This window comes from Halomonas caseinilytica, from assembly GCF_001662285.1.
Taxonomy (GTDB): domain Bacteria; phylum Pseudomonadota; class Gammaproteobacteria; order Pseudomonadales; family Halomonadaceae; genus Halomonas; species Halomonas caseinilytica.
This window is the reverse complement of sequence record NZ_BDEO01000011.1, coordinates 56835-112441: the sequence shown is the minus strand read 5'-3', so window position 1 is coordinate 112441 and position 55607 is coordinate 56835. Positions and strand designations below refer to the sequence as shown.

Genomic DNA, 55607 nt, shown 5'->3' with positions numbered 1-55607 from the left:
CCAGCACGGTGGTGATGGCCAGCGCCTCGGGGTGAGCGAACATCATGCGTCCGCGCGGCGAGATCAGCAGCGCGTCGTTGAGCCAGAGCACCGCGCTCACGAAGCCCACGGCGGCAAGCGCTGCCAGGCCACCGATCAGCGCGCCCAGCACCACCAGGCCGAGAAAACGCAGCATGCCCCGTGCCCCCTGAGCCGGCTGTTCGGGGTCGCTTGCATGGCTTGTTTTCGGCTCGCCTGCCACGTCGATGCATCCCTGTTGTGTATGGTGCTGCTTTTCGCTGGCACTTTTCAGACATTGCCTAGGCCATGTGTAGGGGGAATCTCGAGAATGGGCAAGCGGGGGCTGTCGTTGCCGGCGCGGGGACAGAGGCGTGCCGGGGAGCGGGCTCGGAACCTGCGAGCGCGTGAATGGCGACGCGGCGGAGTTCGGTCGTGTGGCAGGTGCTAGCCCGGCGTCGTTGAATCAGGGTGAACCGAGCGTGGGTTACATGGTGTGCCAGGGTGAGCAGGGCGGCTCCGCCAACGTCTCGAGAATGATGCACAGGCCTCGGTCGAGTTCTTCCTGGCTTGCCGGTGGCCCCAGACAGAGGCGCAGCGCCTGGGGAGCTGGCTCGCTGCCCACGCAAAAGGGTTCCGGCGTCGAGACACGCACGCCGCGTTGGGCGAGCAGTTCCTGAACCTCGCTGCCCCGTCGGCCGGCGGGCAGGGTGACCCAGAGATTGGAGGAGCGCTCGCGGCCGCTGGTCGGGTAATTCGCCAGTCGTTGTCGGGCCAGGCGCTGACGGGCCTCGAGTTCGCGGGTCTGCCAGTCGAGCAAGCGGCGGCTGGCGTCGCTGGCGATCCAGCGGCAGGTCGTCTCCACCATCAGCGGTGGCACCATCCAGGTCTGGGCGCGCAGGGCACTGCCGATTCGCCCCAGCAGCGGTTCGGGAAGCTCCAGGGTGCCGATGCGCAGACCGCCGGCCAGCACCTTGGAGGTACTGAAGATGCGCAGGGTTCGTTCCGGGGCCAGCTCGATCAACGGCGTGCCCCGGTCGGCCTCGGGTAGATACTGGACGTTGTCCTCGATGAGCCAGAAATCGTGCTCGCGAGCCAGGGCGACCAGTCGTTCCCGACGCGCCTCGGTGAGGCAGGCTCCGGTCGGGTTGTTCTGCTCCGGTGTGGTATAGACGAGCCGTGGCGGTTGGCGGGCGCAGAGGCGCGCCAGAGCGTCGATATCCATGCCCTGTTCGTCCAGCGGCACGCCCAGCAGCTTGAGGTGCGCCTGTCGGGCCGCGCCGATGAAGCCAGGGTAGGTGAGGGCATCGGCGGCGACCAGCTCTCCCGGCCGCGTCAGGGCCTGGAGGGCGAGCGTCAGGCCATGCTGGCCGCCCTGGGTGATGACCAGCGAGTCGGGGTTGGCCGACATGCCCAGCCGACCGAGCCACTCGGCGAGCTGGTGGCGATGCCCTTCCAGGCCGTATTCCGGCTGGTAGTCCACGGCGCGCTGCAGGCTCGCCGAATCCTCGGCCAGGGTGAGCAGGGTGTCGCGCAGCCCTTGCGGGCGCAGCGGGTGGGGCGGTGGCAGGCTCATGCTCATGTCGACGACGCCGTTCTCGACCGGCTGGCCGGCGCGAAAGGTGACCGTCGATTCGGCCTCCCGGTGCCGCACATAGGTGCCGCTGCCGACCCGGGATTCCACCCATCCCTGGCGTTGGGCCTCGGCGTAGGCGCGGGTGATGGTGCCGATGGTCACGCCGAGCTGGTCGGCGAGCCGGCGCTGGGGCGGCAGGCGTTCGCCCGGTGCGAGTTCACCTCGGGTAATGGCATCGGCCATGGCGTCAGCAATGCGACGGTAGCGCGGGCCGTCTTCGGGTAGCTCGGGTGTCCAGATTGTCATGGTGACAATAAAACCTTTGACGCCAAATTTGTCCCCATTATGCTCAGAGAAATGCGAAAAGTTAACCCAATCCGCCTTGATTGTATGGGTACAAAATGATGGACACCCTGACGCTTCTGGGCCCGGTGACCCTGTTCATGATCTCGATGACCATCACGCCCGGCCCCAACAACGTGATGCTGACCGCCTCCGGCGCCAACTATGGCTTTCGGCGCACCATGCCGCATCTGCTGGGCATCCTCGGCGGATGCTTCGTGCTGTTTGCCGCCGTCGCCCTGGGGCTTGGCATCGTCTTCGAGCGCTATCCGATGGTGCAGACGGCGCTGCAGGTCATCGGCAGTCTGTATCTGTTGTACCTGGCCTGGAAGATCGCCACCGCGCCGCCGCCCGAGTTCGATGATGTCGAGGGACGGCCCTTCGGGTTCTGGCAGGCGGCGGCCTTTCAGTTTGCCAATCCCAAGGCGTGGGTCATGGGGCTGACGCTGATGGCGAGCTTCCTGCCGGAAGGGGGCAATACGGTCGTCAATGCGCTGTTGCTGGCTGCCTTCGCCGAGCTGGTGGCGCTGCCCTGCATTTCCCTGTGGGCAGGGTTCGGCATGGCCATCGGTCGCTGGCTCAAGGGGCCGCGTTCATGGCGGATCTTCAACGGCACCATGGGCGCGCTCACCGCGGCCTGCGTGTTCTTCATCCTCGGTTGACGGCGAGGTCGTCATCGTCCGAGCGTCGTGCCACCAGGGTGATCTCGACGTTGGCACCGTCCAGCAAGGCCGGTGACTGGGTGCAGGTGCGGGCCGGGTAATGTGGCGACTCGAAGAAGTCGGCGTAGGCCGCATCCAGGTCATGGACCTTCTCAAGGTCGGTCAGATGTACATCGGCGCGCACGATGTCGGCCAGCGTGCAGTCCACTGAATCGAGCAGATGCTGCACGCGACGCATGATCCAGCGGGTCTCCTCGCCCACGTCGCCGAGAATGGCCTCGCTGCCCTGAATGTCGGCCGCCGTCAGGCCGGAGAGGTACACATAGCGATCGTCCAGCACGACATGGCTGCCGGGGAAGGTCGGCGTCGGCAGGGTGGCGTCGTTATGAAAAGTCGGCATCTTGGCTCCTGTTCCATGGCATGGCCTTTCACGCCCTGCGACAGGAGCCCGTGCCGAGAGGTTCCTCGTCGCGAGCGCCGGCACTATATTCGCTCAGATACTATTCCACTAGAGCCAGCGTGTATCGGCGGTAAACGCTACGGTGAACCAGCGATGCTCGGCAGGGATGCTCAACCCGGTGGCAATTGCCTCGCGGACCTCGTCGAGCTCGGCCACCCCGCGTTCGGCAGCGAACTCCGGGGTGGTGACGATGTGAATCTCGATGAAGTGGCCACGACCGCTCTTGGCCACGTGGCTGCGGTAGTCGAGCAGCCCTTCGCGTTCCATCACCGGGGCCATGGCCGCATGCACTTCCCGGTCGATGGCGCTCGGTGCGATCAGAAACACCTCCTTCATGGCCCGACGCATGATGCCGATGGGCACCGGCATGAAGGCCACCGTCAGGATCGTCAGCAGCAGCGAATCGACGTAGGGCGTGAGATGGGCGTAGGGCGTGCGCTGGAGGATCAAGGCGACGATGAAGGCTGCCAGCAGGGCGCTGGTGATCAGCGCTGCCATCAGCCAGCTATGCATGTCGATGCGCACGAACTCCGAGTCGATGCGACGATTGAGGCGGCGTTGATAGGCGGTCATGGAGAAGCAGACGGCGGCCACGACCACGGCATAGATGCTCGCCAGGCCAAAGGCCAGCTCATGGCCGCCGGTCATCAGCCCTTGGACGGCATTGAGGAAGGCATAGAAGCACAGCAACAGCAGGATGGCACCGTTGAGTGCCGCCACCAGCGGTTCCAGATGCCAGTAGCCGTGCTGGAAGCGCTGGCTGACCTCCCGGGCGATCAGCTGCGTGACCACCAGTGCCAGCGTCGACATGGCCGCGTCGATGGTCGAGAAGACCCCATCGAAGAGAATCGACCGGGACCCTGCCAGTAAGCCGAAGGTGACCCCGAGGCTCGAAACCAGCAGGGTCATGACGATGGATACCTTGAGGGCGCGTTGTTCGAGAGCGGATGACATGGGGCGTTCGTCTGATGATCGAAAACCGTCAGTCTAGCCGAGGCCCGGTAGCAGGGCAGTACCCCAAAGGGCATATGCCCATGCCGCAGAGCTTGTCGATTTGCGTGTTCCCGAAACGACCCATGAAGGCAGCGACGGCAATGTCTGTCGTCGCGTGTCATTTCAATGTCGAACAGGGGAGCACAACATGACATATGTCGATGGATTCGTGGCTGCCGTTCCCACTGCCAATCGGGAAAAATACCTGCAGCATGTCCGCGATTGTGCGGCGGTATTCAAGGAATACGGCGTTCTCAAGCTGGTGGAATGCTGGGGCGATGACGTGCCCGAGGGCGAAGTCACCTCCTTTCCCATGGCCGTGAAGCGTCAGCCGGATGAAACCGTTGTCTTTGGCTGGATCCTCTGGCCTTCGCGCGAGGTACGCGATCAGGCCATGCCCAAACTCATGGAAGACCCGCGTCTGCAGCCCGACGTCAATCCCATGCCCTTCGACGGCAAGCGGCTAATCTATGGGGGGTTCGAGGTCATTTTCGACGAATAGCCAGTCCTGTTGTTCCTTCTGGTTCATCAAGCGGCAGGCCAGCCTATCGAGAGGAGGCTTTCATGCAGCGGATCACTCCCTTCCTGTGGTTCGATGGTCAGGCGGAAGAAGCGGCTCGCTTCTACGTCTCGGTATTTCCCGATTCCCGCATCGAGCGGGTGGTGAAGGCGCCGACCGAGACGCCGAGCGTGTCGGCCGGCGAGGTGCTGCTCGTCGAGTTTACCCTGGACGGTGCGCGTTACGCCGGACTGAACGGTGGCCCCGGCGTGCCGTTCAACGAGGCGGTGTCGTTACATGTCGATTGCGCCGACCAGGCCGAGGTGGATCACTACTGGGAAGCGCTGAGCGCGGGTGGTCGCACGATCCAGTGCGGCTGGCTCGAGGACCGTTGGGGGCTTCGCTGGCAGGTGGTGCCCACTCGGATGCATGAACTGCTCCGTGACCCCGATCCCGAGCGCGCCCGGCGGACCATGGAGGCGATGATGCAGATGGAAAAACTCATCATCGCCGACCTGGAACGCGCCGCAGACGGTGGGTGAGAGCGTGGCGGGCCAGTGGCTGAGAGGTGGCTTCAGCCCTGGCGAGCGGCGCCGAGAACGGGGATACTGTGGCGTTTCGCCGTGCCGCCCCTGTGCCAGGGGAACACCGGCATCGCCACGCATCGCTGACAGGAATTCTCCGCCATGGACTCAGGCCTGCCACTCGTCCGTATCGACGCCCATTCGCCGCATGTTGCCACCCTTGCTGGCTGGACCCATGCCGAATGGGGCCACCTGAACCCTGGTCGCGACCTCGCCGCCACCATCGGGCATTTGCGCGGCGACTGCGGCTCGGCTGGCGTGCCCTCGGTGTTCGCCGTCATGGACGGCGAGCGGCCGGTGGGCATGGCCAGCCTGGTCGTCGACGACATGAGCGACCGCCGTGAACTGACGCCCTGGCTGGCCTCGGTCTATGTGCTGCCTGAATGGCGCGGTCGCGGCATCGCCTCGCGGCTGGTGCGCCGGGTGGAGGAAGAGGCTCGAGCGCATGGCGTCGAGCGTTTCTATCTCTACACGCCGGACCAGCAGGCACTCTACCGCCGGCTGGGCTGGCAGGACGTCGAGCAGCGCGAATATCGCGGCGAGATGGTGACCATCATGCAACGCGACCTCCCGGCTCCGGTCTGAGCCATGCACTGGCGAGCCCTGCGCTACTTCGACACCGTGGCCCGCTGCCATTCGCTGCGCGAGGCGGCGGCCCGGCTGCATATCGCTCCGACGGCCATCAGCCGCCAGATCGACCTGCTGGAGCACCAGCTCGGGGCGCCCTTGATCGAGCGTGGCCCCGGTGGCATCCGACTCACCGCCGCGGGGGAGTTGCTGGCGATCCAGGCGCGCCGCACCTTGCGCGATCTGGAGCGGGTGCAGGAGCACATCAGCGACCTCAAAGGTCTGCGTACCGGCAAGGTCAGCCTGCGAGTGGCCGAAGGCGTGGTCTCCGGGCTGCTCGTGCCGGTGCTGAGCGAGCTCAACCAACGCCATCCGCAGCTGCAGTTCGACATTCAGATCGCCAGTGCCGGCCAAGTCGTCGAGGCGCTGCGCAGTGGCGATGCCGACATCGGCCTGACCTTCTTCATGCCCCGCCACGACGACATCCAGCCGTTCGCCAGCAGTCGCCTGGAACACCATGCGGTGATGGCACCCGACCATCCACTGGCGGGGAGGGCCGAGCTGCGTCTGGCCGAACTGGCCGACCATTCCCTGGCGCTACCCGATGAGCACTATGGAGTGCGGCAGGCACTCGACGAGGCGGCACGACGCCAGGGCGTGACGCTCAAGCCCATCTTTCACACGGCCTCTCTGGAAACCCAGAAGGCGTTGGCCATGTCGGGCGCCGGGCTGTTGATCCTGCCGCCCATGGCAGTGGCTCGGGAGTGTCGGGACGGCCAGCTGGTCAGCGTGTCCCTGGCCCGGGGCGAGCTCGAACATACCCGGCTGGACCTGTGCCTCCACCGGCATCGGCAGCGCAGTTTTGCCACCGAAGCCTGTCTTGGATTGCTGGCCGCATCGCTTCAGACGCTGGGCGAGTCTTGAAAGGGTGCACACAAAAAGTGGACGCCCTGGTATCAGAATTGTAATGGCAGTAGACACCGCTTGGCACCAAGCTGAAGGCACCGACAACAACGCCAAGAGTGAAAGATGCCAGAACTCCACCTGATGACGGCCACTCAACTGCTGGATGCCTATCGCCAAAAGAGGCTGTCGCCTCTGGATGTCGCCGAGGCGCTGATCCGGCACATCGACCGCTGGGAGCCTCACCTCAATGCCCTCTATGGCTACCGGGCAGAGACCTTTCTGGACGCGGCGCGCGCCTCGAGCGAACGCTGGACGCGCGGTGAGCCCAGCGGCCCGCTGGATGGCATACCAGTCACCCTCAAGGAACTGATTGCGACGCGTGGCATGCCGGTGCCGAATGGCACGGGTCTGGGCTCACAGACACCGGCCACCGAGGATGCGCCACCGGCGGCGCGACTGGCCGAGGACGACGCACTGTTGATGGCCAAGACGACCTGCCCGGATTTCGGCATGCTCTCCTCGGGCCGTTCCTCCTTTCATGGTACAACCCGCAACCCCTGGCGGCTCGACTGCAATCCCGGTGGCTCGAGTGCCGGGGCTGGGGCCGCGGCGGCGGCCGGCTATGGCCCCTTGCACGTGGGCACCGATATCGGCGGCTCGGTGCGCCTGCCCGCTGCCTGGTGCGGCGTGGTGGGGTTCAAGCCGACGCTGGGGCGCATTCCCATCGATCCCTACTATGTGGGGCGCTGCGCCGGCCCGATGACCCGCAGTGTGGACGATGCGGCCCTGATGATGACGGCCCTGGCACGTACCGACCGTCGCGACGCCACGCGCCTGCCGCCGGAATCGATCGACTGGACGGACCTCGCGTGCTACGTCTCGGGGCTGCGCATCGGCGTGATGCTGGAGGCCGGCTGCGGCTTACCGCTGGACGACGAGATCGCCACCGCCGTGGAGGCTTCCGCCGCGCGACTCGAGGCGGCCGGCGCCACCCTGGTGCCGCTGGCGCCGGTGCTGACCCGTGAAATGCTCGATGGCCTGGACCGCTTCTGGCGTACTCGCCAGTGGAGCGCTCTGGAGGCGCTGACGCCCGAACAGCGTGAGCGCGTGCTGCCGGCGATCCTCGCCTGGGCCGATGATGGCGGGCGGATCAGTGGTGTCGAGGCGGTGCGCGGCTTCGAGCAGACCCTGGCCATGCGACGCACGACGGAAGCCGTGTTCGATGATGTCGATGCCGTGATCTCGCCTACCACGCCCAACGTCGCCTTTCCCGCCGACTGGGTCTCGCCGACCAATGATCCGCAGCAACCCTTCGAGCACATCGCTTACACCGTGCCGTGGAACATGGGCGAGCAACCGGCGCTATCGCTCAATGCCGGGTTCTCCAGAGAGGGCATGCCGCTCGGCGTGCAGTTGATTGGCCCGCGTTTTGCCGACCATCGCGTGCTCAAGCTGGCCAAGACTCTGGAGACGCGACTGGCGCTCGAACCGCGTTGGCCGTCACCGCCCGTCGCGCAGTAAGCTTCTCGGTCAATTGCCTCGTCTCGTCATCGTGGGAGATCCGCATCATGTCTCGTCTTGTCGTCCTGCCCACCTGTCGCGCCGGCTGGGCGCTGCTGGTCGCCTTCATCGCCGTGGTGGCGGCTGGCATCTGGCCGGTCATCGGCTGGGTGAACCGCGCCGTGCTGATATTGGGCCTGCCGCTGCTAGTGGTGTGGAGCTATGTGGTGATCTTCGCCTGCTTCGCCGTCATGCTGATCGCCAATCGTGTCCTCGAGCGCAAGGAGGACCACCATGACTAGCCCCTGGCCGTTGCTCATCACCCTGGCCTACGTTGCCATCGCCATGTTCATCGGCCTGCGTGCCCGGGGCGGGCGGCGCATGAACAGCCTCGAGGAGTGGGGTGTGGCCGGGCGCAGCATGGGCCCGGTAACGCTCTACCTGCTGATCGCCGCCGGCAGCGTCAGCGCCTACACCTTCATGGGCGCGCCGGGCTGGGCCTACTCGAAAGGCGTGCCGGTATTCTACGTGGCCGTCTATCTCGCCTACCTGGCGCTGGTGGCCTGGTACGTCGGTCCCAAGGTGTGGCAGTTCGGCGAGCGCTTCGGCCATGTGACCCAGGCCAGCGCCATTGCCGACCGCTACCAGAGCCCGCTGTTGGGCGCCCTGGCATCGCTGGTGATGTCGATCGGCTCGATCGCCTACGCCGTGCTGCAGACCATCGGCTCCGCCTACATCCTCAACGTGATGAGCGGCGGGGCGATTCCGATATGGCTTGGCGTGCCGCTGGTGCTGGCCTGCATCGCCGTCTACCTGTTCGTCAGCGGCCAGCGGGCCATCGGCCGGACCAACGCCTTCCAGGGCGTGCTGATGCTGGTGGTGGCCTGGGCCGTGGGGCTCTGGGCATTGCACAGCGCTACCGGTGGGCTCGATGTCGGCGCGCTGTTCACGCGGCTCCAGGCCGAGCACGGCGAGTTCCTGACCCTGCCTGGCGCCGGCGGCGACATGAGCTTCAGCTTCTGGACGACTTCCGTCATCGTCTCGATGTTTTCCTTCATGCCGCCGGTGTGGACCCAATGGATGAGCGCTTCCTCGGCGCGGACCATTCGGCGCAGCGCCACCTGGCTGCCGACCTACTACGTGGTGATCCTGCCGATGGTGGTGGTGGGCTTCATCGGCATCTTCGCGCTGCCCGACCTGGCCCGCGCCGACACCGTGGTGCTGGAGTACGCCATGCAGCACCTGCCGGTCGTGCTGGTCGGGCTGCTCGGTGCCGGCACCCTGGCCGCCTCGATGTCCTCCAGCGAGCCGTTCATCCACTCGGTGGCACTCTCCTGGAGCCGGGACGTGCTGCAGCCGCTGTTTGGCCTCTCCGACGCCCTCACCGGGAAGCTGGCGCGCTGGATGATCCTGCCGCTGATGGCGCTGGTGATCGCCCCGCTGGCCATCGCCGAGCCGGGCAGCCTGGTGATGATCCTGCTGGTGGGGCTGGGCTTCGCCACCCAGGTGATGCCGGCCTTCATCGGCATGTTCCTGTGGCCGCGCGCCTCCAAACTGGGCGTGCTGGCGGGCATCGTCGCCGGTTTCATGGTGACCGTGGCCTTCACCACGCTGTGGAAGCACCCGCTGGGCATCCACGCCGGCTTCTGGGGCCTGATGATCAACCTGCCGGTGTTCGTCATCGTCTCGCTGGTGACCGCGCCCACCCAGGCCGAGGTCGTCGAACGTTTCTTTCGTATCGCCGCCCCTCATGGCCTTACCCGACTCGGCGGAGGACGCGTCGCCCAAGCCAGTGACTGCTTGCAGCAGTAAAGGAAGCGCTGAACAAATCGACGAGCGGAGCGAAGTACAAGGCGCACGGAGCACAGGAACCGGAGCCTATGGGGTATAGGTGAGGATTCCGAGCACCGCGCAACGCAGTGATTTGCCCGCGCAGGCATTTGTGCAGTGTTTCCTAAAGTGACAGTATCTTGAGTTTCAGGGTGTAAGGCAGCGATATGATTCGCGCGTATCGGGAAGCGGATATCGATCAAGTCCTGAACATCTGGCTTTCAGCATCAATTAAGGCCCATGGGTTTGTCGATCCAGAGTTCTGGGAGTCGAAAGTCGGTGAGATGCGCGACAGGTATATCCCCGCTTCGGAGACATTCGTCTATGAACGCAATGATCGAGTCGTCGGGTTCTATAGCCTGTTCGAGGACACCCTGGCGGCCATCTTTGTGGATCTCGACCTGCAGGGAAAAGGGATCGGAGCTGCCTTGCTTGATGATGCCAAGGGCAGAAGAGAGAAACTGCGCCTGACGGTCTACAGAGAGAATGCGCCAAGCGTCAGGTTTTATGAGAAGCATGGTTTTGTTTCGCTTGGCGAGCAGGTCGATGAAAATACCGGTCATGCCGAAATTGTCATGGGATATCGTGTCTGACCATGCGTAAACTGTGGGCTTTAATGTACTTCGTCCTTGTGGGCCTGCGGAGAACTTATGGAACGCTTTTATAACGCGCCCGAGCGTGTCGTCGACGACATTCTTCATGTAGCGGCTGCTACCGCGGATCTGCGTATTGCCGAGCCGGAAAGCGGTCTGCGGATTCTGGTCAGGGGCGATTGGGACCGGCAGCGAGAGGGCAGTCGTCAGGTGGCCGTGCTATCCGGCGGCGGTGCCGGCCATGAGCCCGCCCATGCCGGCTTTATCGGCGATGGCATGCTGACCGGGGTCATTTCCGGCAATCTGTTTGCCTCGCCCAGCGTCGAGCCGGTTCTGGCGGCCATTCGTGAAGTCTGCGGCGATGCCGGTTGCTTGCTGGTGGTCAAGAATTACACCGGCGATCGGCTGAATTTCGGCCTGGCGGCCGAACGTGCCCGCGGCGAAGGGCTCAATGTCGAAATGGTGATCGTCGCCGACGATGTCGCCATCGCCGAAGCACCGCAGCCACGCGGTATTGCCGGCACACTGCTGGTACACAAGCTGGCCGGCTATCTGGCAACCCAGGGCGCGTCGCTGGCCGAGATTCAACAGCGCACCCGGGCACTCTGCGAGCGGATGGGCTCACTGGGCATGGCGATCAAACCCGCCGCACAGCCTGGTCAGCCGGCATCAACGCGTTCCCCCGAACTGGGGCTCGGCATTCATAACGAACCCGGCACCCGTGCGGTCGACCCTCAAAGTGCGGATGACGCGATGCGCCTGGTGCTGGAGCCGTTGCTCCAGGCAGTGGCGCCTGTGTCTGCCCCTGGTTCGTCATCCGACACCGCCTGGGTGGCCATGCTCAACAACCTGGGCAGTTGCTCGTCCCAGGAGATGGGTGTGCTGGCTGAGTGCCTGTTACGCCAGCTGGGGGAGGAGCGGGTCAGTCATTTGATCGGCCCCGCGCCGCTGATAACCTCGCTCGACATGCACGGTTTTTCCGTCACGCTGGTGGCCAGCGAGCCCGAGCTGATCGAAGCGCTGACAGCACCGACCACGGCGCCGGCCTGGCCGGGTATTCAGGTGGTGCGTAACGTTGTCACTTTCAAGCCGGACACGGCGCAAGGCAATGCGGCCCTGCTCGAGAATGCCCCACAGGATGCCGAGTCGACGGCGGTACTGTGGCGGGTGATCGAGACATTGCGCGAGTCGCGCGAGGAACTGGACGCCCTGGATGCCAAAAGTGGTGACGGCGATGCCGGGGCCAGCATGCAGAGTGGCGCCGACAGCATCGCCAAAGCACTCGACGCCCAGCGCCTGGATACTAGCTCCTTGTCTCCATTATTCACGGGTATCGGCCAGCTACTGGCTCGTGACATGGGCGGTTCCAGCGGCGTACTGCTGTCGATCCTGTTCACGGCGGCAGGCGGTGCCCTGGAGCGCGGTGACAATCCAGGGGAAGCGCTCGCGGCGGGCGTCAGGAAAATGCAGGAATACGGCGGTGCTCGAGCCGGGGATCGCACCATGCTCGATGCCCTGATACCGGCGATCGAGTCGTTGCAACACGGCAATACGCTGGCGGAAGCCGCCCAGGCGGCGCGCACCGGTGCGCAAGCCACCGCCTCGCTGACCACGGCCAAGGCGGGGCGTTCGGCTTATGTGCCGGAAAGTGCGCTGGAAGGCATCGTCGACCCCGGTGCCGAAGCCGTGGCACGCGTGTTCGAGGCGTTGGCGAAAACATAATGTGATATACGACCGTCGGGCATCCTTCCCGCCGAAGGCGGCGTTATACCGGACAGGAGACATCGTGATAGTCATCTATGGCATCAAGGAACACCTGAATCCCATCAAGGCACAGCTCTCCGATGTTATCCATGGCTGCATGCAGTCGGTACTGGGAATGCCGGAGGACAAGAGGGCGCATCGCTTCATTCCGATGGACGCCGAGGATTTCTACTACCCGGGTGGGAGAACGCCGGCCTATACGGCCATAGAAATCAATATGATGCAGGGACGCTCGGCGGAGACCCAGAAAGCCCTGATCAAGACGATCTTTCAGCGCCTGGAGGCTGAGGTAGGTCTCGTCCCTGTTGATGTGGAAGTGACTCTCAAGGAGCAACCTCCACACTGCTGGGGCTTCCGCGGCATGACGGGCGACGAGGCGCGAGACCTCAAGTACTCGATCAAGGTATAGCACGTTACCGGAGTGCCCTGATGGGCGGGAGCGGCCTGCATCCCGCCCATCCCCGCTTTGCACTTATATGCCCGGTTGATTAGGCTCAAATTCAAGGTGACCGAGATCGCCGTGATAACGACACAATCAAGATACGCCAGGTACTACCGCGGGAAGATGGCCGGATTGTCATTGCATCGTGCAGGGTAGGTGGCGGTAGCGTGACTGCGCCCCGGCCGATTCATTCCAGAGAGCCACGAACACCCGCAAACTCGCTGCCCAGCACATAGCGATAGAGAAAGCCTAGGGCATTCAGTGCCTGGTTTTGAGTAGCTGCCGACATGCCCCTGGATCGCCAGGTGCTCCAGGAAAGCGTGGACTTCCGATTCTCCCATGCTGACGGGATGGCGCACCCCGTGGAATCGTATGAAGAAGCGAATCCAATAGCAGTAAGTCTTCTCGGTGCGGGGGCTGTAGCGCTTCACCCGCATGTTCGCCTTGATCTGGTCCATCAGCTTCGGCGGCCTGGTGTGCATATCCATACCTCTATCTGTTGCTTTTAATATGGATGTATGTACAAATTTATTGGTTTCAGCCCAACGCGCAAGCGCGTGAATTTTGGATAGACTGCAAGTGTTTCTAGATATTGTTTAAATATCAAATGGTTGTGTGAGAAGAAGTGGGAAATTAACTTTAATAAGCGCGCACGCTCGTTAAAGTGAATAAAGCGAGCGCGCTATCTAATACCTGTTAGGCCTACGGTCCATGGAAATCCGATCAGCTTTAGATACCGATGCAACCCGTGTCGCGGAAGTCTACCTTGCATCGCGGAAAGCCTTGGTATCATTCGCCCCGCTTGCGCACTCTGATAGCAATGTTCGCGAATGGATATGCGAGATATTAATTCCATCCGGTGGTGTTACTGTCGGAATCATTGATGATGACATTGTTGGCATGATGGCAATCGCCACTGATGACAAAGGTTACGGTTGGATTGATCACCTTTATCTAGACCCACTTTTTGTGGGAAGGGGGCTTGGTTCAGAGCTCTTGTTGCACGGCCTCGATAATTTGCCCAGACCGGTCCGCCTGTATACCTTCGCCGAAAACGCTAACGCCACCCGCTTCTATGAGCGCCATGGTTTTCGCCCAATTGAATATGGCGATGGCTCCGAAAACGAGGAAGGCTGTCCGGACATTCTTTATGAACTTGAATAAAGGTGCCGAAAGCTACGTATAGCAGGTTGGGGATACCGATATGATGGTTTGTACTATGGACTTCGCGGCAACTTTTAACCAATCCCCTCGTCCGGTTGCGCAGCCACACAGCGACAACCCCATGGGCGCTAAGCCATGAACAAAATTAGAACCAAATATCTGTACGTTGGCCAATATGTTGCTGCCTTTATATTGAAGTTATTGATGCGGATCCACTAATTGTTTGGGCTCCCAGCATTTCTATGGAGGATGCATATCTCCTCGACGATCTTCGCAAGCTTCTCAAGTAGGTCAATGTCACTGCGGCGGAGAAAAAGGCACGTGTCTTTAAACTAAACCCTGTTCGAACCTATGGTGATTACTAATGTGGGGTTGAAGTTCACTCCGGTCGCTACGCTCCGGTACGCCGCAAAGCCAAGCGTTAACCTGTTTAGGAGGTCCAGCTTGAATATTGAAGTAATTAATGAAAAACCCGGTGATGACGCGAGAATACATCAGGTTACAGAGCAGGCATTTTTAAGCACACCTCATACTGATCATACCGAGCAGTTCATTGTGGATTCCCTTCGCCGTGCGGGGGCGCTGACGATCTCTCAGGTGGCTAAAGTGGATGGAGAAATTATTGGTCATGTTGCGATTTCGCCGATCACTCTTTCAGGTGGTGAAACCGGCTGGTTTGGGATTGGGCCAATATCTGTTCTTCCTGAATTTCAAGGGCTCGGTATTGGATCTAAGCTAATGCAGAGTTCTCTTGCCGCGCTTGAGAAAATGGGTGCGTCTGGCTGCGTGGTGCTCGGTGACCCAGCTTATTATGGTCGCTACGGGTTCAAGGTTGTAGATGGACTGATCTTCCCCGGTGTGCCTGCTGAGTATTTTCAGGCGCTATCGTTTTCTGGCGAATTTCCAAATGGGGAAGTTTCGTACCATGAGGCATTCTCAGCCTAGGGTTAACAAGGCCAAGCACAGCGACAGCTTTTTCGTTGCGGCTTTGCCTCCACTACAAAGCTGCGTGTGTTGGCGACGTTTAGGCTTCGTGTAATCCCCACCACCCCAAGAGGACTTATGTTTGACCACGTCGTATTCGGAGTCAGCGACTATTCTGCTAGCAAAACGTATTTTCTCAAGGCACTCGAGCCAATTGGCATGGTCGTAGTGTCGGAAGGGCCTCCTGGAATCGAACTCAGCGCAGACGGAAAGTCCTCATTGGGTATACGGAGAACTGGGGGAAGTCAGGGCATCTCCATCTAGCGCTTACAGCAGAGAATCGTCAGAAAGTTGAAGCTTTTTATCGTGTAGCACTGGAAGCTGGCGTCAAAGACAATGGTGGCCCCGTTTGCGCCCGAATTACAAAGGACAATACTATGCGGCTTTCGTCATTGGCCCGGACGGGCACAATATCGAGGTCCTTTGTCACGAATCAGAGGCCTAACAGTTCGCTGCAGCCGGCCGTTATCCCGCTACGCGGGCTGCCGGCGGTTGAACTCAGGCGTTAGAGCGAGAGGAGTTCCCGAAGTATATGGAAAATATAGAGATACCAGATGAAGCGAAACAGGCACAGTCAGTCGTTGAAGGTGTACTTGGTGATTCGGTCATCGGCATCTATCTCTTCGGCTCTGCCGTCGTTGGTGGTTTAAAGCGCGACAGCGACGTAGATATCTTGGTCGCAGCCTCTAACTCGCCTACCTTTGAGCAGAGAAAGGCCTTGGTGTCTCAGTTAATGAGCGTATCTGGCGCGATTGGAAATCCACAAGCCATAAGGCCGCTAGAGTTGACTGTGATAACGGTTTCTGATGTCGTACCTTGGAAATTCCCGCCTCGGGCTGAGTTTGTATACGGTGAGTGGTTGCGAGAGGAGTTTGAGGCCGGATGTGTTCCGGAACCAATCCGTGACCCTGATCTTGCAGTTGTTCTGAAGAAAGTGATCAATAACAGCCTGCCGCTGTATGGGAGCTCTGCTGGAAAGCTTTTCGATCCGGTGCCGATGACTGATATCCGGCGGGCAATCCGTGATTCCTTGCCCGGTCTTTTGGCTGAGGCAGCGGGAGATGAGCGCAATGTCGTTCTGACCCTATCACGTATGTGGCTGACCGCTACCACAGGCGATATTGCTCCAAAAGATGCGGCTGCGGAGTGGGCGGAAAATCAGGTACCTTATCAGCATAAAATGCTGTTGAAGTATGCTCGAGAAGGTTACCTGGGAATAATTGAAGATCGATGGGGGCAGCAGGAGAGTTTTGAAGCGCTGGTTTCCTACATGAAAAATGCGATTGAGGAGTGCCTTGATGCCCAGCAGGAAGAAACGCCCTAACAATCACGGGCGCAGGGAAAATTTTCTGCTGCGCTACAAAACTCCCGTGCTGCGGGCGTTAAGTGGGAAGGATAAGATGTAACGTGATGGACCTCTGGAATTCAGGCGCTTATAATGCTGAGCGAGGGCGCAGGCTCACAGCGGAATCACAGATAATTTTCGATTATCGCTCTGAAGCCCACAAGTTTATGGATGAGAATTTGAATGGCTCGCCGTGCTAAGGTCTAAAGCTGAACAGCTTTTCTGAAGATTTGTTGTCGTTTCAAGAATATGGGCTGACACCGATATTGGCTGGATATAGAATGCGAGCTTGGCACTACGCTAGGTTATTGGGCCATGAAGTGTCGGCGATACGACAGGGAGTAGCTTCTTCGGTATTGGGGTTTTAAAGAAACGACTTAATTACCTTGTTGCTATGAGTTTTTTGAGCCAGGTATAAGCTTAAAGAGTTTTTCAAGAAAGCTTTTTCAATCGCAAGAAGGTATAAGATCAGAAAGATTGTGGATCGGCACCGCGCCACTGTGTTATTGCAACACAGGCGTTTTGCCTTTCCTTGGAGGCTGAAGTGGGGAGTCTGCGTTTTTTGGCTTTCTTGTAAAGCGCTTGCTACGAAACTGAGAAATCTCGGATGACACGAAGTCTCGAGATTGAGGTCAGAATTTTCTGACGGTCTTAACGCATTCAGTGCTTCTAGGTACAGTGCTAGAAGCGTGGGACAGGAAGCTAGGAGCTCCCCCGGTTCTGGCTGGTTGATATCTTGCAATCACGAATTATCTTGGTGCTGCTCAATTGTTTCGGGTGCACACGGAAGACGAAAGTATCTTCGAGGTGATAACCAAGATCTACTCTGAAGGTGTGCCGGAAAAAACACCTAATAATTGGCTGAGCGGTGACCGACTTTACGCCACCTCGCTGCTCCAAACCGGCGCGTAGCCGGATGTTATGTGCATGCCAAGGATAACGAATGGTGATAAACTTAAGTGAAGTTGATGGGATTCCAATTAAGGCCAAGCACAAAGCTACTTGCCATTGTGGGGCAGTCGAGATTGAGCTGGATTTGCCGGATGGATTGGTTGATATTCGAAGGTGCGACTGTTCGCTCTGCCGTCGCCGGGGAGCGATAGTAGCATCAGTTCCCTTTTCCGGCATTCGGATAGTTAAAGGGGAGGATGTGCTAAAGCTCTACCAATTTAATACGCAAAAGGCGAAACATTACTTCTGTAGCAACTGCGGAATTTACACCCACCATCAAAGGAGGTCTAACCCTTCGCAGTACGGCTTCAATGTGGCTTGCTTAGAAGGCGTAAACCCTTTAAAGATTGGAGATGTGCCTGTATATGACGGGGTCAATCATCCGGAAGATAGGAAAAATAAATAGCCAGTAAAGGCGGTGGGGAATGTTCTCTTCTTTGCGCTCAACACTCAAAATACACTTCTTCTTGGGGCGTTAGGTTTCAATATCAGAGAAAATGCACATGAATAGTTCCATGAATCGGTTAGCTTTCAGTTTCTATAGTCTAGTTGTATTTTCCCTCGCGGCCTGCTCAACCTCACCCAAGGCCGTGCCAGTCGAGCCAGTCCCTGACATCTCAAGGTTAGGTACGCAGTGCAACACACTCGACCCTCTCCGGCGTGTTCTGCCGAAATATCCGCCGTCGGCCGTAAACGCGAACCAGGAGGGATGGAGTGTCGCGAGAGTATTTATCGGCTCGGAGGGCGGCAGGCCAGAACGAGTAGAAATTATCCGATCCAGCCCGCCGGAAATTTTCGGCCCCCCTACGGCCGCAGCAATATCTCAGTGGGAGTTCAGGCCGATTCCCGGTGGAGGTGAATGCTATCTCGAGATGAGGTATCGGCTCTGGAAGCGATGAAACATAAAATACCATGTAGCCAACACTTGTTCCGCTATTATGCTGCGCAAGCACCCTTCGGACTGTGGCTGATGGTGAGAGGTAGGGCGAGAGTAGGAGCGCAGTGGCCCCGAGCTCGTGATTCCTCCCGTCTCACACCCCGTCGGCGATTTTCTGACCACCCGCCCAAGACGAAGCGCCTCAAAAGCTGGATAATGGCGGGCTACGCGCTACGGCCGCCTGAAACCACGAATCCGGTGCTTTGTCAATGGAAATCAAGGTCAACTATCTCGACAACCTCCGGCTGGAGGCCAAGTTCGATGACTTCACGGTCATCTCCGACCAGCCGATTCGCTACAAGGGCGATGGCTCGGCGCCTGGCCCCTTCGACTACTTCCTGGCGTCGTCGGCGATGTGCGCGGCGTATTTCGTCAAGGTCTACTGCAACGCGCGCGATATTCCCACCGAGAACATCCGGCTGTCGCAGAACAACATCGTCGACCCGGAGAATCGCTACAAGCAGATCTTCAAGATCCAGGTCGAGTTGCCGGAGGATCTGTCCGACAAGGATCGCCAGGGCATCATGCGTTCCATCGAGCGCTGCTCGGTCAAGCGGGTGGTTCAGAACGTGCCCGAGTTCCAGATCGAGACGGTCGAGAACCTGGATGAGGATGCCCAGGCGCTGCTGATGGCCGAGCCGGAGGAGGGCGCGAGTACCTGGATCGAGGGCAAGGACCTGCCGCTGGAGCAGACCATCGCCAACATGACGGGCATTCTCGAGTCGCTGGGCATGCAGATCGAGATCGCCTCCTGGCGCAACATCGTGCCGCATGTGTGGTCGCTGCACATTCGCGATGCCCACTCCAACATGTGCTTCACCAACGGCAAGGGGTCGACCAAGGAGAGCGCGCTGTGCTCGGCGCTGGGCGAGTTTATCGAGCGCTTGAGCTGTAACTTCTTCTACAATGATCAGTTCTTCGGCGAGGAGATCGCCAACAGCGAGTTCGTCCACTATCCCGACGAGAAATGGTTCCAGCCGGGGCCGAACGACGAGCTGCCAGAGGGCATTCTGGATGCCTACTGCCGGGAGTTCTACGACCCGGATGGCGAGCTACGTGGCTCCAACCTGATCGACACCAACTCCGGCAAGGTGGAGCGCGGCATCGTCTCGTTGCCGTTCGTGCGCCAGTCGGATGGCGAGGTAATCTACTTCCCCTCGAACCTGATCGAGAACCTCTACCTCAGCAATGGCATGAGTGCCGGCAACACCCTGCACGAGGCCCAGGTGCAGTGCCTGTCGGAGATCTTCGAGCGGGCGGTGAAGAAGCAGATCATCGAGGAAGAGATCGCGCTGCCGGACGTGCCGCATGAGGTGCTGGCGAAGTACCCCGAGATTCTCGAGGGTATAGAGGCGTTGGAGAAGCAGGGCTTCCCGGTGCTGGTCAAGGATGCCTCGCTGGGCGGCCAGTTCCCGGTGATGTGCGTCACCCTGATGAACCCGCGCACGGGCGGGGTCTTCGCGTCCTTCGGCGCGCATCCGAGCTTCGAGGTGGCACTGGAGCGCAGCCTGACCGAGCTGCTGCAGGGCCGCAGCTTCGAGGGCTTGAACGACTTCATGCCGCCGACCTTCAATTCGCTCGCTGTCACCGAGCCGAACAACTTCGTCGAGCACTTCATCGATTCCTCGGGGCTGGTCTCCTGGCGTTTCTTCAGTGCACGAGCCGATGTCGAGTTCGTCGAGTGGGATTTCTCGGGCACGAACGAGGAGGAAGCTGAGCGCCTGTTCGGTATCCTCGAGGAACTGGGGCTGGAAGCCTACATGGCTGTCCATGAGGATCTGGGTGCGCCGGTGTGCCGCATCTTGGTGCCGGGGTATTCCGAGGTCTACCCGGTGGAGGATCTGATCTGGGACAACACCAACAAGGCGCTGTTGTTCCGTGAGGATATCCTGCACATCCACGAGCTGAGCGACGAGCAACTGGGCGATCTGCTGGAGCGCCTGGAAGAGACCCAGATCGATGACCACGAGGACATCATCACCCTGATCGGCATCGAGTTCGACGAGAACACCGTCTGGGGGCAGCTCACCATCCTCGAGCTGAAGCTGCTGATCAACCTGGCGCTCGGCCAGCACGAGCAAGCCCTGGAGCGGGTCGAGATGTTCCTGCAGTTCAACGACAACACCGTCGAGCGTGGGCTCTTCTACCAGGCGGTGAACGCGGTGCTGGAAATCGCCCTGGACGACGAGCTCGAGCTGGACGACTACCTCGACAACTTCACGCGCATGTTTGGCGAAGCGACCATGGCCGCCGTGGTCGGCTCGGTGAACGGCGAGGTGCGCTTCCATGGCCTCGAGCCGACCAACATGCAACTGGAAGGCCTCGAGCGGCACCAGCGTTTGATCGAGAGCTACAAGAAGCTGCATGCCCACCGGGCCGCCAGGGCGGAGATGGCGGTCGCCGAGGCTTGATGTTCATATAGATGGCGTCTTCGACGTCCAGCGTGCAAAGCCCCCGAGTCAGCGATCTGGCTCGGGGGCTTTGCGTTTTGGGGGTTCTATCTTGAGGTGAGGGCAACGCCAGCCTTGGATCGGTTGGGTCGGCCGATGGCCTGTATGATCCAGTCGCCGGTGGCGGCGAGCTTGTCGAGGTCGACGCCGCTGTCGATGCCCAGGCCGTTGAGCAGGTAGACGACATCTTCGCTGGCGACGTTGCCGGCGGCGCCCTTGGCATAGGGGCAGCCACCCAGGCCGGCGACGGAGCTGTCGATTACGGCGATGCCTTCCTCGAGCACGGCGTAGAGGTTGGCGAGTGCCTGGCCGTAGGTGTCGTGGAAGTGGGCGGCGAGCTTGTCCATGGGAACGTCACGGGCGACAGCCGCGAGCATGCGCTTGGCCTTGAGCGGGGTGCCGGTGCCGATGGTGTCGCCGAGCGAGACCTCGAAGCAGCCCATGTCGAACAGGGCCTTCGATACTTCGGCGACCCTGGCCGGCGCGATCTCGCCTTCGTAGGGGCAGCCGAGCACGCAGGAGACGTAGCCGCGTACGCGAACATTGGCTTCCTTGGCACGCTCGAGCACCGGGGCGAAGCGTTCCAGGGATTCGGCGATGGAGCAGTTGATGTTCTTGTGCGAGAAGGCCTCACTGGCGGCGCCGAACACCGCGACTTCTTCGACACCGCATTCCAGTGCGGTCTCGAGCCCCTTGAGGTTGGGGGTGAGGGCGGAGTAGGTGATGCCGGGACGGCGCTTGAGGCCGGTCATTACTTCGCGGTGGTCGGCCATCTGCGGTACCCACTTGGGCGAGACGAAGCTCGCCGCTTCGATATGGCGCAGGCCGGCGTCGGCGAGGCGGTTGATCAGTTCGAGCTTGGTGTCGGTGGCGATGGCCTCGGGTTCGTTCTGTAGCCCGTCGCGGGGGGCTACCTCGACGAGGCGAACTTGCTCGGGGAATGCCATTGCAGAACTCCAATCATTCGAGAGAATCCAGAGCCGCGGCTGATTCGGCGGCAGGCTTTGGCGAAGGCGCTGTGAACCCTTCCCTGGACGCTACATTCGCCATCCATGGCGAATGACCTTCGCTACGGCCTGCCTCCGGCGCCGCTTACCTTGGGCGCTGCTTGCCAGGGGCACGGCGGGTTACTCGTCTGCAGCGAATTCCAGCAGCACATCGCCTTGTCCCACAGTGTCGCCGGCCTGGAAGTGGAAGCTTTCGACCTGGCCGTCGGCGGGGGCGGTCAAGGTATGTTCCATTTTCATGGCTTCCATGACCATCAGCGCCATGCCTTTTTCGACGCGTTCGCCGGGTTGCACCAGCAGGGTGACAACGGTGCCGTGCATAGGCGCGGTGAGGGTGGATTCGGCCTCGTGGCGACCGTGGTCGATGGCGTCGATGCGTCGCCAGAACAGTCGGGTCTCGCGCCGCGGATCGACCATTACCACCAGGTTGTTGTCGACCAATCGAGTCTGCAGGCGGCGGCGGTGGCCGTCCAGGGTTACCGCCACGGCGTCGCCGTCGAGCGGTTGCAGGGTGGCGTCGTAGGCTTGGTCACCGATGCGCAGGCGCCAGGGGTCGCCGGGAGCTGCTCGCTTGCCCTCGACGATGACCAGGGCGTCTGCGTCGTCGATTCGGTTCGGGTCGCAGAGGGCGATGCGGATTGTGTGCTTGGCGTTGAGCCGGAAGCCGTCGTGGCGGTCCCAGGGTGAGTCGCTTTCGCGTTCCTGACCGAGCTGGTGGAGGCCGACCAGGGCGGCGCTGGCATATTCTTCGGCCGTATAGTGTCGCGGCGCGAACAGTTCTGCCTCGTGGTGCTCGATGAAGCGGGTGTCCAGCTCGGCGGCGCGAAAGGCGGGGTGCGTTGCCAGGCGTTGCAGGAAGTCACGGTTGGTGGTCACGCCCTGGATATCGAGGGCGGCGAGGGCGCGGTTGAGGGTGGCGAGCGCCTGTTCCCGGTCGTCGCCGTGAACGATCAGCTTGGCGAGCATCGGGTCGTAGTGCATGGAGACGGCATCGCCGCTGGCCACGCCGCTGTCCAGGCGTACCCGGGTCGGTTCGAGGCCGGCGCCGGCGAGATCCAGCTCGAAGCGGTTCAGGGTGCCGGTGGCGGGCAGGAAGTCCTGCGCCGGGTCCTCGGCGTAGAGACGTGCCTCGAAACTGTGGCCGGTGATGGTCAACGCCTCCTGCGCCATGGGGAGCGTCTCGCCCATGGCGACGCGCAGTTGCCATTCGACGAGGTCCTGGCCGGTGATCATCTCGGTCACGGGGTGCTCCACCTGGAGACGCGTGTTCATCTCCATGAAGTAGAAGGACCCGTCGGCATCCAGCAGGAACTCGACCGTGCCGGCGCCCACATAGCCGATCTCGCGGGCAGCGCGTACGGCGGCCTCGCCCATCTCGCGGCGCAGTTCCTCGGTCATGCCCGGGGCCGGCGCCTCCTCGAGGACCTTCTGGTGGCGGCGCTGCACGCTGCAGTCGCGCTCGAAGAGATAGACGCCGTTGCCCTGGGTGTCGCAGAACACCTGCACTTCGACATGGCGCGGCTGGGTCAGGTATTTCTCGATCAGCATGCGATCGTCGCCGAAGGCGGCGCGGGATTCGCGGCGGCAGCCGTCCAGCGCGGCCTGGAAGGCCTCGGCGGATTCCACCACGCGCATGCCCTTGCCGCCACCGCCGGCGCTGGCCTTGAGTAGTACCGGATAGCCGATGCGATCCGCCTCGGCCTTGAGCAGGGCGTCATCCTGGTCGTCGCCGTGGTAGCCGGGCACCAGCGGCACGCCGGCGTCATGCATGCGTGCCTTGGCGGCGGACTTGTCGCCCATGGCGGCGATGGCCGAGGCAGGCGGGCCGATGAAGGTGATGCCGGCCTCGGCCAGGGCGGCGACGAAATCACCGTTCTCGGAGAGGAAGCCGTAGCCGGGATGCACGGCACCGGCGCCGGTGCGCCGGGCGGCGGAGATCACCGCCTGGATGTCGAGATAGCTGGCCTGGGCGGCGGCCGGGCCGAGGCGCACGGCTTCATCGGCCTCGCGCACGTGGCGGGCGCCGGCATCGGCGTCGGAATAGACGGCCACGGTGCGCAGGCCCATGCGGCGGGCGGTGCGCATCACGCGGCAGGCGATCTCGCCGCGGTTGGCCACCAGCAGGGTATCGAAGGCATGGCTCATGAGGAGCGCTCCGTGGTGAAGGGTGGTTCGGGCGCCCAGCGGGGGCGGCGCTTGTCGAAGAAACTGGCGAGGCCTTCCTGGCCCTCGTCACTGACGCGTAGCTCGGCGATCACCTGGCAGGTGCGCTCGCGGGTCGTGGCGCTGTCGGGCTCGCGGGCGACCTCGGCGAGCAGCGCCTTGGTGGCGCGGCTGGACTGTGGCGAGGTGGTGAGCAGCGTCTCGACCATGGCGTCGACCGCCTCGTCCAGAGCATCCGGCTTGACCACACGGTGCGCGAGCCCCAGGGCCTCGGCAGTGGACGCATCGATGACCTCGGCGGTCAGCGCGTAGCGGCGCATTTGCCGCTCGCCCAGGGCGCGTTGCACATAGGGGCTGATCACCGCCGGCGAGAGGCCGATCTTGACCTCGGAAAGGCAGAAGCGAGCCTTCTCCGAGGCGATGACGATATCGCTGCAGGCGGCCAGGCCCACGGCGCCACCGAAGGCCGCACCCTGCACCCGGCAGAGCGTGGGGCAGGGCAGGGTGTCGAGCCCATGCATCAGCGCCGCGAGCTGGCGGGAGTCGGCCAGATTGTCCTCGAGGTCGTAGTCGACCATGCGCTTCATCCAGCCAAGATCCGCCCCGGCGGAGAAGTGCTTGCCTTCGGAACCCAGCACCAGCAGGCGAATCTCGCCACGCTCGGCGGCCTCCCGAACATGCTGAAGGTGCCCGTTGAGCTCACCGATCAAGGCATCGTCGAAAGCGTTGAGCACATCCGGGCGATCCAGCGTCAGCCACGCAACGCCGCGGGTATCGATTGCCAATCGTGAATAAGTGGGGGTATCTGACATCTCAGACCTCGTTAGCAGAGCTAGAAGCGGGATGCTTGAAGAAACCTCGGTAGCTTGCCTCTGGGGCGTGCGGTTGTGACTTCCAGCTTACAGCTTCAAGCTTCCGGCTCCCTTGCGCAGCAAGGGGTCACATCCTGAATACGCCGAACTTCGTGTCGTCTATCTCGGCGTTCATGGCGGCGGCGAGCGATAGGCCGAGCACGTCGCGGGTCTGGGCCGGGTCGATGACGCCGTCGTCCCAGAGTCGCGCGCTGGCGTAGTAGGGGTGGCCCTGGTGCTCGTACTGGTCGCGGGTCGGCTGCTTGAAGGCAGCTTCCTCTTCGGCGGACCATTCGCGCCCCTCGCGCTCCAGCTGCTCACGCTTGACCTGGGCTAGCACGCCGGCCGCCTGTTCGCCGCCCATCACCGAGATGCGCGCGTTGGGCCACATGAACAGCAGGTTGGGATCATAGGCGCGACCGCACATACCGTAGTTGCCGGCGCCGAAGCTGCCGCCGATCAGTATGGTGAACTTGGGCACGCGGGCGCAGGCCACGGCGGTGACCAGCTTGGCGCCATGCTTGGCGATGCCTTCGTGCTCGTACTTGGAGCCGACCATGAAGCCGGTGATGTTCTGCAGGAACACCAGCGGAATCTTGCGTTGAGCGCACAGCTCGATGAAATGCGCGCCCTTCATGGCGGATTCCGAGAACAGTACGCCGTTGTTGGCGACGATGCCCACCGGGTGGCCGTGGATATGTGCGAAGCCGGTGACCAGGGTGTCGCCGTAGGTGCGCTTGAATTCGTCGAACGCGGAGTCGTCGACGATGCGGCCGATCACTTCGCGAACCTCGAAGGGCTTTCTGAGATCGGTGCCGACGATGCCGTAGAGCTCCTCGGGATCGAGGCGCGGCGGCTTGGGTTCGGCCATGGCCAGCTGACCGTGCTTTTGCCAGTTGAGCCGAGCCACGCAGCGTCGCGCCAGTTGCAGGGCATGGGCGTCGTTCTCGGCGTAGTGATCGGCCACACCGCTGGCCTTGGCGTGCACATCGGCGCCGCCCAGGTCCTCGGCGCTGATCGACTCGCCCGTGGCGGCCTTCACCAGCGGCGGACCACCGAGGAAGATGGTGCCCTGCTCGCGCACGATGATGGATTCGTCGGCCATGGCCGGTACATAGGCGCCGCCGGCGGTGCACGAGCCCATGACCACGGCGATCTGCGGAATGCCCTCCGCGGAGAGGGTGGCCTGGTTGTAGAAGATGCGCCCGAAGTGGTCGCGGTCGGGGAAGACCTCGTCCTGGCACGGCAGGTAGGCACCGCCGGAGTCCACCAAGTAGAGGCAGGGCAGGCGGTGCTTGCGGGCGATTTCCTGAGCGCGCAGGTGCTTCTTCACGGTCAGCGGGAAGTAGGTGCCTCCCTTGACCGTGGCGTCGTTGGCGACGATCACGCATTCCACGCCGGAGACCCGGCCGATGCCGGTGACCACACCGGCGGCGGGCACCGGACTGTCGTAGACCTCATGGGCGGCCAGCGCCGAGAACTCGAGAAAGGGCGAGCCCTCGTCGAGCAGGTGATCGATACGGTCGCGGACGAACAGCTTGCCGCGCGACTCATGCCGGGCGCGCGCCTTCTCGCCACCGCCCTGGTGGATTGCCGCGGTCAGCTCACGCAACCGGCCTACCTCGGCGCGCATCGACGCCTCGTTGGTCTGGAAACCCTCGCTGCGCGGATTGATTTGGGATGTTAGAACGCTCATTTATCCCTCCGGGATAAAAGCTGGAAGCTCGAAGCCGGAAGCTTGAAGAAAAACCACCCAACCATGGATGTGAGCTCTTCCAGCTTCTGGCTTTCAGCTTCCGGCTTATTTTGACTCGTTAAAGATTTCGCGGCCGATCAGCATGCGGCGGATCTCGCTGGTGCCGGCGCCGATCTCGTAGAGCTTGGCGTCGCGCAGCAATCGCCCGGTGGGGTATTCGTTGATGTAGCCATTGCCGCCGAGCAGCTGAATGGCGTCGAGTGCCATCTGGGTAGCCTTTTCGGCGCAGTAGAGGATCACGCCGGCGGCGTCCTTGCGTGAGGTGCGGCCGCGGTCGCAGGCGCCGGCGACGGCGTACAGATAGGCCCGGCAGGCGTTCAGGGTGGTGTACATGTCGGCCACCTTGCCTTGCACCAACTGGAACTCGCCGATGGACTGACCGAATTGCCTGCGTTCGTGGAGGTAGGGCACCACCACGTCCATGGCCGCCTGCATGATGCCGATCGGTCCGGCGGCCAGCACGGTACGTTCGAAGTCGAGGCCGCTCATCAGCACCCGGGCGCCCTTGTTCACCTCGCCGAGGACGTTCGCCTCGGGCACTTCGCAGTCCTCGAACACCAGCTCGCAGGTGTTGGAGCCGCGCATGCCCAGCTTGTCGAGCTTCTGTGCCGTGGAAAAGCCGGCGAATCCCTTCTCGATGATGAAAGCGGTAATGCCCTTGGAGCCGGCGTCCGGGTCGGTCTTGGCGTAGACCACCAGCACGTCGGCATCGGGGCCGTTGGTGATCCACATCTTGTTGCCGTTGAGCACATAGCGGTCACCACGCTGCTCGGCCTTGAGCTTCATGGAGACCACGTCGGAACCGGCGCCGGGCTCGGACATGGCCAGTGCCCCGACGTGCTCCCCGCTGATCAGGCCGGGCAGGTACCTGGCTTTCTGCTGCGCATTGCCGTTGAGCTTGATCTGGTTCACGCAGAGGTTGGAATGGGCGCCGTAGGAGAGCGCCACCGAGGCGCTTGCCCGCGAGATCTCTTCCATGGCGATGCAGTGGGCGAGATAGCCCATGCCGCTGCCGCCGTCTTCCTCGGGCACGGTGATGCCGAGCAGGCCCATGTCGCCGAACTTCTGCCAGAGGTCGTCGGGGAACGCATTTTGCGCGTCGATCTCGGCGGCGCGAGGTGCGATCTCATCGCGGGCGAAGGCGTGAACCTGGTCGCGCAGCATGTTCAGTTCGTCATCGAGACCGAAGTCGAGGGGCTGGTAGGGCGCGTGCATGGTGAACTCCGCTGGTCTGATGGCGCGCCACGAGGCGCACCCGATCATTCATCGAGGTGATGATGCCAAGACTAAGACAGGTTTACGTTAACGTAAAGGTCATGGGATTGAGGTTCGACCAAGGTGGTGAGTTCGGGCGCGCGGATAGCCGCAATTTGCCTGCGCAGCGATGGCGCCAGGTGCAAGCGACGACGTAAGCTGGGCGCTTCACCCTGGAGCGAGCGATATGATGACGAGCGACACGGTTCTGTACCGCCCCTCGGTGCAAGAGGGCCTCGCCGCCGAAGAGGCGTTGCTGGAGGCGGTGTGTCGGGGCGAGAGCCATCTGGCGTGCCTGGCATGGTCGCCGCATGACCGGGCTCTGGTGATGCCGCGTCGTCACGCTCGTCTCGAAGGCTTTGACGAGGCACGGTCACGCCTGGAGGGGCAGGGCTGGCCGGTACTGTTCCGTGCCACCGGGGGTACGCCGGTGCCTCAGGGGCCGATGGTGGTCAACCTGGCTCTGGTGGTGCGCTGTGAGGTACGCAGTTCGGCGGCGCATCTCGAGTGGGGCTATCATCGCCTGGGCGACCCCTGGTGTGACTGGTTGGCCTCCCTGGGCGTGGCCGAGGCGGATCTCGGCGAGGTGGCCGGTGCCTATTGCGATGGCCGCTTCAACGTGCGCATCGCCGGCCGCAAGCTGGTCGGCACTGCCCAGCGCTGGCGCCGCGTGAAGGGTAGCCGCGACATGGCGCTGCTGGTGCATGGTGCCATGCAGGTCGATGGGGAACCGTCGATGCTGGTCGAGGTGGTCAACGCCTTCCAGGAGGTCGTCGACGACCCGCAGCGGTTCCAGCCGGACGCCCATATCGCCCTGCGCCAGGCTGTGCCCGAACTGGAACTCGAGGCAGCACTCTCCGACCTGATGACGCGTTTGCGTTCGTCGGAGTGAGCTGGATCGTGCGTCGTCGGGACCGCCTCAGGCGAAACCGCCGTTGGCGCGTAGCACCTGCCCATTGATCCAGCCGCCTTGCGGCCCGGCCAGGAAGGCGACGGCATCGGCAATTTCCTCCGGTTGTCCCAAACGCTCGAGGGGGGCCATGGCAGCGATCGAGGCGATCTGCTCGTCGCTCTTGCCTTCGAAGAACAGCTCTGTGGCCACGGGGCCGGGGGCCACGCCGTTGACGGTGATGTTGCGCCCGCGCAGTTCATTGGCCAGTACCTGGATCAGCCCCTCGACACCGGCCTTGCTGGCAATGTAGGCACCGTAGGCGGGGAAGGATTTCGCCAGCACGCTCGATGACAGGGCGATGATGCGCCCACCCTCGCGCAATGTTTCGGCTGCCTTGGCCATCACCAGCCAACTGCCGCGGAGGTTGGTGGCGAGCGTACGGTCGAGGACCTCGACATTGTCGGTGGTGATGTTCGCCATCTGCAGGGTGCCGGCATTGTTGACCACGACGTCGAGGCGTCCAAACGCCTCCAGCGCTTGGTCGAAAAGCCGAATGACGGACGCCGAATCGCCGATATCGGCCTGTAGTGCCACTCCGCGGCCACCGTTCGTCTCGATTTCGGCCACAGTCTGGTTTGCCAGCTCCGCATTGCCGGCATAGTTCACCACCACGGCGAAGCCATCCTCGGCGAGCTTGAGAGCGATGGCACGGCCGATGCCACGGGAAGCGCCGGTCACCAGTGCGACTTGCTGCGTTGTGTCGGTCATTGATCCGTTCCTCGTTGAGTTGACGCTGCCCAGTATTGGCATTCCAATCACGCGAATAAATCAGCTAATCTGCAAAGACTATTCAGCCAGGAAAAACAATTCGTATGGACCGGTTCGAGGCGATGACCCTTTTCGTGCGCATCGTGGAGAGCGGTAGCTTCACCAAGGCGGCCAACGGGCTCGATATTCCCCGAGCGACCGCCACCCTGGCCATTCAGCGGATGGAAAGTCGGTTGGGTGTACGCCTGCTGGAACGCACGACGCGACAGGTACGTCCCACCCCCGAGGGAAAGGCGTTCCACGAGCGTTGCGTGCGTCTGCTGGCGGAACTGGAGGATGCCGAAGCAGCCCTGAAGCCGGTCGCCGATAATCCCGACGGTGTCTTGCGTGTCGAGATGCATGGCGCCCAGGCCCGGCTGATCGTGTTGCCGCGCATTCAGGAGTTCCATCGCCGTTATCCGCGCTTGGAGCTGATTCTGACCAGTGGAGACCGGTTCGTGGATCTGGTGGGAGAGGGCGTGGATTGTGCGCTGCGCTCCGGAGCCCCAGCGGATTCCAGCCTGGTCGCCCGCAAGCTGGCTGAAATGCCCCAGACGATCTGTGCCAGCCCGGCATACCTGGAGAGCGCCGGGTATCCGCGTCATCCCGACGAGCTTCACAAGCACCAGGTGGTCAATTTCTTCTCTGGCAACAATGCGGTGGACAGCACCCTGGATGTGATCGTGGATGGCCGTTCCCGGGCTTTCGAGGTCGGTGGCTGGATCACGGTCAACGATGCCTCGACCTATGTGGAGAGTGCTCGCCAGGGATGCGGCATGATTCAATTGCCGCGCTTTCATGTCGCGCCCCTGATCGAGCGGGGAGAGCTCGTGGAAGTCCTGCCAGAGTGGCCCAAACCGACGCTGCCGCTGCACGCGGTCTATCCTCAGCGGCGGCAGCTATCGCCCCGCGTGCGAGTCTTCCTGGACTGGATCACCTCGATCTATGCGGCACGTTCCGATGTGTAGCGACAATGCTGGGAAGTGTACCGGGGAGTCGCGCGCCCGCCTGACGTGATCGCTCAGGATTGCGGGGCAGCGCTCAGGGTGAGTTCGATGGCGTCGTGTCGCCAGTATTCATCGTCGCAATCCACCATGCGGCCGTTCTGGTCATGATTGATGCGGGTGATGCGCTGCACCGGGCTGCCCGGCGCGGCGTGCAGGGCGGAGGCGGCTCGATGGCCCAGCCCCGTGGACCCCAGCTCGAAGCTGACGCGGCTGACCCGGATGGCGTATTCCCGCCGATAGAGTTCGGTCAATGAGCAGGCAGCAAGGTCGAACGCGAGGATGTCGGGAAAGCAGTCGACCCTGAGGTGGTGTTCGACATAGAGCACTCGACGGCCGTCGATGCTTCTGGCTCTGACGATCCGGTAGACCGGCGTTCCTTCCGCCATGCCCAGGCGTCTGGCGACTGTCGCCGAGGCGGCCGTTTCATGGGCTTCCAGCAGCTCGGTGGCAGCGCGGCGCCGTTGCGATTCGACCATTTCGTGGAAGGGCAGGCCGGCGAGCAGATCGTAGCGCAGGCGTGGGGGAGAGAGGAACCAGCCGCGGCGGCTTTCCCGGTAGATGCGTCCCTCGGCTTCCAGTTGTGAAAGCGCCTCGCGCAGGGTGATGCGCGTCGTGTTCAGGTGCTCCAGCAGTTGCCGCTCGGAGGGCAAGCGGTCACCGGGGCGCAGGGTGTGCTGGGTCAGCAGTTCCCACAATGTCATCCGCAGGTCATGGGCTTGCTGACTGGCGGGCATGGCTGATGAGCGAAGCGGGTTTGTGGAAGCTGCTGGCATTGAAGGCATGGGATCTCGAGAGGGATTCTTGGTCTAGTTCAGTTTGCTTGATTAATGACGTGAATCTTTCCATCTCAGTCTAGCGTCCTGTCTGTTTCAACAGGATGAAATACGCTGTTATCACGCGCAACGTGGCTGCCACGTATTTGACACCATGGCGTCATAAAGCGTCTCTAGAGTCCTCCTTGCCACTGCCTGAACTAGACCAGGCGACGTTTTGCTTCTCACGATTCTTGCAAGGAGTCACACCATGTTGCCGCGTCGATCGCCCCTTCCCCGTCTGGCGCTGGGCTGTGCCCTGGGTGCCACACTCATGGCCGGTAGTGTCCATGCCGATCCGTCGGATCTGCCGGCCCTCATCGAGGCCGCTCAGCAGGAAGGGCGTGTCGATAGCGTCGGGATGCCGGACTCCTGGGCCAACTGGAAGGATACCTGGCATGACCTGAAGACCGAGTATGGCCTGGAGCACATGGATACCGACATGAGCTCGGCCGAGGAAGTGGCCAAGTTCAAGGCCGAGGGCGAAAACGCCACGGCCGATATCGGCGATGTAGGATTCGCGTTCGGTCCCATCGCGGTGGAGCAGGGTGTCACGCAACCGTACAAGCCGAGTACCTGGGATGAGATTCCCGAGTGGGCCAAGGACGAGGAAGGCCACTGGATGCTCGGCTATACCGGCACCATCGCCTTCATGATCAACAAGGAACTGGTGCCGGAAGACCAGCGTCCCGACGCCTTCGCTGATCTCAGCGAGGGTGACTACAAGGTCTCGGCTGGCGCCGTGGGCCAGGCGTCCCAGGCCAACAATGCCGTGCTGGCGGCTGCCTATGCCAACGGCGGCAGCGAGGCGGATTTGGCCCCCGGTTTCGAGGTGTTTGCCGAACTGGCTCGCCAAGGGCGGCTTTCGCTGGCCGAGCCCAGCATTGCCAATCTCGAGAAGGGCGAGATCGAGGTGGCGCTGATGTGGGACTTCAATGCCCTGAACTATCGCGACCAGATCGATCCCGATGCCTTCGAGGTGGTGATTCCTGCCGATGCGTCGGTGACGTCAGGCTATGCCACCATCATCAATCGGCATGCCGTGCATCCCAATGCGGCAAAGCTGACCCGTGAGTTCATTCTCTCCGATCAGGGGCAGCTCAATCTGGCGGAAGGGTATGCGCGTCCGATCCGGGCCGAGCATCTGGAGATGCCCGACGAGATTGCGGCCAGGCTGCTGCCCAACGAGCAGTATGCCAACGCCCGGCCGATCCAGGACTTCGCTGCCTGGGAGCAGAGCGCCCGCGAACTGCCCCGCCAGTGGCAGTCCCAGGTGCTGATCCATCAGCAGTAACCCGTCATGTCAGCGTTGCCGCTATCCGTGCCGGGTAGCGGCCAGGAGTTACCATGTCACACCGCGTGATACTCATTGTGCTCGACGGTCTCAACCACCTTGTCGGTCATCATGCCATGGGCTATCTCAATGCGCTCTGCGAGGTGGGGCGGGGCCGTTACTACACGTTGAGCTGCGAGTTACCGGCCATGTCGCGGCCGCTTTACGAGTGCCTGCTGACCGGCGACCGCCCGGTCGATTCCGGCGTGGTCAACAACGATGTGGTGCGCCGTTCCCATGGCACCAGCCTGTTTGACCTGGCTAGCCGGCAAGGCAAGCGCACGGCGGCCGCGGCCTATCATTGGGTAAGCGAGCTTTACCTCGAGGCGCCCTTCGACCGCACGCGGCACCGGTTTCGGCAAGCGCCGGATGCCGCCATCCAGGCCGGGCTTTTCTATTGGCAGGATCACTATCCGGACGACCATCTATTCAGCGATGCCGAGATGCTCCGTCAACTGAACGATCCGGATTTTCTGCTGGTGCACAGCATGAATATCGATGATGCCGGGCATCGCCATGGGGGAGATTCGCCCCAGTATCGCAATGCGGCACGTCGTGCCGATATTGCCCTGTCCGATTACCTGCCGCGCTGGCTGGAGGCAGGCTATCAAGTGATGGTAACCGCCGATCATGGCATGAATGCCGATCGCTCTCACTCGGGCTCGCTGGAAGTCGAGCGCGGGGTACCGCTCTGGACGCTGGGGGACGGATTCTCTCGGCGTCCGGTGCCACTCGTTGAACAGAGGCGCTTATGCGGGACCCTGGCCACCTTGATGGGACTGGAGCATCACAAGCCGTTCCATGGCGAATTGCTTGTCCAGGAGGAGGGGGAGTCATGAGAGGGCTTCACGCTGCTTCGCCGGCCTTGTTGTGGTTGCTGCCTTTCGTGGTGGTGTTCGCGGCTTTCCAGTTGGCGCCGTTGGCATGGGTCGCGATCAGTGCGTTTCGCGTGGATGACGGCTGGGGCCTGGGGCATTTCCGCGAGATCGTCACGTCACCCTTCTTTCGTCAGGCCATTGGGCGCAGCCTGGAAATCTCGCTGGTGTCCAGCCTGCTCGGTCTGACCATTGCCGCTCTGACCTGCCATAGCCTCGCCCATACGCGAGGGCCTCTGCGTCGCTGGATGGTGGCCTTCACCAACATGACCAGCAATTTCGCCGGCGTGCCGCTGGCTTTTGCTTTCATCATCCTGATGGGGACCAATGGCGTGCTGACCCTGGCCTTGCAGCGTCTGGGGATCATCGAGGATTTCAACCTCTACTCGAAGACGGGGCTGATCGTCATCTACACCTGGTTCCAGATTCCGCTGGGCGTGTTGCTACTGTTCCCGGCGCTGGCGGGCTTGCGTACGGAGTGGCAGGAAGCGGCCAGCCTGCTGGGAGCGGGGCGTCTGGCCTACTGGCGGCATATTGGCCTGCCGGTGTTGTGGCCGGCCCTGCTGGGCACCCTGACCATCCTGATTGCCAATGCGATGGGGGCCTATGCGACGGTCTATGCCCTGGTCAACACCAGCTACAACCTGGTGACCATTCGCATCGCCAACCTGGTGTCGGGGGATCTCTTTCTGCAGCCCAACCTGGCCAGTGCGCTGGCGCTGATTCTCGTGCTGCTGCTGGCCATGGTCACCTTGATCCAGCAGTGGCTACTTCGCAGGAGTTATCATGTCGCAGAGCGCTGATACTGTCACGATGGCTTCGGGACCGTCTTCTACGGCGAGGCCTCGCTGGCGGTTCGACCCGCACAGGCTGGTGGTGCTGGGCGTGTTCACCATCCTGGCCTTGCCGTTGGTGGTGACCCTGGGCTATGCCCTGGCCGGGCACTGGGGGGCCAGCCTGTTGCCGGACTCGCTGACCCTGAAGTGGTTCGTCGAGCTGTGGGCCACGCCGCGCTTCCAGGCTGCCTTCGTGCGCTCGCTGCTGGTGGCCGTCGGTGCGCTGGCCTTGTCATTGGTGCTGATCCTGCCGGTGGCCTTCCTGGCCCAGACCCGTTACCCACGTCTGGATGGCTGGATGAATGGCTTGATCCTGATGCCCTTTGCCGTGCCGCCAGTGGTCTCGTCGGTGGGGCTGCTGCAACTCTATGCCGGCGGGCCGCTGCCCCTGGTGGGGACGCCCTGGATCCTGATTCCGACCTACTTCACCATCGTGCTGCCGTTCATGTACCGCGCCATCGCCAACAGCCTGAGGTCCATCGATGTGGCCTCGCTGATGGATGCAGCGCGACTGCTGGGAGCCGGCCCGTTGCAGGCCTTCTTCCTGGTGGTGTTGCCCAATATTCGGGTCGGCGTGCAGATCGCGATCTTCCTGTCGTTTTCCTTCCTGGTCGGCGAGTTCGTCTTCGCCAACCTGCTGGTGGGCACGCGCTTCGAGACCCTGCAGGTATATCTCAACAACATGCGTGGCGCCAGTGGCCATTTCACCAGTGCCCTGGTGATTACCTTGTTCGCCTTCACTCTCGTACTGACCTGGCTGGGCAATCGTCAGTCGGGCCAGGACCTTGCCAAGGAGTCTGCCTCATGATGCCGTCAACAGCCATGGGCTCCCCGGTCTACAAGGAAGGGCCTGCATCCATGCCCTTCAACTCGCAGAGCCGCGGGGAGGCGACGTCGGCGCGTGACGTCGTGGATGCCGTCGGTCCTCCGCGCTCGGATTATCTGCAACTGGAGGGGCTGGCCAAGGCGTTCGGCGCCACTCGGGTCTTCCAGGATATCCAGGCGGATATCGCCCAGGGCGAGTTCATCACCTTGCTGGGGCCTTCCGGCTGCGGCAAGTCGACCCTGCTGCGCAGCATCGCCGGGCTGACTGCGCTGGACGAGGGAAGCGTGCGAATCGCCGGGGAAGACATCACCCAGCTTCCGCCCCGCAAGCGGGGCATCGGCATGGTCTTCCAGCACTATGCCCTGTTTCCCAACATGCGGGTCGCCGATAACGTCGCCTTTGGGCTTCGCATGCAGCGGGTGGAGCGCGAAGCCCGCCGGCAGCGGGTCGAGGAGGTGCTGAGGCTGGTCGAGCTCGAGGCACATGCCGACAAGTACCCTCACCAGCTTTCCGGCGGACAATGTCAGCGAGTGGCGTTGGCCAGGGCGCTGGTCGTGGAGCCGCAGATCCTTTTGATGGACGAACCGCTGTCGGCGCTGGATGCTCGGATTCGTCGGCATCTGCGCGACCAGATTCGCGACATCCAGAAGACGCTGGGGCTGACGACGCTGTTCGTGACCCATGACCAGGAGGAAGCGATGATGCTATCGGATCGCATCTTCCTGATGCATCAAGGGCGGATTCTACAGCAGGGCGATGCCGAGCGGCTGTATACCCGTCCCGCCGGTCGGCATGCGGCGGGTTTCATGGGGCATTACAATCTGCTTGATGCTCGTCAGGCAGCGCCCCTTCTAGGATGCAACCGCGAGCGTGGCCAGGTGGCGCTGCGTCCCGAGGCGCTCTATCTCGTCGCGCACGGGCTCGATCCCGCCAAATCGGCTGAACTGCCCCCCAATGCGGGGCCTGGCTGCCAAGGCGTCATCCGTCGCCGACGCCTGCTGGGCAACGTCGTTCGCTATGAGGTGGCATGCGGTGAGTTGCTGCTCAATGTGGATGTGCTTAACCGCAGTGCGCGCCATCTATTGGACGATCAGGATCGCGTCGTCGTCCATGCGGATCTGGATGAAGTGCAGGAAATCGAGACATGAACGAGGCCGGCTAGACGTTTCGATAGGCCTGCCTATTGAAGATGGCGCTCGAGGAAGTCGATCAGCAGGCGATGGTGCTCGTTCTCACCCGCACTTCCGGGGATATATCCTTCGTCCTCGCCTATCGTTGATTTCGATTGAGCGCCCGAGAGGTCGAACGGGGGGCGCTTGGCGATCCACATGGCCTACAAGGCCCGCCCATCGACCGGCACTCTTTCCAGATTCGTCAGTTCCACGCCTTCCAGACATCGCACGTTGATGGCCGCCGTTTCGGCACCCGAGCGGTCGGCGCCGAATCCGAAGGGTGCGCAGCCGCACGTCGGGCAGAAGTGGTGCTTGATGACGTGCTGGTTGAAGGTGTAGGTGGACAATGCCGACTCGGGGCTGTTCAAGGTGAAGTCGGCGAGTGGCACGAACCAGAGAAGGTAGCCCTTGCGGCTGCAATGCGAACAATTGCACTCCATGACCTTCTCCAGCTCGCCCTCTACCTCGAACGTTATCTGGCCACAGTGACAGCTTCCCTCATAATGCATTGGTGGTGCCTCCACGGTGTCTCGGGAACCTTGCTCGGTCAGTATGGCAGCAGTTTCCCGATGTCACAGCGTCGAAAGCGGAAGATGGAACAGCCTCGTCGCCGCTTTGGCGAGGTCTGTATGGCGGGAAAGGAGGACGAAAGAGGACGCGTGCCTGCGGGGTGTGGCAAAAGAAGAGCCCGCCGAGGGGAGCCCTCGGCAGGCGCGAGCCGTCAGTCGGCGCTGGCGTTTTTCAGCGACGCCATGTCGATGACGAAGCGGTAGCGCACGTCGCCTTTCTCCATGCGCTCATAGGCGGTGTTGATGTCCTGGATGTCGATGGTTTCGATATCGCAGGTGATGTCGTGCTCGGCGCAGAAGTCGAGCAGCTCCTGGGTCTCGGGGATGCCGCCGATCAGCGAGCCGGCCAGCACGCGACGCTTGAAGACCAGGTTGAAGCCTTCGATGGCCGGTTCGATGGGATCGAGCAGGCCGACCAGGATGTGGGTGCCGTCGTACTTGAGGGCCGCCAGATAGGGATTGAGGTCATGCTGGACCGGCACGGTGTCGAGCATGAAGTCATAGGTCTCGGCGACCGCGTCCATCTGCGCCTGATCGGAAGAGACGACCACGTGGTCGGCGCCGTGGCGTCGGGCTTCCTCGACCTTGGCGTCGGAGCGGGTGAAGACGGTGACTTCGGCACCCAATGCCTTGGCCAGCTTGACGCCCATGTGGCCGAGGCCACCCATGCCGATCACGCCGACCTTGTGGCCGGCCTTGACGCCATAGTGCCGGAGCGGCGAATAGGTGGTGATGCCGGCGCAGAGGATCGGGGCGGCGGCGGCCGGATCGAGGCCTTCGGGCATGCGCAGCACGAAATGCTCGCTGACCACGACGCTGTCCGAGTAGCCGCCCTGGGTCATGGTGCCGTCCTGGCGGTCGTCGCTGCCGTAGGTCATGGTGAAGCCTTCGAGGCAGAACTGCTCGACGCCGTCCTGGCAGGGCTGGCAGTGGCGGCAGGAGTCGACCATACAGCCGACACCGACCATGTCGCCGACCTGGAAACGGCTGACGTCATCACCCACGGCGGTGACGCGACCGACGATCTCGTGGCCGGGCACGATGGGGAAACGCGTCATGCCCCAGTCGTTGCGGGCGAAGTGCAGGTCGCTGTGGCAGACGCCGCAGTAGAGGATTTCGATGGCGACGTCGTCCGGTCGCGGTTGACGGCGCTCGAAGGTGAAAGGGGCCAGGGGCTGATCGGCCGCGTGGGCCGCATAGGCACGAGTCTGACTCATGAATGGCTCTCCTGTCGGTCAGTGATGCCTCGGTGCGAGGCCTGGGCCATTATGGATGGGCAGAAGGGCGGTGAGGACCGACGTTCCTCCGGATTTTTTGCACGTTTCTCCGAAAGGGGGCGTCTTGCCATGACATGCAGGCACCGTTTTCGCCATCATGCTGTTCCGCCATGATGAGGCATCATCGTGGTTAAAGGCGCTGATCATGACACTATGTGTCTTCCCTGTTTTGCTAGTTTCTACGAGCTATGTTGCTCGCCGATGAAAGTGGCCGTGATGAATGGGTGTCCGGGCCCGGGCACTGATGAAGGATTCCATGATGCATGCTGCAAGCTCCCGCACCGACTCGTTGATCGAGTTGATGGCACCCCTGATCGAGGGCGATGGCTATACCCCGACCCGGCTGTCGGCGGTGTCCCTGATGGCCATGCATCGACCGAGCGGTCGTACCCCGATGATCTACGAACCGAGCCTGATCATCGTGGCCCAGGGCTACAAGATCGGCTATCTGGGCGACCGGGAAATTCACTATGGTCCCGGTCAATACCTAGTACAGACGCTGCCGTTACCTTTCGAGTGCGAAACCCACGCTTCCCCGGAGGCGCCCTTGCTGGGGGTGGCGGTGCATCTCGATCCGGCCTTGCTCGGCGAACTGGTGACGACCATCGGCGATGGCATCGGTCAGGGGAGCGGAGAGGGCGAGGCGTCGCCGGTGCCCATGGCCTCGGTGTCGATGACCGATGGCATGCAGGGGGCGGTGGAGCGCTTGTTGCGGAGTCTGCATGATCCCGCCGAGACGGCCGCCATGGGAGCGTCGCGGGTGAGAGACGTGGTCTTCGAGGCCTTGCGGGGCGAGCAAGGTCCGGCGCTGCGTGCTCTGGTACTGCACCAGGGGCATTACTCGCGCATCGTTCAGGTACTGTCGCGGCTGCATGCCCGCTATGCGGAAGACGTCTCGGTGGAGGCGTTGGCCCGCCAGGCGAACATGAGCCCGTCGACCTTCCATCAGCATTTCCGGGACATCGTGCAGGCCTCGCCGCTGCAGTATCTGAAACAGTTGCGGTTGCTCAAGGCGCAGCAATTGCTGGCCCAGAAGACCTGTAACGTGAACCAGGCGGCCTCGGCGGTGGGGTATCGTAGTGCCTCCCAGTTCAGTCGCGACTACAAGCGTTACTTCGGAACCTCGCCGCTGCAGCATCGTCAGGAAGAGCGTGCATGGCGTGTTTCATGATGGAGGCGTGGCGTGGCCGGATAGCCGCCGAGTGGCGGCTATCCTCGACCGGTGGTAGCGCGTATCAGGCGGCTTCTAGCGCGCGTGAGGGGCCGAAGTGTTCGAAGTGCCGGCGCGCTTCGGGCACGCCCAGCGCCTGTAGATAGCCATCGACGGCGACCATGAACCCCTGTGGACCGACGTAATAGCAGTGCGGAGCGCCTGCAGGGAGGTAGCGGGCGATCAGCTCATGGTCCACACGCCCGATATGGTCGACATGGCTGGCCTCGTCGGCCTGCTCGTAGACGGTGACCACCCGCAGTTGGTCGGGATAGTCGCGGGCCAGGGCCTGCACGTCGTTGCCGAAGGCATGATGATCCTTGTCCAGCGCCGCATGCAGGTAGACGACCTGCCGCCCCTGCTCCAGTGCCTGGCGGAGCAGCGACAGCATGGGAGTCTGACCGACGCCACCGCTGAGCAGCATGACCGGGTCGTGGCCCTCCTCAGGCAGCGTCAGGTCGCCGGCCGGTGGCAGCAGCTCGACACGGTCGCCGACGTTCAGCACGTCATGGAAATGGCGGCTGACGAGACCGTCGGCTTCTCGCTTGATGGAGATCCGGTAGCTGCGTCCATTGGGGAAGGCCGACAGGCTGTAGTGCCGATACACCGGCTGGCCATCGATCATGAGGCGGACGCCGATGAACTGGCCGGGGCGGAAGTCGGCAACGGGCTGGCCATCCTCGGGCTCCAGAAGAAAGGAGAGGATGACAGCGCTTTCCTGACGAATATCGGCGATTCGAAAGGCCCTGACACCGCGCCAGCCTCCGGGGGAATCGGCGAATTCGCGATAGCGCTGGCCCTCGAGGTCGATCAGCAGGTCAGCCAGTTCCTGATACAGTGCGCCCCAGGCATCGGCGACCTCTTCGGTGACGGCCTCACCCAGGACATCGCCGATAGCGGCCATCAGGCATTCGCCGACGATCGGATACTGGTCGGGCTGAATGTTCAGCGAGACGTGCTTGTTGACGACGGTTTCCAGCGCGTGACGAGCCTTGGCCGGCTCCTTGCGCAGTTGGACATAGGCCAGCACCGAGTTGGCCAGGGCACGTGGCTGGCCGCCAGTGGCCTGGTGGGCCTGGTTGAAGAGGGGAGCGACCTCGGGATAGCGCTCGAACATCAAGGGATAAAAGTGTTGGGTAATGGTGGTGAGATGTTCGGCCACGACGGGAGCGGTCGCCTCGATGATGCCTTCCTGTTTGTTTGTCAGCATGGTTCGCGTCAGCCTCGTTCGGGGGATGTGATTGATGACACCCTGTAGGAGCAAGGCATGTTCCATATCGCTGTCATTGCGACACCTTGCCGCATGCTGGTTGGCAACTATCTGTTATTAAAAGAGATATAGACATGTGTCGCGACAGCATGCAGGGCTGGGTTCACAGTTTAAGCATCACCAATGTTGTAATGACAATAGTCAATATGACACTTATAGTGTCGTTGTGACACTACATTGCACGCCTTGGCATGCGCATCGGGGCGTGCACAATGCTGTCGTTCGGGAAGGTGACCCATGACGGAATTTCTCAAGGCGCTTCGTACGCTTCTGGCACAGCTCTCGGAATATGAGGCATCCGAGGCGCATTGGGGCGACCTATTGCAGGCGCTGGTCGGCGATTTTCCCGCCGATGCCAGTACCTTGATGGTGATGGATGGTGAAGCCTTGCGACCGGTGGCCCTGCTGGGACTGGATGACGAGGTGCGCGGGCGGCGCTTTGCATTGCAGGATCACCCCCGGCTCGCCGCGATCGCCAGCCACGCCGGGGTGTGCCGATTCCCCCATGACAGTCCGCTGCCGGACCCCTTCGATGGCTTGATCGACGAGGATCTCAGCGATGTGCACGATTGCCTCGGCGTCGCCTTGCGCGATGATGAGCGCCTGACCGGCCTGCTGACACTGGATGCGCTCGAACCGGGGCGCTTGGATGGCCTCGATGACGATCAACTGCTGAGCATCGCGCGGCTGCTGGGTACCTGTCTGCACCTGGCCGAGCGACTGCGCACCACGCGCACCCGCCTCAACGAGGTGCTGGCCCAGGCGTCTCCCTCCGAGATCAACTGGCGCTGGAACAGTCGTGCCATGCGCCAGCTCGACCGTGCCATCGAGCTGGTGGCGCCCACCGACATGAGCGTGCTCCTGCACGGAGAGACCGGTGTCGGCAAGGAGCTGGCGGTGCGGGCATTGCACCGACGTTCGCGTCGCCACCAGGGCCCCCTGGTCCAGGTCAACTGCGCGGCCTTGCCGGAGAGTCTGATCGAGAGCGAGCTGTTCGGTCACCGACGCGGTGCCTTTTCCGGCGCGACAGAGGACCGGCGCGGCCACTTCGCGATGGCGGACGGAGGCACCCTGATGCTCGACGAGATCGGGGAACTGCCGCTGGCACTCCAGCCCAAGCTGCTGCGTGTGCTGCAGGAGGGGGAGATCCAGCCGCTGGGGTGCGAGACGCCGCGCAAGGTCGATGTACGGGTCGTTGCCGTCACCAATCGCGATCTCCATGTCGAGGTCGAGGCCGGTCGTTTTCGCGCGGATCTCTATCACCGCCTGAGTGCCTTTCCCCTGCATGTGCCGCCCTTGCGGGAGCGTCCCGAGGATATTCCCCTGCTGGTCGGCCACTTCCTTGAGGTCAATCGGGTGCGCTTGGGGCTTCACAACCTGCGGTTGCAGGCGGAGGCCGAAACGGCGCTGTTGGCCTGGCGCTGGCCGGGCAATGTGCGTGAACTCGAGCATACGCTGGCCAGGGCGGCACTGCGTGCGCTGGGCGAGCAAGGCCTGGTGGCAACCAGCGATCGGCGCCAGGCCGTGGCGTTGATCACGCGCGAGCATCTCGATCTGCCCGATGACGCGACCGCCTCGGCCTGCCTGGACGTTCGGCAGGGTTCGAGCGAATCGTCGGCGTCTCTCGAGCCGTCGCTGTCGCTGAAGGAGGCCACCGAGGCGTTCCAGCGTCGTCACATCCAGGCAAGCCTGCGTGACCATGATGGCAACTGGGCGGCGGCGGCCCGGTCACTGGGCATGGATCCGGGCAATCTGCATCGGCTGGCCAGACGCTTGGGGCTGAAGGCGACGTGAACGGCTCCGCGAAGCGTTCACTCTTGTTGTCGGCGAGCCCGAAAGGCGCCCTCGGTGCGACCGAGGGGACGAAAGGTGTCGTCGAAGACGGCATCCAGGTCGAAGGTGGAGTGCTGGCCGATGGCGTCGAAGTGCTCGTCCAGCCATTGGTCGGCCCAGCGTCGGCCCAGTTCATGAAGCCGTGAGATGAAGCGCCATTCGGCGTTCATCTTGCTCGAGGCGCCGAGTGACTCGATATCCTGCTCGGTGTGGATCAGATGCAGGCGCATGGCGCGATAATTCTCCAGTTCCAGGCCTTCTGCTTCGATCAGGCGCTGAAGTAGCTGAATACTGCGCAGTTCCTTGATCAAGCTGGAGTTGAAGGTGATCTCGTTGATGCGGTTGATGACATCCCGGGCGCAATCGGGAAGCCGTTGGCGCACGAGCGGGTTGACCTGAACCACGACCAGGTCACGGCAGTCCTGGTCGTCGACCAGCGGGTAGAGGGCCGGGTTGCCGCTGAAGCCGCCGTCCCAATAGGCCTCGCCGTCGATCTCCACGGCGGGAAAGATCGAGGGCAGGCAGGCCGAGGCCATCAGCGAGTCGACCGAAAGGCCAGGTTGACGAAAGATCGTGGCACGTCCGGTGCGCACGTTGGTGGCGGTGACGAAGACCTTGACGCCTCGGCAGGCGTTGACCCGTTCGAAGTCGATCTGGCGCTCGACGAGATCGCGTAGTGGATTGAATCCCATGGGATTGAGCTGCGAGGGGGCGACCAGGCGGGTGAGGCCTTCGAAGAACAGATAGCCCGGGGAATGGTCCAGGTTGTCGTTGCCCATCAGCCTGTCCCAGAAGCTGCGCTGGAAGGGCGAGAAGCGAGCCGCCGCGCTGACGGCTTCCCAGAAGGTGCGCAGGGCCTCGCGGGCTCCGTCACGACCGTTGCGGTGGAGACCGTCGGCGAGTACCACGGCGTTCATGGCGCCGGCACTGGTGCCGCTGATGCCGACGATCTCCAGTCGCTCGTCTTCCAGCAGGCGGTCCAGCACGCCCCAGGTCAGTGCCCCATGGGAGCCGCCGCCTTGCAAGGCAAGATCGATGCGTTTGCGTTCCTGCGACATGTCCCCTCCGGTCGAACCTGGCATGTTGCAGTGCAGTGTAGACGCAGGTGATCGTTGCCTGCACGGTCGAAACGTCCGAGGGCACCGTTAGGGCGCTGTACCCAGCAGCAGATCGCCTTCGATGGGAATGAAGCGCGAGGCCGAGCGGATCAAGGCGTCGGCGGTGAGGGCCGGGACGCCGTAGACCTCTACCTCGACACCATGGTCGTGTCGGAGCCGTTCGGCCAGCAGGGCGAAATCGCCATCCCCCGAGGCCAGCACGACCACGTCCACCTCGGGGGCGTGGGCGACGGCATCCAGGGTGATGCCGACATCCCAGTCGCCCTTGGCCGAGCCATCGGCCCGCTGGATGAAGGGCTTTAACTTCACCTCGAAGCCGATGGCGCGCAAGATGTTCTGGAACTGGCGTTGCTTGGCATCTCCCCGGTCGATGGCATAGGCGATGGCCCGGGCAACGCGTCGCCCCTCGGTGGCGCGCGCCCACAGGGCGTTGTAGTCGACGTTGCGCCGATAGGTGTGGCGACTGGTGTAGTACAGGTTCTGGATGTCCAGCAGGATCAGCGCCGTCGGCATGCGAGCCCCTTGGTGGCTGCCGGGCGCTTGCCCGGACGAGAGTAAAAGCGCCGGCCGAGACCGGCGCGAACGGTTCAGGTGGAACCGTGGTGGTGTGTCTCGAGGATATGATGGAAGCTCCAGTCTTTCACCATCGGGTCCTCGTGATTGACGACGATGTCGGAGTGCGCCAAGACGTAGCTCTTTCCGGTGATGGTGTTCTCCACGACCTGGTGGGTGCCTTCCTGGCGAGTGCCGGTGAACTCGCCGATGAAACCGGTCTCGCGCAGGGATACCGTCTCGAGCTTGTCGCCGGGCTGGATGCGGCCTTCATGGTGCATCAGTGCCAGGCGGGCCGAGGTCCCGGTCCCGGTGGTGCTGCGACAGATCACGCCAGGGTGAACGTAGGTTGCCGAGCGCGAGCGATAGAAGTCGTCGGCGACCTGCTCCACCGGCCCCATGAAGTGCAGGAAGGGCAGGGGGCCGACGTCGCCCAGGGTGTAGTGGGAGAAGCCGCGTTCGGCCTGGATCGCCTCGACGATCTTGTGGGCGCATTCGGAGAGGTGGCGCTCTTCTTCCGCGACCAGCAAGAAGCCAAGCTCGGTGGCGTCGACCAGGGCATAGAAACCGCCGCTGTAGGCCACGCTGTAGGTCACGTCGCCGATCGAGGGGACATGGATGCTGGCCTTGTGGGTGTCGATGTAGCTGGGAAGGCCCTCGCAGGTGATGGCCTCGACCACGTCATTCTCGACCAGCGCCTCGATCTGGACCAGCCCGGCAGGTGCCTCGAGCATGAAGCGCTGGCGACCTTCCTGCTTGGGAACCAGGCCGGCTTCGAGCACGGCGGTGGCGGTGCAGATGGTGTTGGAGCCGGAGTAGATGGGGTAGCCCATCACTTCCATGATGATGTAGCCGGCAGCGGCTCTCGGGTCGCTGGCCGGCACGATCAGATCCACCGACATCTCGGGGATGCCGTAGGGTTCCTCAAGGAGCAGCTTGCGCAGCCCGTCGGCGTCGTCGCGCAGGTACTCCATCTGCGCTCGCACGGTGTCGCCCGGCAGGGGCGTGATGCCACCGAGCACGATGCGGCTGACATCGCCGCCGGCGTGGGTGTCCATCAGGCGGATGCCGAGTGTCTGGGACCTGGGTGTCTGGGTCATTGGTGTCCCTCGAGGGCGTGGGGGGCGCCGTGCTGCGACCATTCGCTGTCCGGCACGATGACGATCTTGCCCAGATAGTTGCTGCCGCGATTGACGAAGTAACGTTCGGCCTCGTGCAGCTCGGAGAGCTTGAAGGCTGCATGCAGCACGGGCTTGAGTTTGCCGTCGCGAATCCAGTCGACCAGTTGCTCGGCTTCTTCGCGGGTACCGTGGGAGACGCCGAAGATCTGCACCTGATAGAGGTAGATCCGCGTCCACATGATCTCGCTGACGTTGCCGCCGCTGGCACCGGCGATGGAGAGCCGAGGATAGCTGTCGCGGGCCTTCATGTCGAAGATCATGGTGTCGATGAAGCGGTCGGTCATCTCGCCGCCGACCAGGTCCATGACCGCGTCGATGGGGGCTCCGCCGGTCACGGCCTTGACCTGTTCGGTGAAGTCGCTCATGTCGGAGCGGTCGAGCACCGCCTCGGCGCCGAGGTTCAGCAGGGCCTGGGCCTTGTCGCGCTGGCTCAGGGCATAGGGCACGGCGCCGACGATCCGGCAGAGCTGGATCAGGGCGGTTCCCACGCCGCCGCTGGCACCGGTAACCAGGACACGTTCCCCGGCCTGGATGCCTGCCGAGGTCATCATGTGGTAGGCGGTCTGGTAGGAGCACATGCCCATGGCGGCCAGTTCGGCATCGCTCAGCTCGGAGTTGGGCACATGATGGAACTGGTCGGACGGCACGGCGATGTACTCGGCGTAACCGCCGTCGGCGCCGTGGCCGTAATAGTCCGGCGTCAGGTTGATGTGGCGACGATCGTCGGCGTAGAGATTGAAGTCCAGCAGGCCGCGTTCGCCAAGGCGCGAGGCATCGACGCCATCGCCTACGGCCACCACCGTGCCGACCACATCGGCACCCTGGATGCGCGGAAAGGTCAGGGTCGGTGAACCTCCCATGGCGAAGGAGGCCACCTCTCCCTTGTCCTTGGTGGGGTAGAGTCCCTCGCGTGCCTTGCGGTCGGTGTTGTTCTTGGCCGTGGCGGTCACCTTGACCAGGACCTCGCCGGCGGCAGGGCTCGGTGTGGCCACGTCCTGGCGATAGACCAGCTTGTCGACGTCGCCATGCCCGGTCAGCAGCATGGCCGACATGGTCGTGGGGACCGTCTCCGGCAGAGGGGTGAAGCCCATCGGCGTGCTCCTTGCATTGGGGATTAAAGCGCCGACGATAGCAAAGAACCGCGGCTTGGCCAGTGGGGTTTTTTTCCGATTTGCAGGCCCTGGAGGGGGCGTTTTTTCGGTGCGCTCCCGATGGTGATGGCGCCGGCCCCCAAGCGTTGACTCGGATTGCCCCGACTCACTTGCGCTACTCGTGCCTCGGCGCCATGGTAAAAGGGCGTTAACCACTCAGCATGCCGAGGCCCGCGCGATGTCGCTGATCGATCTACGCGCCACCAATCTCGCACGCGAACATGTGGCCCATGTGCATGGGCATCATCAGTTGATCCTGGCGACTCGAGGTGCCACCGAGCTTTCCATCGAAGGCAACGGCGAGCGGGTCACCGGCAGTCGAGGATGCCTGATTCCCTGTGCCCATCATCATGAATACATGGGCGATGGGCGAAACCGCACCTTCGTGCTCGACATCCCTGTCGCCACGCTGCCTGCGTTGCGCAATGCCGGCGACATGGAGCGACTGTTCGATCGCCCGCGCTTCTTCGGCGTGCCCCCGCGCCTGAATCGGCTGGCCGACAGCCTGATGCAGCAGCTCGAGCACTGTCCGGCCCTGCACAGCGAGATCGCCGCCCTGTTGCTGCGGGCGCTTTACCTGCATCTGGAGTCGCAACCGCTTTCCGGGGAAGGGGAGGCATACGTGGCCGGGCGCGATGGCCGGCTCGACATGGCCCAACTGGATGACTGGATCGATCGCCACCTGGCCGAGGAGATTCGCGTCGAGCATCTGGCGGCCCGGTGCGCCCTGAGTGTCGGGCACTTTCATGCCTGTTTTCGCGAGCGCATGGAGATGACGCCTCTGGCCTATGTCCAGCAGCGTCGTCTCGAACACGCCCGAACGCTGGTCAACCATAGCGGCCTGAGTCTCGGGCAGATCGCGGCGCTGGTGGGATTCCGCGACCAAGGCAGTTTCTCGCGCGCCTATCGACGCGCCTTCGAAGTGTCGCCGTCGAGCGAGCGGCGGTTGAGCTGAGACGCGTGAGCCTGGGGCAAGAAGTTCTCATTCGCAGGCAAGCATGATGCCGTATCGCTTCCTACATTGCTGTACAGCGGCCTGTCGTGGACATCGTCTCACGATGGGCGATAACAACAGCAAAGACGCGAGGACGATACGATGCCGAGCCATTCCTTCGCCCGCCTGACGGCACTGGCCGCCTTGCCGTTGGCCATGGTCAGCGCCCAGGTGCAGGCCCAGTCCCACGAGATGGCCATTGCCACCCTGATTCCCGAAAACCTCGAGAACAACAGCATCTATCCTGCCCTGGTGCACTTCAAGGAACGGGTCGAATCGCTCACCAGTGGCGATCTGGCGGTCAACATCTTCGGTGGCGGTCAGATGGGCTCCGAGGTGGAAACCGGCTCGCAGGTGCAGGCCGGCGGCCGCGCCCTTCAGTCGAGCGTACTCACTTCCGGGGCGATGTCGTCCTTCTACGAGGATTACCAGGTGGTCACCGCGCCCTTCCTGTTCGACAACTGGCGGCAGGCCTGGGCCTTCTTCGACAGCCAGTGGTTCGCGGATTTCATGTCCGGCGCCATCGAGGCGGCCGACATGCGCTATCTGGGAACCTTCGATGACGGTGGCGGCTTCGTGGCCTTCACCAACAACGAGCGCCTGATCAAGACCGTCGACGATCTCGAAGGACTCAACATCCGCACCGAGGAAAATCCCGCTCACGTGGCCACCATGAAGGCGTTGGGCGCCTCGGCCACGCCGTTGCCCTGGGGGGAGCTGATCACTGCCCTGGAAACCGGTCTGGCCGATGGCCAGTTCAACGCGCCGGTGATCAATACCACCTATGGCCTGGACGAAGTGACCGACTACACCACCCTGACCGGCCATGTCTACAACAGTGCGTCCTGGGTGGTCAGCGAGACCTGGTTTCAGACGTTGCCCGAGGACTACCAGCGCATCGTCACCGAGGCGGCCCGGGAAGCGGTGGAGTTGAGTCACGGCGCCTCGGCAATGCTTGCCACAGCCAGTTGGCAGACGTCCTGCGAGCTGTTCGAGGAGTGCTACATCATGCCCACCGAGGAACGCCAGCGGATGGCCGAGATCGCCCGACCGGCCTGGAAGCAATGGATCGTCGAGGACTTCGGCGCCGATGAGCAACTGGTCGAGGACATGCTGGCCAAGGTCGATGCGCTGCGCGATTCGCTGCCGGAGGAGGCCTTCCAGCGTTATGGCCAGTAAGGCCCGATACATTGTGCGATAGCCGTGGTGGGACAGGGTTCCGCCACGGCCAATGTCTCTGGTTCGCTCATTCGGATATCGATCATGTCGCGACTGACCCAGGCCCGCCGCTTCAGTGATGCCGTCAACCAGGTCGCCATCGTGATTTGCGTGACCTGCATCCTCGGCATGCTGGCCATTTCCTTCACGGGGTTTCTGTACACGCTGTTCACCGGTGGGGCCCTGAGCTGGACCTATTCGCTGGCCAGACTGTTTCTGCCATGGATCGGCATGCTGTCGTCGACCATTGCCCTGCATGCCGGCGAGCACGTGGCCATGACACTGCTGATGCGCGTGCTGCCCGAGGCCCTGGTCAAGGTGGCCGCCGTGCTCACTCTGGCGGTGATCGCCTTCTTCGCGCTGCTGGTGATCTGGTACGGCTGGAGCTTCTTCCAGAACGCCACCCAGGTCTACATGGTCTCGGATGCCATCCAAATCTCGCGCAAGTGGACGGCCATCGCCGTGCCGATCTCCGGCGTCATCTTCCTGCTGCACCTGGTACACGGCTTCAGCCTGCTGGAGCATTTCACCGACGAGTCCGCGGTGATCGAGGAGGTGATCCGCCAGGACGAGGAATCCCGCTCATGACGCCCGCCATCATCACCTTCGTCGTCGTGCTGTTGATCGGGGCTCCGGTCGCCGTGGTCATGGCGATCTCCGGGGTCGCCGGTGTCTATTCGCTGGGCGGCGAGCGCCTGGTCGGCATCATCGCCGATCGCATGTTTGCCGGTGTCTCCGGCTACATGCTGATCGCCGTGCCGTACTTCATCTTCACCGCCGAGTTGATGAACCAGGGCGGGCTGACCCAGAAACTGATCGCCTTCAACAATGCCTTGTTCGGTCGCATTCGCGGGGCTCTTTCCCACGTCAACGTCACGGTGTCGTTGTTCTTCGCCGGCCTGACCGGGGCGGCCATCACCGATACCGTGGCGATCGGCAAGATCATGATTCCCGAGATGAAAAAGCAGGGATATGACGCCGAGTATGCCGCCGCCATCACGGCCTGTTCATCGATCATCGGGCCGATCATTCCGCCCAGCGTGGTGATGGTGGTCTATGCGACCCTGCTGCGCGACATCTCGGTGATCGACCTGTTCGCCGGCGGTATCCTGCCAGGTGTGCTCATGACCGCCGCATTGCTGCTGACCAGCATTGTGCTGGCCTGGCTACGAGGGTATCCGAAGCAGGCCGGCACGCCGATTCGCGTGGCCGTCCTGGCGTTCTTTTCGGCGCTGCCGGCCATGCTGGTGCCATTGATCATTCTCGGCGGCATTCTCTCGGGCATGACGACCATCACCGAGGCCTCGGGGTTTGCGGCCGTCTACGCGATCTTCATCGGCGCGGTCTTCTATCGCAACCTGAGCCCGAAGAAGATCTGGAATGCCCTGGTGACCACGGTGAAGTTCTCCGGGGTGGTGTTCTTCCTACTGGCGACCTCGGCGGTACTCGGCTGGTTCGTGACGCGCTCCGGCATTGCCCGGGAGGCCGCCACGGCCATTGCCACGTTGAGCGATGTGCCCTTCGTGCAGATCATGCTGGTGTGCCTGTTGCTGGTCGTGCTCGGCACGGTGATGGATGTGTTGCCGGCGCTGGTGGTGATCGGCCCGGTGGTGGTTCCGGCCATGGTATCGCTCGGTTTCGATCCGCTGCATTTCGCCATCGTCATGATCGTCACGCTCAACATCGCCAATGTCACGCCTCCCGTGGGCATGACCCTGATGACGGCGGCGCGTATCGCTGAGGTGCCCTATGAACGGGCGATCCTGGCCTCCCTACCGTTCTACTGTGCCTTCATCGCCGTGGTGGTGCTGCTGGCCGCTTTTCCGTTCCTTTCCACCTGGATTCCCTCGCTGCTTGGCTGAGGGACGACGCAAGGAGGCGCGCATGAGGCTTTTCTATCACCCCGATCAGGAACGTCATGCACCGGAGCACTTCCTGTTGCGAGGACGGCCGGCCCCTTCGCCGGAAGGACCGGTGCGCGCCGAGTTGCTGGCGCAGGGCCTGGCCGAGGTCGGGATGTCGCTGACCGCGCCTGGCATCGTCGACAGCGAGCGCCTGAGAACGCGCCTGGCGCGGATTCATGCGCCGCGCTATCTCGATTTTCTGGCGACCATTCACGAGCGCTGGCAGGCATTGCCGAATGCCGCCGAGATCGTCGCGCCCAATGTGCACCCCTGTGGTGGCGGCCATCATTATCCGCGGCATCCGGTCGGCCAGGCCGGTTGGCATCTGCATGACATGGCCTGCCCGATCACCGCCGACAGCTTTGCCGGCATCCTGGCCAGCGCGGCCTCCGCCCAGGCTGCGGCCGAGGCGGTCAACGGCAGCGAGCATCATGCCTATGCCCTGTGCCGGCCACCGGGACATCACGCCGGCCCGGAGCGTGCCGGGGGCTTCTGCTTTCTCAATAACGCCGCCCTGGCCGCCACGGTGCTGCGTGAGAGTTTCGCGCGGGTGGCCATCGTCGATGTGGACCTGCACCACGGCAATGGCACCCAGGACATCTTCTATGCCCGTCGCGATGTCTGGACGGGCTCGCTGCATGCCGATCCGGCGGACTTCTATCCCTTCTTCTGGGGTGGGGTCGAGGAGACCGGCGAGGGAGAAGGCGAGGGTGCCAACGTCAATCTGCCGTTGCCTCTGGGAAGCGGTGGCCGGGTCTTTCTCGATGGCCTGGAATCGCTGCTCGCCCGGCTGGCCGATTACGAGCCCCAGGCCATGGTGGTAGCGCTCGGCCTGGATGCCCACAAGGCCGATCCCCTGGCGGGGCTGGCCCTGGAGACCGGAGACTTCACGGCAATGGGCCGCCAGCTCGCCGAACTCGACCTGCCCACGGTGCTGGTACAGGAGGGCGGCTACCCCACCGATGAGCTGGGCCATAACCTGGCGGCTTTCATGGCCGGCTTCGCCGGTGTCCGAGAAGGAACTTGCCAATGATCACGGGAGGAGTGACATGCGCATCATCGACGCCGAGGAAGTTGCCGCCGGCCTGGCCTGGCCGGCGCTGGTGGACCGATTGGCTCATACGTTTCGCCAGGGCGTGGTCTCGCCGCCCCGTCACCACCATGGCGTGCAGCGTCACGACGGCGAGGCGACCCTGTTGCTGATGCCGGCCTGGGAGCAGGACGGTTATATCGGGGTGAAGATGGTCAATGTCTTTCCCCAGAACGCCACGCATGGCCTGCCGGCGATCGCCGGCGTCTACCTGCTCAGCGAGGGCGACCATGGGCAACCGCTGGCCTGTATCGACGGCAGCGAGCTGACTCGCCGTCGCACCGCCGCCGCTTCGGCATTGGCCGCCCGTGAACTGGCCCGCGAGGACGCCGAGACGCTGCTGGTGGTGGGCACCGGCAAGCTGGCGCCGATGGTTATCGAGGCACATGCCTCGGTGCGGCCGATTCGTCGCGTCCGTATCTGGGGGCGCCACCCGGACAAGGCTCGCCGGCTGGCCGACGAATACGCCGAGCGCTTCGATACCGCGGTGGTAAGCGACCTGCAAGGGGCGTGTGGCGAGGCCGATCTGGTCAGTTGCGTGACGCTTTCCACCGAGCCGCTGGTGCGTGGCGCGTGGCTGGCGCCGGGAACGCATCTTGACCTGATCGGTGCCTTCAAGCCAGACATGCGCGAGAGTGATGGCGAGTGCCTGCGGCGCGGCGAAGTCTTCGTGGATACCTATGCTGGCGCACGGGGCGAAGCTGGAGATATCCATCAGGCCATCGACGAGGGCGCCTTCGCGTTCGAAGACATCCGTGCCGAGCTCGCCGAGTTGCTCTCGGGGAGCGAGCCCGGGCGCAGTGGTCCCGAGGCGATCACGGTCTTCAAGTCGGTGGGGGCGTCGCTGGAGGACCTGGCGGCGGCCATCGAGGTCTGGGAAGGCCGCCGGAGAGCAGGCGGCGCTTGAAGCGCCCGCTTGGCAGATCGCCGAGCTCGGGGCCGCACGGCGAGTTCGGCGCAGGGTGTCGGGCTGCGAGGCTCGCCGGAGGCTCAGTACTTGCGGGTGACGAGCCAGTGGGTGACGCCCAGCGCCAGGACCACGGTGGCGATGGCAAAGACGTACTCGGCCGAGACGGTTTCGATGTCCAGCACGATCACCTTCCGGGCGATGGCCATCAACGCCGTGGCGATGACCAATTGGATCGGCAGGACGCTGGTGCCGAGATAGAGACGAATGTTGATAAAGATCTCGATGGCGATCAGCACCACCATGAAGGCGCCGAACAGCCGGAAAATATCGCCGACCTCCAGCAGCAGGTAGGGCGGAGAGGCGAGCTGTTGGTAAAGGACGTAGATGACGTCGAAGATGCCCCACAGGATCACCAGCACCATCAGCACTGCCAGTATCTTGACGCCGATGCGGATGACGCGATGCAGGATGCCGATCAACGGATCGACGTGTTCCTCGGGGAGTTCGTCGTGGACGAGTCTATGGTGTGGCTCCTGGCGAGCTTCGGGGTCCGTGCTCATGGCATCTCTCCTGGCCGATCTGCATCGCACTTTGCCATTATGCTTGTTAATCAGCCAAGAAAAACGCCACGGTGACCCCCACCGTGGCGAGCGATTCCAGTCCTCCCTGGGCATCGTCCTGATGCCGATTTCCTTGAGGGGCGTCCTGCCCCTTGGCGTCCCTGGCAACGATAATGGCAGTGTCCCTTGCCCCCGTCCCATCCTCGGACATGTGCACTATCACGCATCGAGATGACAGTGGTGTGTCGCGTAAATGACGTTTCGTTGACGATGGGTCACGCGTCGCGAATGCCGTCTTCCAGCGAACTCAACAGGCCGCGCAGCAACGAAATGTCACGTCGGGTCGGTTGGGCGCGGTCGAACAGGGCACGCAACTGTTCCTCGGTGCGGGCATGGGGCTGGGTGATGAAACCACTGGCATGCATGACCCGCGAGAGGTGCTCATGGAAGTGATCGATCTGCTGGCGGGTCGGCAAGGGCGCTGAGGCATGCCGGGGCGCCTGATAATCGCTGTCGGGACGACGCCGCCAGGCACCGAAGGTCTCGTAGGCCAGCACCTGCACGGCCTGGGACAGGTTGAGCACGCCATAGTCCGGGTTGGCAGGGATGCTGACCTGGTGGCTGCAGTCGCGGATCTCGTCGTTGGTCAGGCCGAAGCGTTCGCGTCCGAAGACCAGGGCAACGGGCGCTTCGCTGGCATTGTCGACCAGGCTTGTGGCCATCTCCGACGGCTCGTCGTAGTGGGGCAGGGGATAACTGCGCAGTCGGGCACTGGCGCCGACCACCTGCACGCAGTCGGTCACTGCCTCGGCCAGCGACGAGACGACGGTGGCGTTGTCGACGACATCCTCGGCTCCGGCAGCAAGCCGGGAGGCCTCGGGGTCGGGATAGCAGCGCGGGTTGACCAGCACCAGGTCGGTGAGGCCCATGGTCTTCATGGCCCGCGCCGAGGCGCCGATGTTACCGGGATGATAGGTCTGAACGAGAACGATACGGATGTTCGACAGCATAGACAAAGGAGGCAAGAGGTAAGGGGAAAGAGAAGCGAGCGACGGGCCGGATGCTCCGTATGGGCAGGAATTCTACATGGTCCTTCTGACTTCTTCTCTGCTCGCATAAAAGAAACCCCCGCCGGTTTCCCGGCGAGGGTCTGTCTCAGGCTGGGCCTGGGAAGGGGGACGGCTTACATCATGCCGCCCATGCCTCCCATGCCGCCCATGCCACCCATGTCGCCGCCACCGGAGTCTTTCTCGTCCGGATCGTCGGCGATCATGCACTCGGTGGTGATCATCAGGCCGGCGATGGAGCCAGCAGACTGCACGGCGCTGCGAGTGACCTTGGCCGGGTCCAGCACGCCCATTTCGAACAGGTCGCCGAACTCGCCGGTCTGAGCGTTGTAGCCGAAGTTGCCTTCACCGTCCTTGACGCGGTTCAGGATCACGGACGCTTCCTGGCCGGCGTTGGTGACGATCTGGCGCAGCGGGGCTTCCATGGCACGCACGGCGATGGCGATGCCGTGGGTCTGATCCTCGTTCTCGCCCTTGAGGTCGGCGATCTTGGTCAGCACACGGATCAGGGCGGTACCACCGCCGGGCACCACGCCTTCCTCGACGGCGGCGCGAGTGGAGTGAAGGGCGTCCTCGACGCGTGCCTTCTTCTCTTTCATCTCCACTTCGGTGGCGGCACCGACGCGGATCACGGCCACGCCGCCGGCCAGCTTGGCGACGCGCTCCTGGAGCTTCTCACGATCGTAGTCGGAGGAGGTCTCCTCGATCTGGGCGCGGATCTGGCTGACGCGAGCCTCGATGTCGCTGTCCTGGCCGGCGCCATCGATGATGGTGGTGTTCTCCTTGGACATGGTCACGCGCTTGGCGGTGCCCAGGTGGTCCAGGGTGGTCTGCTCGAGATCCAGGCCCACTTCCTCGGAGATCACGGTGCCGCCGGTGAGGATGGCGATGTCCTGCAGCATGGCCTTGCGACGATCACCGAAGCCGGGTGCCTTGGCAGCGGCGACCTTGACGATGCCGCGCATGTTGTTCACCACCAGGGTTGCCAGGGCTTCGCCCTCGATGTCCTCGGCGATGATGACCAGCGGCTTGCCTGCCTTGGCCACGGCTTCCAGGGTCGGCAGCAGTTCGCGGATGTTGGAGACCTTCTTGTCCACCAGCAGGATGAACGGGTCTTCCAGTTCCACGGCCATGGTGTCCTGGTTGGTCACGAAGTACGGCGAGAGGTAGCCGCGGTCGAACTGCATGCCTTCCACGACATCCAGCTCGTCGTCGAAGCCACGACCTTCATCGACGGTGATGACGCCTTCCTTGCCTACCTTCTCCATGGCGTCGGCGATGATCTGGCCGATGCGCTTGTCGCCGTTGGCGGAGATGGTGCCGACCTGAGCGATGGCGCTGGAGTCGGTGCACGGCACGGACAGCTCGCCGATTTCCTTGACGGCGGCCTCGACGGCCTGGTCGATGCCGCGCTTCAGGTCCATCGGGTTCATGCCGGCGATGACGCCTTTCAGGCCCTCGGTGACGATGGACTGAGCCAGCACGGTGGCGGTGGTGGTGCCGTCACCGGCGACGTCGGAGGTCTTGGAAGCGACTTCCTTGACCATCTGGGCGCCCATGTTCTCG

Annotated in this window: 54 protein-coding genes (2 of these 54 cut by a window edge); 32 read left to right on the top strand and 22 right to left on the bottom strand. The window is 62.9% G+C overall.

Translation table 11 applies throughout. The features are described 5' to 3' along the window. Both HSDC_RS12655 and HSDC_RS12650 read right to left on the bottom strand, forming a co-directional pair. Nucleotides 1-175, bottom strand: the beginning of a protein-coding gene (locus tag HSDC_RS12655) for a chloride channel protein (protein WP_064700306.1). 1538 nt of this gene lie to the left of the window's left edge; 175 of the gene's 1713 nt are visible here — the first part of the coding sequence; its start codon is at nt 173-175; its stop codon lies beyond the left edge, outside the window. Nucleotides 176-484: 309 nt separating this feature from the next. After that, nucleotides 485-1879 carry an aminotransferase-like domain-containing protein gene (locus tag HSDC_RS12650; RefSeq protein ID WP_064700305.1) on the bottom strand — a complete coding sequence of 465 codons (1395 nt, stop codon included), beginning with the start codon at nt 1877-1879 and terminating at the stop codon, nt 485-487. Between the two features lie 98 nt (nt 1880-1977). Here HSDC_RS12650 and HSDC_RS12645 point away from each other — a divergent pair, with 98 nt between their 5' ends. Further along, complete coding sequence (locus HSDC_RS12645; protein ID WP_137055321.1) at nt 1978-2577, top strand: LysE family translocator; 600 nt, start codon at nt 1978-1980, stop codon at nt 2575-2577. Here HSDC_RS12645 and HSDC_RS12640 read toward each other — a convergent pair. Both HSDC_RS12640 and HSDC_RS12635 read right to left on the bottom strand, forming a co-directional pair. Then, nucleotides 2564-2977 (bottom strand): RidA family protein, encoded by a 414-nt coding sequence (locus tag HSDC_RS12640; RefSeq protein ID WP_064700303.1) that lies wholly within the window; start codon nt 2975-2977, stop codon nt 2564-2566. The genes HSDC_RS12645 and HSDC_RS12640 overlap by 14 nt on opposite strands. Before the next feature lie 108 nt (nt 2978-3085). Then, on the bottom strand, nt 3086-3991 hold the full coding sequence (locus HSDC_RS12635; RefSeq protein WP_064700302.1) for a cation diffusion facilitator family transporter: 906 nt from the start codon (nt 3989-3991) through the stop codon (nt 3086-3088). Nucleotides 3992-4178: 187 nt separating this feature from the next. Here HSDC_RS12635 and HSDC_RS12630 point away from each other — a divergent pair, with 187 nt between their 5' ends. From HSDC_RS12630 to HSDC_RS12585, 10 genes are all read left to right on the top strand, one after another. Further along, nucleotides 4179-4532 (top strand): DUF1428 domain-containing protein, encoded by a 354-nt coding sequence (locus HSDC_RS12630; RefSeq protein ID WP_064700301.1) that lies wholly within the window; start codon nt 4179-4181, stop codon nt 4530-4532. A gap of 62 nt (nt 4533-4594) precedes the next feature. Continuing rightward, nucleotides 4595-5071, top strand: coding sequence for a VOC family protein (locus tag HSDC_RS12625; RefSeq protein ID WP_064700300.1), 477 nt, complete (start codon nt 4595-4597; stop codon nt 5069-5071). 144 nt (nt 5072-5215) lie between these two features. Beyond that, nucleotides 5216-5698: a GNAT family N-acetyltransferase gene (locus tag HSDC_RS12620; protein ID WP_064700299.1), complete on the top strand. Its 483-nt coding sequence runs from the start codon at nt 5216-5218 to the stop codon at nt 5696-5698. Nucleotides 5699-5701: 3 nt separating this feature from the next. Further along, on the top strand, nt 5702-6604 hold the full coding sequence (locus HSDC_RS12615; RefSeq protein WP_064700298.1) for a LysR family transcriptional regulator: 903 nt from the start codon (nt 5702-5704) through the stop codon (nt 6602-6604). 105 nt (nt 6605-6709) lie between these two features. Next, nucleotides 6710-8107 carry an amidase gene (locus HSDC_RS12610; protein ID WP_064700297.1) on the top strand — a complete coding sequence of 466 codons (1398 nt, stop codon included), beginning with the start codon at nt 6710-6712 and terminating at the stop codon, nt 8105-8107. A gap of 47 nt (nt 8108-8154) precedes the next feature. After that, a complete protein-coding gene (locus HSDC_RS12605) occupies nt 8155-8388 on the top strand; it encodes a hypothetical protein (RefSeq protein WP_064700296.1) in 234 nt (77 codons plus the stop codon). After that, a complete protein-coding gene (locus tag HSDC_RS12600) occupies nt 8381-9898 on the top strand; it encodes a sodium:solute symporter family protein (RefSeq protein WP_064700295.1) in 1518 nt (505 codons plus the stop codon). The genes HSDC_RS12605 and HSDC_RS12600 overlap by 8 nt, the downstream gene beginning before the upstream one ends. A 185-nt stretch (nt 9899-10083) precedes the next feature. After that, nucleotides 10084-10509, top strand: coding sequence for an N-acetyltransferase (locus HSDC_RS12595; protein WP_064700294.1), 426 nt, complete (start codon nt 10084-10086; stop codon nt 10507-10509). A gap of 57 nt (nt 10510-10566) precedes the next feature. Then, on the top strand, nt 10567-12231 hold the full coding sequence (locus tag HSDC_RS12590; protein WP_064700293.1) for a dihydroxyacetone kinase subunit DhaK: 1665 nt from the start codon (nt 10567-10569) through the stop codon (nt 12229-12231). A 64-nt stretch (nt 12232-12295) separates the two neighbouring features. Beyond that, a complete protein-coding gene (locus tag HSDC_RS12585; protein ID WP_064700292.1) occupies nt 12296-12682 on the top strand; it encodes a tautomerase family protein in 387 nt (128 codons plus the stop codon). Nucleotides 12683-12825: 143 nt separating this feature from the next. Here HSDC_RS12585 and HSDC_RS16500 read toward each other — a convergent pair whose 3' ends face one another. Then, entirely contained in the window at nt 12826-13152 is a 327-nt protein-coding gene (locus tag HSDC_RS16500; protein ID WP_244534464.1) for a site-specific integrase, read from the bottom strand. 274 nt (nt 13153-13426) lie between these two features. On the opposite strand from HSDC_RS16500, the gene HSDC_RS12580 reads away from it, so the two are divergent. From HSDC_RS12580 to HSDC_RS12570, 6 genes are all read left to right on the top strand, one after another. Beyond that, a complete protein-coding gene (locus HSDC_RS12580) occupies nt 13427-13879 on the top strand; it encodes a GNAT family N-acetyltransferase (protein ID WP_064700291.1) in 453 nt (150 codons plus the stop codon). A 444-nt stretch (nt 13880-14323) separates the two neighbouring features. Further along, complete coding sequence (locus HSDC_RS16495) at nt 14324-14824, top strand: GNAT family N-acetyltransferase (RefSeq protein WP_073292161.1); 501 nt, start codon at nt 14324-14326, stop codon at nt 14822-14824. A gap of 571 nt (nt 14825-15395) precedes the next feature. Continuing rightward, nucleotides 15396-16187, top strand: a complete 792-nt coding sequence (locus HSDC_RS12575) for an aminoglycoside adenylyltransferase family protein (protein ID WP_064700290.1) — start codon at nt 15396-15398, stop codon at nt 16185-16187. 964 nt (nt 16188-17151) lie between these two features. Then, nucleotides 17152-17565: a GFA family protein gene (locus tag HSDC_RS16485; RefSeq protein WP_073292144.1), complete on the top strand. Its 414-nt coding sequence runs from the start codon at nt 17152-17154 to the stop codon at nt 17563-17565. 91 nt (nt 17566-17656) lie between these two features. Beyond that, complete coding sequence (locus HSDC_RS17095; protein WP_082920036.1) at nt 17657-18058, top strand: energy transducer TonB; 402 nt, start codon at nt 17657-17659, stop codon at nt 18056-18058. Nucleotides 18059-18305: 247 nt separating this feature from the next. Continuing rightward, nucleotides 18306-20507 (top strand): OsmC domain/YcaO domain-containing protein, encoded by a 2202-nt coding sequence (locus HSDC_RS12570; protein WP_064700289.1) that lies wholly within the window; start codon nt 18306-18308, stop codon nt 20505-20507. Nucleotides 20508-20593: 86 nt separating this feature from the next. On the opposite strand, the gene HSDC_RS12565 is transcribed toward HSDC_RS12570, so the two are convergent. From HSDC_RS12565 to HSDC_RS12545, 5 genes are all read right to left on the bottom strand, one after another. Next, nucleotides 20594-21493, bottom strand: coding sequence for a hydroxymethylglutaryl-CoA lyase (locus HSDC_RS12565; protein ID WP_064700288.1), 900 nt, complete (start codon nt 21491-21493; stop codon nt 20594-20596). A 180-nt stretch (nt 21494-21673) separates the two neighbouring features. Then, nucleotides 21674-23698 carry an acetyl/propionyl/methylcrotonyl-CoA carboxylase subunit alpha gene (locus HSDC_RS12560; protein ID WP_064700287.1) on the bottom strand — a complete coding sequence of 675 codons (2025 nt, stop codon included), beginning with the start codon at nt 23696-23698 and terminating at the stop codon, nt 21674-21676. Further along, on the bottom strand, nt 23695-24528 hold the full coding sequence (locus HSDC_RS12555; protein ID WP_064700286.1) for an enoyl-CoA hydratase-related protein: 834 nt from the start codon (nt 24526-24528) through the stop codon (nt 23695-23697). Before HSDC_RS12555 ends, HSDC_RS12560 begins: the two co-directional genes overlap by 4 nt. Before the next feature lie 127 nt (nt 24529-24655). After that, on the bottom strand, nt 24656-26263 hold the full coding sequence (locus HSDC_RS12550; protein ID WP_064700285.1) for a carboxyl transferase domain-containing protein: 1608 nt from the start codon (nt 26261-26263) through the stop codon (nt 24656-24658). Between the two features lie 105 nt (nt 26264-26368). Further along, the gene (locus HSDC_RS12545) at nt 26369-27538 is read right to left on the bottom strand and encodes an isovaleryl-CoA dehydrogenase (RefSeq protein WP_064700284.1); all 1170 of its coding nucleotides are present in this window, start codon (nt 27536-27538) and stop codon (nt 26369-26371) included. A 226-nt stretch (nt 27539-27764) separates the two neighbouring features. On the opposite strand from HSDC_RS12545, the gene HSDC_RS12540 reads away from it, so the two are divergent. Beyond that, a complete protein-coding gene (locus tag HSDC_RS12540) occupies nt 27765-28469 on the top strand; it encodes a lipoyl protein ligase domain-containing protein (RefSeq protein ID WP_082920035.1) in 705 nt (234 codons plus the stop codon). A 27-nt stretch (nt 28470-28496) separates the two neighbouring features. Here HSDC_RS12540 and HSDC_RS12535 read toward each other — a convergent pair whose 3' ends face one another. After that, nucleotides 28497-29237 carry an SDR family oxidoreductase gene (locus HSDC_RS12535; protein WP_064700283.1) on the bottom strand — a complete coding sequence of 247 codons (741 nt, stop codon included), beginning with the start codon at nt 29235-29237 and terminating at the stop codon, nt 28497-28499. A gap of 104 nt (nt 29238-29341) precedes the next feature. Here HSDC_RS12535 and HSDC_RS12530 point away from each other — a divergent pair, with 104 nt between their 5' ends. Further along, a complete protein-coding gene (locus tag HSDC_RS12530) occupies nt 29342-30244 on the top strand; it encodes a LysR family transcriptional regulator (RefSeq protein ID WP_064700282.1) in 903 nt (300 codons plus the stop codon). Nucleotides 30245-30297: 53 nt separating this feature from the next. On the opposite strand, the gene HSDC_RS12525 is transcribed toward HSDC_RS12530, so the two are convergent. After that, on the bottom strand, nt 30298-30984 hold the full coding sequence (locus HSDC_RS12525) for a UTRA domain-containing protein (protein ID WP_244534456.1): 687 nt from the start codon (nt 30982-30984) through the stop codon (nt 30298-30300). A gap of 322 nt (nt 30985-31306) precedes the next feature. Here HSDC_RS12525 and HSDC_RS12520 point away from each other — a divergent pair, with 322 nt between their 5' ends. From HSDC_RS12520 to HSDC_RS12500, 5 genes are read left to right on the top strand one after another with little or no spacing between them, the layout of a single operon-like run. Continuing rightward, on the top strand, nt 31307-32389 hold the full coding sequence (locus HSDC_RS12520) for an ABC transporter substrate-binding protein (protein WP_137055303.1): 1083 nt from the start codon (nt 31307-31309) through the stop codon (nt 32387-32389). A gap of 53 nt (nt 32390-32442) precedes the next feature. Then, entirely contained in the window at nt 32443-33267 is an 825-nt protein-coding gene (locus HSDC_RS12515) for an alkaline phosphatase family protein (protein ID WP_064700280.1), read from the top strand. Next, on the top strand, nt 33264-34106 hold the full coding sequence (locus HSDC_RS12510; protein ID WP_064700279.1) for an ABC transporter permease: 843 nt from the start codon (nt 33264-33266) through the stop codon (nt 34104-34106). Before HSDC_RS12515 ends, HSDC_RS12510 begins: the two co-directional genes overlap by 4 nt. Further along, nucleotides 34090-34947, top strand: a complete 858-nt coding sequence (locus HSDC_RS12505) for an ABC transporter permease (RefSeq protein WP_211612793.1) — start codon at nt 34090-34092, stop codon at nt 34945-34947. Before HSDC_RS12510 ends, HSDC_RS12505 begins: the two co-directional genes overlap by 17 nt. Continuing rightward, nucleotides 34944-36113: an ABC transporter ATP-binding protein gene (locus tag HSDC_RS12500; protein WP_137055301.1), complete on the top strand. Its 1170-nt coding sequence runs from the start codon at nt 34944-34946 to the stop codon at nt 36111-36113. Before HSDC_RS12505 ends, HSDC_RS12500 begins: the two co-directional genes overlap by 4 nt. A gap of 185 nt (nt 36114-36298) precedes the next feature. Here HSDC_RS12500 and HSDC_RS12495 read toward each other — a convergent pair whose 3' ends face one another. Both HSDC_RS12495 and HSDC_RS12490 read right to left on the bottom strand, forming a co-directional pair. Then, a complete protein-coding gene (locus HSDC_RS12495) occupies nt 36299-36646 on the bottom strand; it encodes a GFA family protein (RefSeq protein ID WP_064700278.1) in 348 nt (115 codons plus the stop codon). A gap of 212 nt (nt 36647-36858) precedes the next feature. Further along, nucleotides 36859-37923, bottom strand: coding sequence for an NAD(P)-dependent alcohol dehydrogenase (locus HSDC_RS12490; protein ID WP_064700277.1), 1065 nt, complete (start codon nt 37921-37923; stop codon nt 36859-36861). A gap of 319 nt (nt 37924-38242) precedes the next feature. Here HSDC_RS12490 and HSDC_RS12485 point away from each other — a divergent pair, with 319 nt between their 5' ends. Further along, nucleotides 38243-39154: an AraC family transcriptional regulator gene (locus HSDC_RS12485; protein WP_064700276.1), complete on the top strand. Its 912-nt coding sequence runs from the start codon at nt 38243-38245 to the stop codon at nt 39152-39154. Between the two features lie 64 nt (nt 39155-39218). Here HSDC_RS12485 and hmpA read toward each other — a convergent pair whose 3' ends face one another. Beyond that, complete coding sequence (gene hmpA, locus HSDC_RS12480; protein WP_064700496.1) at nt 39219-40403, bottom strand: NO-inducible flavohemoprotein; 1185 nt, start codon at nt 40401-40403, stop codon at nt 39219-39221. A 297-nt stretch (nt 40404-40700) separates the two neighbouring features. On the opposite strand from hmpA, the gene norR reads away from it, so the two are divergent. Continuing rightward, on the top strand, nt 40701-42257 hold the full coding sequence (gene norR / locus HSDC_RS12475) for a nitric oxide reductase transcriptional regulator NorR (protein ID WP_064700275.1): 1557 nt from the start codon (nt 40701-40703) through the stop codon (nt 42255-42257). Nucleotides 42258-42274: 17 nt separating this feature from the next. Here the strand turns inward: norR and HSDC_RS12470 are convergent, their stop codons facing one another. The 4 genes from HSDC_RS12470 to HSDC_RS12455 all read right to left on the bottom strand — a co-directional run bounded on the left by HSDC_RS12470 (nt 42275) and on the right by HSDC_RS12455 (nt 46238). Continuing rightward, nucleotides 42275-43354 (bottom strand): patatin-like phospholipase family protein, encoded by a 1080-nt coding sequence (locus HSDC_RS12470; protein ID WP_064700274.1) that lies wholly within the window; start codon nt 43352-43354, stop codon nt 42275-42277. An 87-nt stretch (nt 43355-43441) separates the two neighbouring features. Then, nucleotides 43442-43927, bottom strand: a complete 486-nt coding sequence (locus HSDC_RS12465) for a LabA-like NYN domain-containing protein (protein ID WP_064700273.1) — start codon at nt 43925-43927, stop codon at nt 43442-43444. Between the two features lie 74 nt (nt 43928-44001). After that, complete coding sequence (locus HSDC_RS12460; RefSeq protein ID WP_064700272.1) at nt 44002-45066, bottom strand: proline racemase family protein; 1065 nt, start codon at nt 45064-45066, stop codon at nt 44002-44004. After that, nucleotides 45063-46238 (bottom strand): zinc-binding dehydrogenase, encoded by a 1176-nt coding sequence (locus HSDC_RS12455; RefSeq protein ID WP_064700271.1) that lies wholly within the window; start codon nt 46236-46238, stop codon nt 45063-45065. Before HSDC_RS12455 ends, HSDC_RS12460 begins: the two co-directional genes overlap by 4 nt. Before the next feature lie 238 nt (nt 46239-46476). Between HSDC_RS12455 and HSDC_RS12450 the strand changes: the two genes are divergently transcribed. From HSDC_RS12450 to lhpI, 6 genes are all read left to right on the top strand, one after another. Beyond that, complete coding sequence (locus tag HSDC_RS12450; RefSeq protein ID WP_064700270.1) at nt 46477-47253, top strand: AraC family transcriptional regulator; 777 nt, start codon at nt 46477-46479, stop codon at nt 47251-47253. A gap of 141 nt (nt 47254-47394) precedes the next feature. After that, complete coding sequence (locus tag HSDC_RS12445; protein WP_064700269.1) at nt 47395-48471, top strand: TRAP transporter substrate-binding protein; 1077 nt, start codon at nt 47395-47397, stop codon at nt 48469-48471. Nucleotides 48472-48555: 84 nt separating this feature from the next. Beyond that, nucleotides 48556-49098 (top strand): TRAP transporter small permease, encoded by a 543-nt coding sequence (locus HSDC_RS12440; RefSeq protein ID WP_064700268.1) that lies wholly within the window; start codon nt 48556-48558, stop codon nt 49096-49098. Beyond that, nucleotides 49095-50372: a TRAP transporter large permease gene (locus HSDC_RS12435; RefSeq protein ID WP_064700267.1), complete on the top strand. Its 1278-nt coding sequence runs from the start codon at nt 49095-49097 to the stop codon at nt 50370-50372. The genes HSDC_RS12440 and HSDC_RS12435 overlap by 4 nt, the downstream gene beginning before the upstream one ends. Nucleotides 50373-50394: 22 nt before the next feature. After that, entirely contained in the window at nt 50395-51447 is a 1053-nt protein-coding gene (locus HSDC_RS12430) for a histone deacetylase family protein (RefSeq protein ID WP_064700266.1), read from the top strand. 16 nt (nt 51448-51463) lie between these two features. After that, on the top strand, nt 51464-52411 hold the full coding sequence (lhpI, locus tag HSDC_RS12425) for a bifunctional Delta(1)-pyrroline-2-carboxylate/Delta(1)-piperideine-2-carboxylate reductase (protein ID WP_064700265.1): 948 nt from the start codon (nt 51464-51466) through the stop codon (nt 52409-52411). An 83-nt stretch (nt 52412-52494) separates the two neighbouring features. Here lhpI and HSDC_RS12420 read toward each other — a convergent pair whose 3' ends face one another. The 3 genes from HSDC_RS12420 to groL form a co-directional block, all read right to left on the bottom strand. Then, nucleotides 52495-52974 carry a phosphate-starvation-inducible PsiE family protein gene (locus HSDC_RS12420; RefSeq protein WP_064700264.1) on the bottom strand — a complete coding sequence of 160 codons (480 nt, stop codon included), beginning with the start codon at nt 52972-52974 and terminating at the stop codon, nt 52495-52497. A gap of 275 nt (nt 52975-53249) precedes the next feature. After that, a complete protein-coding gene (locus HSDC_RS12415; protein ID WP_064700263.1) occupies nt 53250-53984 on the bottom strand; it encodes an RNA methyltransferase in 735 nt (244 codons plus the stop codon). 173 nt (nt 53985-54157) lie between these two features. Continuing rightward, on the bottom strand, nt 54158-55607 hold the 3' portion of the coding sequence (gene groL / locus HSDC_RS12410; protein WP_064700262.1) for a chaperonin GroEL. Its footprint extends 197 nt past the window's final position; the window shows 1450 of its 1647 coding nt (coding positions 198-1647); the start codon falls outside the window, past its right edge; it ends in the stop codon at nt 54158-54160.

Excerpts from the sequence above, each read along its gene's own strand:
- HSDC_RS12595 (WP_064700294.1), top strand. The coding sequence starts at position 10,084 with ATGATTCGCGCGTATCGGGAAGCGGATATCGATCAAGTCCTGAACATC.
- HSDC_RS12430 (WP_064700266.1), top strand. The coding sequence starts at position 50,395 with ATGAGGCTTTTCTATCACCCCGATCAGGAACGTCATGCACCGGAGCAC.
- HSDC_RS12500 (WP_137055301.1), top strand. The coding sequence starts at position 34,944 with ATGATGCCGTCAACAGCCATGGGCTCCCCGGTCTACAAGGAAGGGCCT.
- HSDC_RS12650 (WP_064700305.1), bottom strand. The coding sequence starts at position 1,879 with ATGACAATCTGGACACCCGAGCTACCCGAAGACGGCCCGCGCTACCGT.
- HSDC_RS16485 (WP_073292144.1), top strand. The coding sequence starts at position 17,152 with ATGGTGATAAACTTAAGTGAAGTTGATGGGATTCCAATTAAGGCCAAG.
- HSDC_RS12445 (WP_064700269.1), top strand. The coding sequence starts at position 47,395 with ATGCCGAGCCATTCCTTCGCCCGCCTGACGGCACTGGCCGCCTTGCCG.
- HSDC_RS12570 (WP_064700289.1), top strand. The coding sequence starts at position 18,306 with ATGGAAATCAAGGTCAACTATCTCGACAACCTCCGGCTGGAGGCCAAG.
- HSDC_RS12495 (WP_064700278.1), bottom strand. The coding sequence starts at position 36,646 with ATGCATTATGAGGGAAGCTGTCACTGTGGCCAGATAACGTTCGAGGTA.
- HSDC_RS12460 (WP_064700272.1), bottom strand. The coding sequence starts at position 45,066 with ATGACCCAGACACCCAGGTCCCAGACACTCGGCATCCGCCTGATGGAC.
- HSDC_RS12540 (WP_082920035.1), top strand. The coding sequence starts at position 27,765 with ATGATGACGAGCGACACGGTTCTGTACCGCCCCTCGGTGCAAGAGGGC.
- HSDC_RS12610 (WP_064700297.1), top strand. The coding sequence starts at position 6,710 with ATGCCAGAACTCCACCTGATGACGGCCACTCAACTGCTGGATGCCTAT.
- HSDC_RS12490 (WP_064700277.1), bottom strand. The coding sequence starts at position 37,923 with ATGAGTCAGACTCGTGCCTATGCGGCCCACGCGGCCGATCAGCCCCTG.
- HSDC_RS12580 (WP_064700291.1), top strand. The coding sequence starts at position 13,427 with ATGGAAATCCGATCAGCTTTAGATACCGATGCAACCCGTGTCGCGGAA.
- HSDC_RS12560 (WP_064700287.1), bottom strand. The coding sequence starts at position 23,698 with ATGAGCCATGCCTTCGATACCCTGCTGGTGGCCAACCGCGGCGAGATC.
- lhpI (WP_064700265.1), top strand. The coding sequence starts at position 51,464 with ATGCGCATCATCGACGCCGAGGAAGTTGCCGCCGGCCTGGCCTGGCCG.
- HSDC_RS12455 (WP_064700271.1), bottom strand. The coding sequence starts at position 46,238 with ATGGGCTTCACCCCTCTGCCGGAGACGGTCCCCACGACCATGTCGGCC.
- HSDC_RS12605 (WP_064700296.1), top strand. The coding sequence starts at position 8,155 with ATGTCTCGTCTTGTCGTCCTGCCCACCTGTCGCGCCGGCTGGGCGCTG.
- HSDC_RS12590 (WP_064700293.1), top strand. The coding sequence starts at position 10,567 with ATGGAACGCTTTTATAACGCGCCCGAGCGTGTCGTCGACGACATTCTT.
- HSDC_RS12615 (WP_064700298.1), top strand. The coding sequence starts at position 5,702 with ATGCACTGGCGAGCCCTGCGCTACTTCGACACCGTGGCCCGCTGCCAT.
- HSDC_RS16500 (WP_244534464.1), bottom strand. The coding sequence starts at position 13,152 with ATGCGGGTGAAGCGCTACAGCCCCCGCACCGAGAAGACTTACTGCTAT.
- HSDC_RS12565 (WP_064700288.1), bottom strand. The coding sequence starts at position 21,493 with ATGGCATTCCCCGAGCAAGTTCGCCTCGTCGAGGTAGCCCCCCGCGAC.
- HSDC_RS12550 (WP_064700285.1), bottom strand. The coding sequence starts at position 26,263 with ATGAGCGTTCTAACATCCCAAATCAATCCGCGCAGCGAGGGTTTCCAG.
- HSDC_RS12645 (WP_137055321.1), top strand. The coding sequence starts at position 1,978 with ATGGACACCCTGACGCTTCTGGGCCCGGTGACCCTGTTCATGATCTCG.
- HSDC_RS12625 (WP_064700300.1), top strand. The coding sequence starts at position 4,595 with ATGCAGCGGATCACTCCCTTCCTGTGGTTCGATGGTCAGGCGGAAGAA.
- HSDC_RS12440 (WP_064700268.1), top strand. The coding sequence starts at position 48,556 with ATGTCGCGACTGACCCAGGCCCGCCGCTTCAGTGATGCCGTCAACCAG.
- HSDC_RS12535 (WP_064700283.1), bottom strand. The coding sequence starts at position 29,237 with ATGACCGACACAACGCAGCAAGTCGCACTGGTGACCGGCGCTTCCCGT.
- HSDC_RS12635 (WP_064700302.1), bottom strand. The coding sequence starts at position 3,991 with ATGTCATCCGCTCTCGAACAACGCGCCCTCAAGGTATCCATCGTCATG.
- HSDC_RS12630 (WP_064700301.1), top strand. The coding sequence starts at position 4,179 with ATGACATATGTCGATGGATTCGTGGCTGCCGTTCCCACTGCCAATCGG.
- HSDC_RS12545 (WP_064700284.1), bottom strand. The coding sequence starts at position 27,538 with ATGCACGCGCCCTACCAGCCCCTCGACTTCGGTCTCGATGACGAACTG.
- HSDC_RS12515 (WP_064700280.1), top strand. The coding sequence starts at position 32,443 with ATGTCACACCGCGTGATACTCATTGTGCTCGACGGTCTCAACCACCTT.
- HSDC_RS12555 (WP_064700286.1), bottom strand. The coding sequence starts at position 24,528 with ATGTCAGATACCCCCACTTATTCACGATTGGCAATCGATACCCGCGGC.
- HSDC_RS12525 (WP_244534456.1), bottom strand. The coding sequence starts at position 30,984 with ATGACATTGTGGGAACTGCTGACCCAGCACACCCTGCGCCCCGGTGAC.
- HSDC_RS12485 (WP_064700276.1), top strand. The coding sequence starts at position 38,243 with ATGCATGCTGCAAGCTCCCGCACCGACTCGTTGATCGAGTTGATGGCA.
- hmpA (WP_064700496.1), bottom strand. The coding sequence starts at position 40,403 with ATGCTGACAAACAAACAGGAAGGCATCATCGAGGCGACCGCTCCCGTC.
- HSDC_RS12470 (WP_064700274.1), bottom strand. The coding sequence starts at position 43,354 with ATGTCGCAGGAACGCAAACGCATCGATCTTGCCTTGCAAGGCGGCGGC.
- HSDC_RS12530 (WP_064700282.1), top strand. The coding sequence starts at position 29,342 with ATGGACCGGTTCGAGGCGATGACCCTTTTCGTGCGCATCGTGGAGAGC.
- HSDC_RS12520 (WP_137055303.1), top strand. The coding sequence starts at position 31,307 with ATGTTGCCGCGTCGATCGCCCCTTCCCCGTCTGGCGCTGGGCTGTGCC.
- HSDC_RS12640 (WP_064700303.1), bottom strand. The coding sequence starts at position 2,977 with ATGCCGACTTTTCATAACGACGCCACCCTGCCGACGCCGACCTTCCCC.
- norR (WP_064700275.1), top strand. The coding sequence starts at position 40,701 with ATGACGGAATTTCTCAAGGCGCTTCGTACGCTTCTGGCACAGCTCTCG.
- HSDC_RS12510 (WP_064700279.1), top strand. The coding sequence starts at position 33,264 with ATGAGAGGGCTTCACGCTGCTTCGCCGGCCTTGTTGTGGTTGCTGCCT.
- HSDC_RS12415 (WP_064700263.1), bottom strand. The coding sequence starts at position 53,984 with ATGCTGTCGAACATCCGTATCGTTCTCGTTCAGACCTATCATCCCGGT.
- HSDC_RS12575 (WP_064700290.1), top strand. The coding sequence starts at position 15,396 with ATGGAAAATATAGAGATACCAGATGAAGCGAAACAGGCACAGTCAGTC.
- HSDC_RS12420 (WP_064700264.1), bottom strand. The coding sequence starts at position 52,974 with ATGAGCACGGACCCCGAAGCTCGCCAGGAGCCACACCATAGACTCGTC.
- HSDC_RS12505 (WP_211612793.1), top strand. The coding sequence starts at position 34,090 with ATGTCGCAGAGCGCTGATACTGTCACGATGGCTTCGGGACCGTCTTCT.
- HSDC_RS12450 (WP_064700270.1), top strand. The coding sequence starts at position 46,477 with ATGTCGCTGATCGATCTACGCGCCACCAATCTCGCACGCGAACATGTG.
- HSDC_RS12465 (WP_064700273.1), bottom strand. The coding sequence starts at position 43,927 with ATGCCGACGGCGCTGATCCTGCTGGACATCCAGAACCTGTACTACACC.
- HSDC_RS17095 (WP_082920036.1), top strand. The coding sequence starts at position 17,657 with ATGCACATGAATAGTTCCATGAATCGGTTAGCTTTCAGTTTCTATAGT.
- HSDC_RS12435 (WP_064700267.1), top strand. The coding sequence starts at position 49,095 with ATGACGCCCGCCATCATCACCTTCGTCGTCGTGCTGTTGATCGGGGCT.
- HSDC_RS12620 (WP_064700299.1), top strand. The coding sequence starts at position 5,216 with ATGGACTCAGGCCTGCCACTCGTCCGTATCGACGCCCATTCGCCGCAT.
- HSDC_RS12600 (WP_064700295.1), top strand. The coding sequence starts at position 8,381 with ATGACTAGCCCCTGGCCGTTGCTCATCACCCTGGCCTACGTTGCCATC.